This window comes from Lactiplantibacillus plantarum, assembly GCF_014131735.1.
Classification (GTDB): Bacteria; Bacillota; Bacilli; order Lactobacillales; family Lactobacillaceae; genus Lactiplantibacillus; species Lactiplantibacillus plantarum.
This window is the reverse complement of record NZ_CP039121.1, coordinates 2,825,900-2,883,570: the sequence shown is the minus strand read 5'-3', so window position 1 is coordinate 2,883,570 and position 57,671 is coordinate 2,825,900. Positions and strand designations below refer to the sequence as shown.

The 57,671-nt window shown below is 42.8% G+C and carries 56 protein-coding genes and 1 pseudogene (2 of these 57 running past the window's edge); 52 read left to right on the top strand and 5 right to left on the bottom strand.

Features of this window, described 5'->3' with window-relative positions:
• The 6 genes from E5260_RS13590 to E5260_RS13565 form a co-directional block, all read left to right on the top strand.
• A protein-coding gene (locus E5260_RS13590; RefSeq protein WP_003641976.1) for a glycosyltransferase family 2 protein crosses the window boundary here: on the top strand, positions 1–78 show its end. It extends 1,122 nt beyond the left edge of the window; 78 of the gene's 1,200 nt are visible here — the last part of the coding sequence; its start codon lies off the left edge, out of view; its stop codon occupies positions 76–78.
• A 30-nt stretch (positions 79–108) separates the two neighbouring features.
• Positions 109–855, top strand: coding sequence for a CPBP family intramembrane glutamic endopeptidase (locus tag E5260_RS13585; RefSeq protein WP_003641977.1), 747 nt, complete (start codon positions 109–111; stop codon positions 853–855).
• Positions 856–1,732: 877 nt separating this feature from the next.
• Positions 1,733–1,879: a bacteriocin gene (locus tag E5260_RS13580; RefSeq protein WP_003641979.1), complete on the top strand. Its 147-nt coding sequence runs from the start codon at positions 1,733–1,735 to the stop codon at positions 1,877–1,879.
• A gap of 346 nt (positions 1,880–2,225) precedes the next feature.
• Positions 2,226–3,398 (top strand): sensor histidine kinase, encoded by a 1,173-nt coding sequence (locus E5260_RS13575; protein ID WP_225867873.1) that lies wholly within the window; start codon positions 2,226–2,228, stop codon positions 3,396–3,398.
• Entirely contained in the window at positions 3,399–4,142 is a 744-nt protein-coding gene (locus tag E5260_RS13570; protein WP_003641981.1) for a LytTR family transcriptional regulator DNA-binding domain-containing protein, read from the top strand.
• 118 nt (positions 4,143–4,260) lie between these two features.
• On the top strand, positions 4,261–5,004 hold the full coding sequence (locus tag E5260_RS13565; RefSeq protein ID WP_003641982.1) for a response regulator transcription factor: 744 nt from the start codon (positions 4,261–4,263) through the stop codon (positions 5,002–5,004).
• A 304-nt stretch (positions 5,005–5,308) separates the two neighbouring features.
• On the opposite strand, the gene E5260_RS15555 is transcribed toward E5260_RS13565, so the two are convergent.
• The 3 genes from E5260_RS15555 to plnE all read right to left on the bottom strand — a co-directional run bounded on the left by E5260_RS15555 (position 5,309) and on the right by plnE (position 6,534).
• A complete protein-coding gene (locus E5260_RS15555; protein WP_225351141.1) occupies positions 5,309–5,809 on the bottom strand; it encodes a CPBP family intramembrane glutamic endopeptidase in 501 nt (166 codons plus the stop codon).
• A 371-nt stretch (positions 5,810–6,180) separates the two neighbouring features.
• A complete protein-coding gene (gene plnF, locus E5260_RS13555) occupies positions 6,181–6,339 on the bottom strand; it encodes a two-peptide bacteriocin plantaricin EF subunit PlnF (RefSeq protein ID WP_003643811.1) in 159 nt (52 codons plus the stop codon).
• Positions 6,340–6,363: 24 nt separating this feature from the next.
• Positions 6,364–6,534 carry a two-peptide bacteriocin plantaricin EF subunit PlnE gene (plnE, locus tag E5260_RS13550; protein WP_003641985.1) on the bottom strand — a complete coding sequence of 57 codons (171 nt, stop codon included), beginning with the start codon at positions 6,532–6,534 and terminating at the stop codon, positions 6,364–6,366.
• A 266-nt stretch (positions 6,535–6,800) separates the two neighbouring features.
• On the opposite strand from plnE, the gene E5260_RS13545 reads away from it, so the two are divergent.
• From E5260_RS13545 to E5260_RS13515, 7 genes are all read left to right on the top strand, one after another.
• Positions 6,801–8,951, top strand: a complete 2,151-nt coding sequence (locus tag E5260_RS13545) for a peptide cleavage/export ABC transporter (RefSeq protein ID WP_003641986.1) — start codon at positions 6,801–6,803, stop codon at positions 8,949–8,951.
• Between the two features lie 15 nt (positions 8,952–8,966).
• A complete protein-coding gene (locus E5260_RS13540) occupies positions 8,967–10,343 on the top strand; it encodes an HlyD family secretion protein (protein WP_003641987.1) in 1,377 nt (458 codons plus the stop codon).
• Positions 10,344–10,577: 234 nt separating this feature from the next.
• Positions 10,578–11,123 (top strand): CPBP family intramembrane glutamic endopeptidase, encoded by a 546-nt coding sequence (locus E5260_RS13535; RefSeq protein ID WP_003641989.1) that lies wholly within the window; start codon positions 10,578–10,580, stop codon positions 11,121–11,123.
• A gap of 66 nt (positions 11,124–11,189) precedes the next feature.
• Positions 11,190–11,858, top strand: a complete 669-nt coding sequence (locus tag E5260_RS13530; RefSeq protein WP_003641990.1) for a CPBP family intramembrane glutamic endopeptidase — start codon at positions 11,190–11,192, stop codon at positions 11,856–11,858.
• 86 nt (positions 11,859–11,944) lie between these two features.
• Entirely contained in the window at positions 11,945–12,625 is a 681-nt protein-coding gene (locus E5260_RS13525; protein ID WP_003641991.1) for a CPBP family intramembrane glutamic endopeptidase, read from the top strand.
• A gap of 93 nt (positions 12,626–12,718) precedes the next feature.
• Entirely contained in the window at positions 12,719–13,405 is a 687-nt protein-coding gene (locus E5260_RS13520; protein ID WP_003641992.1) for a CPBP family intramembrane glutamic endopeptidase, read from the top strand.
• Between the two features lie 137 nt (positions 13,406–13,542).
• A complete protein-coding gene (locus E5260_RS13515; RefSeq protein WP_003641993.1) occupies positions 13,543–13,746 on the top strand; it encodes a hypothetical protein in 204 nt (67 codons plus the stop codon).
• 94 nt (positions 13,747–13,840) lie between these two features.
• On the opposite strand, the gene helD is transcribed toward E5260_RS13515, so the two are convergent.
• Positions 13,841–16,150 carry an RNA polymerase recycling motor HelD gene (gene helD / locus E5260_RS13510; protein ID WP_003641994.1) on the bottom strand — a complete coding sequence of 770 codons (2,310 nt, stop codon included), beginning with the start codon at positions 16,148–16,150 and terminating at the stop codon, positions 13,841–13,843.
• 258 nt (positions 16,151–16,408) lie between these two features.
• Here helD and E5260_RS13505 point away from each other — a divergent pair, with 258 nt between their 5' ends.
• The 29 genes from E5260_RS13505 to E5260_RS13365 all read left to right on the top strand — a co-directional run bounded on the left by E5260_RS13505 (position 16,409) and on the right by E5260_RS13365 (position 46,660).
• Positions 16,409–17,185, top strand: a complete 777-nt coding sequence (locus E5260_RS13505; protein ID WP_003643814.1) for a carbon-nitrogen family hydrolase — start codon at positions 16,409–16,411, stop codon at positions 17,183–17,185.
• A gap of 438 nt (positions 17,186–17,623) precedes the next feature.
• Complete coding sequence (gene trpS, locus E5260_RS13500; protein WP_003643815.1) at positions 17,624–18,640, top strand: tryptophan--tRNA ligase; 1,017 nt, start codon at positions 17,624–17,626, stop codon at positions 18,638–18,640.
• A 407-nt stretch (positions 18,641–19,047) separates the two neighbouring features.
• Positions 19,048–19,758, top strand: a complete 711-nt coding sequence (locus E5260_RS13495) for a GntR family transcriptional regulator (protein ID WP_003641997.1) — start codon at positions 19,048–19,050, stop codon at positions 19,756–19,758.
• Positions 19,759–19,830: 72 nt separating this feature from the next.
• Entirely contained in the window at positions 19,831–21,192 is a 1,362-nt protein-coding gene (locus tag E5260_RS13490; protein ID WP_003641998.1) for a PTS sugar transporter subunit IIC, read from the top strand.
• Positions 21,193–21,198: 6 nt separating this feature from the next.
• On the top strand, positions 21,199–21,387 hold the full coding sequence (locus tag E5260_RS13485) for a hypothetical protein (protein ID WP_003641999.1): 189 nt from the start codon (positions 21,199–21,201) through the stop codon (positions 21,385–21,387).
• Positions 21,377–21,799: a DUF3284 domain-containing protein gene (locus tag E5260_RS13480; RefSeq protein ID WP_003642000.1), complete on the top strand. Its 423-nt coding sequence runs from the start codon at positions 21,377–21,379 to the stop codon at positions 21,797–21,799. The genes E5260_RS13485 and E5260_RS13480 overlap by 11 nt, the downstream gene beginning before the upstream one ends.
• 222 nt (positions 21,800–22,021) lie before the next feature.
• Positions 22,022–23,377 (top strand): PTS sugar transporter subunit IIC, encoded by a 1,356-nt coding sequence (locus E5260_RS13475; RefSeq protein WP_003643816.1) that lies wholly within the window; start codon positions 22,022–22,024, stop codon positions 23,375–23,377.
• 17 nt (positions 23,378–23,394) lie between these two features.
• Positions 23,395–24,831 carry a 6-phospho-beta-glucosidase gene (locus E5260_RS13470; RefSeq protein WP_003642002.1) on the top strand — a complete coding sequence of 479 codons (1,437 nt, stop codon included), beginning with the start codon at positions 23,395–23,397 and terminating at the stop codon, positions 24,829–24,831.
• Positions 24,832–24,951: 120 nt separating this feature from the next.
• Positions 24,952–25,848: an ROK family protein gene (locus tag E5260_RS13465; RefSeq protein ID WP_003642003.1), complete on the top strand. Its 897-nt coding sequence runs from the start codon at positions 24,952–24,954 to the stop codon at positions 25,846–25,848.
• A 149-nt stretch (positions 25,849–25,997) separates the two neighbouring features.
• Entirely contained in the window at positions 25,998–26,744 is a 747-nt protein-coding gene (locus E5260_RS13460) for a MurR/RpiR family transcriptional regulator (RefSeq protein ID WP_003642004.1), read from the top strand.
• A 112-nt stretch (positions 26,745–26,856) separates the two neighbouring features.
• Positions 26,857–27,870 (top strand): tRNA dihydrouridine synthase, encoded by a 1,014-nt coding sequence (locus E5260_RS13455; protein WP_003643818.1) that lies wholly within the window; start codon positions 26,857–26,859, stop codon positions 27,868–27,870.
• A gap of 471 nt (positions 27,871–28,341) precedes the next feature.
• The gene (locus E5260_RS13450; protein WP_003643819.1) at positions 28,342–29,457 is read left to right on the top strand and encodes a hypothetical protein; all 1,116 of its coding nucleotides are present in this window, start codon (positions 28,342–28,344) and stop codon (positions 29,455–29,457) included.
• A gap of 4 nt (positions 29,458–29,461) precedes the next feature.
• Positions 29,462–30,256: a hypothetical protein gene (locus tag E5260_RS13445; RefSeq protein WP_003643820.1), complete on the top strand. Its 795-nt coding sequence runs from the start codon at positions 29,462–29,464 to the stop codon at positions 30,254–30,256.
• A gap of 168 nt (positions 30,257–30,424) precedes the next feature.
• Positions 30,425–31,342: a Ppx/GppA family phosphatase gene (locus tag E5260_RS13440; protein ID WP_003642008.1), complete on the top strand. Its 918-nt coding sequence runs from the start codon at positions 30,425–30,427 to the stop codon at positions 31,340–31,342.
• A gap of 45 nt (positions 31,343–31,387) precedes the next feature.
• Positions 31,388–32,662 (top strand): hydroxymethylglutaryl-CoA reductase, degradative, encoded by a 1,275-nt coding sequence (locus tag E5260_RS13435; RefSeq protein WP_003642009.1) that lies wholly within the window; start codon positions 31,388–31,390, stop codon positions 32,660–32,662.
• Positions 32,655–33,614 (top strand): hypothetical protein, encoded by a 960-nt coding sequence (locus tag E5260_RS13430; RefSeq protein ID WP_003642010.1) that lies wholly within the window; start codon positions 32,655–32,657, stop codon positions 33,612–33,614. The genes E5260_RS13435 and E5260_RS13430 overlap by 8 nt, the downstream gene beginning before the upstream one ends.
• Positions 33,615–33,635: 21 nt before the next feature.
• Entirely contained in the window at positions 33,636–34,340 is a 705-nt protein-coding gene (locus tag E5260_RS13425; RefSeq protein WP_003642011.1) for an NAD-dependent protein deacylase, read from the top strand.
• On the top strand, positions 34,340–35,182 hold the full coding sequence (locus tag E5260_RS13420; protein ID WP_003642012.1) for a DUF72 domain-containing protein: 843 nt from the start codon (positions 34,340–34,342) through the stop codon (positions 35,180–35,182). The genes E5260_RS13425 and E5260_RS13420 overlap by 1 nt, the downstream gene beginning before the upstream one ends.
• A gap of 596 nt (positions 35,183–35,778) precedes the next feature.
• Positions 35,779–36,168, top strand: coding sequence for an NUDIX hydrolase (locus tag E5260_RS13415; RefSeq protein ID WP_024971611.1), 390 nt, complete (start codon positions 35,779–35,781; stop codon positions 36,166–36,168).
• 321 nt (positions 36,169–36,489) lie between these two features.
• Entirely contained in the window at positions 36,490–38,541 is a 2,052-nt protein-coding gene (metG, locus tag E5260_RS13410; RefSeq protein ID WP_003643823.1) for a methionine--tRNA ligase, read from the top strand.
• Between the two features lie 232 nt (positions 38,542–38,773).
• Entirely contained in the window at positions 38,774–39,958 is a 1,185-nt protein-coding gene (locus tag E5260_RS13405) for a multidrug effflux MFS transporter (RefSeq protein ID WP_003642016.1), read from the top strand.
• A 122-nt stretch (positions 39,959–40,080) separates the two neighbouring features.
• Positions 40,081–40,857 carry a TatD family hydrolase gene (locus E5260_RS13400; RefSeq protein WP_003642017.1) on the top strand — a complete coding sequence of 259 codons (777 nt, stop codon included), beginning with the start codon at positions 40,081–40,083 and terminating at the stop codon, positions 40,855–40,857.
• The gene (gene rnmV / locus E5260_RS13395) at positions 40,844–41,407 is read left to right on the top strand and encodes a ribonuclease M5 (RefSeq protein WP_011101014.1); all 564 of its coding nucleotides are present in this window, start codon (positions 40,844–40,846) and stop codon (positions 41,405–41,407) included. The genes E5260_RS13400 and rnmV overlap by 14 nt, the downstream gene beginning before the upstream one ends.
• Complete coding sequence (rsmA, locus tag E5260_RS13390) at positions 41,404–42,294, top strand: 16S rRNA (adenine(1518)-N(6)/adenine(1519)-N(6))-dimethyltransferase RsmA (protein WP_003642019.1); 891 nt, start codon at positions 41,404–41,406, stop codon at positions 42,292–42,294. Before rnmV ends, rsmA begins: the two co-directional genes overlap by 4 nt.
• A 104-nt stretch (positions 42,295–42,398) precedes the next feature.
• Positions 42,399–42,650 (top strand): Veg family protein, encoded by a 252-nt coding sequence (locus E5260_RS13385; RefSeq protein WP_003642020.1) that lies wholly within the window; start codon positions 42,399–42,401, stop codon positions 42,648–42,650.
• A gap of 132 nt (positions 42,651–42,782) precedes the next feature.
• Positions 42,783–43,649, top strand: coding sequence for a 4-(cytidine 5'-diphospho)-2-C-methyl-D-erythritol kinase (gene ispE / locus E5260_RS13380; protein WP_003642021.1), 867 nt, complete (start codon positions 42,783–42,785; stop codon positions 43,647–43,649).
• A gap of 309 nt (positions 43,650–43,958) precedes the next feature.
• Positions 43,959–44,903: an alpha/beta hydrolase gene (locus tag E5260_RS13375; protein ID WP_003642022.1), complete on the top strand. Its 945-nt coding sequence runs from the start codon at positions 43,959–43,961 to the stop codon at positions 44,901–44,903.
• A 268-nt stretch (positions 44,904–45,171) separates the two neighbouring features.
• A complete protein-coding gene (locus E5260_RS13370; RefSeq protein ID WP_003642023.1) occupies positions 45,172–45,870 on the top strand; it encodes a metal ABC transporter ATP-binding protein in 699 nt (232 codons plus the stop codon).
• Entirely contained in the window at positions 45,863–46,660 is a 798-nt protein-coding gene (locus E5260_RS13365; protein ID WP_003646500.1) for a metal ABC transporter permease, read from the top strand. The genes E5260_RS13370 and E5260_RS13365 overlap by 8 nt, the downstream gene beginning before the upstream one ends.
• A gap of 289 nt (positions 46,661–46,949) precedes the next feature.
• Here the strand turns inward: E5260_RS13365 and E5260_RS13360 are convergent.
• Positions 46,950–48,596, bottom strand: a pseudogene (locus tag E5260_RS13360) (IS1182 family transposase); the annotation flags it as partial.
• Positions 48,597–48,804: 208 nt separating this feature from the next.
• Here E5260_RS13360 and E5260_RS13355 point away from each other — a divergent pair.
• From E5260_RS13355 to E5260_RS13310, 10 genes are all read left to right on the top strand, one after another.
• Positions 48,805–48,966, top strand: a complete 162-nt coding sequence (locus tag E5260_RS13355; protein ID WP_003642026.1) for a hypothetical protein — start codon at positions 48,805–48,807, stop codon at positions 48,964–48,966.
• 426 nt (positions 48,967–49,392) lie between these two features.
• A complete protein-coding gene (locus E5260_RS15550; protein WP_225443011.1) occupies positions 49,393–49,509 on the top strand; it encodes a GH-E family nuclease in 117 nt (38 codons plus the stop codon).
• A 5-nt stretch (positions 49,510–49,514) separates the two neighbouring features.
• Entirely contained in the window at positions 49,515–50,057 is a 543-nt protein-coding gene (locus E5260_RS13345) for an ankyrin repeat domain-containing protein (protein ID WP_003642028.1), read from the top strand.
• A 14-nt stretch (positions 50,058–50,071) separates the two neighbouring features.
• Entirely contained in the window at positions 50,072–50,335 is a 264-nt protein-coding gene (locus tag E5260_RS13340) for a hypothetical protein (protein WP_003642029.1), read from the top strand.
• 492 nt (positions 50,336–50,827) lie between these two features.
• Positions 50,828–51,664, top strand: coding sequence for a pur operon repressor (gene purR, locus E5260_RS13335; RefSeq protein ID WP_003642030.1), 837 nt, complete (start codon positions 50,828–50,830; stop codon positions 51,662–51,664).
• Positions 51,665–51,732: 68 nt separating this feature from the next.
• Complete coding sequence (glmU, locus tag E5260_RS13330) at positions 51,733–53,115, top strand: bifunctional UDP-N-acetylglucosamine diphosphorylase/glucosamine-1-phosphate N-acetyltransferase GlmU (protein ID WP_003642031.1); 1,383 nt, start codon at positions 51,733–51,735, stop codon at positions 53,113–53,115.
• Between the two features lie 235 nt (positions 53,116–53,350).
• Positions 53,351–54,175 carry a serine hydrolase gene (locus E5260_RS13325; protein ID WP_003642032.1) on the top strand — a complete coding sequence of 275 codons (825 nt, stop codon included), beginning with the start codon at positions 53,351–53,353 and terminating at the stop codon, positions 54,173–54,175.
• A 365-nt stretch (positions 54,176–54,540) separates the two neighbouring features.
• Entirely contained in the window at positions 54,541–55,521 is a 981-nt protein-coding gene (locus E5260_RS13320; protein ID WP_003643830.1) for a ribose-phosphate diphosphokinase, read from the top strand.
• 288 nt (positions 55,522–55,809) lie between these two features.
• Entirely contained in the window at positions 55,810–56,832 is a 1,023-nt protein-coding gene (locus E5260_RS13315) for a YdcF family protein (RefSeq protein WP_003642034.1), read from the top strand.
• Positions 56,833–56,914: 82 nt separating this feature from the next.
• A protein-coding gene (locus tag E5260_RS13310) for a hypothetical protein (protein WP_024971609.1) crosses the window boundary here: on the top strand, positions 56,915–57,671 show its 5' portion. Its footprint extends 230 nt past the window's final position; 757 of the gene's 987 nt are visible here — the first part of the coding sequence; its start codon is at positions 56,915–56,917; the stop codon falls past the right edge of the window.

Sequence of the window (57,671 nt, the reverse complement as noted above, 5' to 3'; positions counted from 1 at the left end):
AAAGCAGTTTATAAAACTATCAGCGATCCAATTGCCAAGGAATTATTGAATGATGAAAAGAAAATTTTAGAATCCTAAGTAGGATGTTCTTAAAGTGGGGATTTTGTATTGAAAAATAACGATATAATAACTAAAATTGCGATTTGTTTTGTTCTTGTACCTATCGTGTTGATAGTTTTACCATATCTAATTAGTCCGATAATTTCCGAAAAGTATGGACAAATGACAGTGGATTTAATTATTTTTTTGGTTGCAATAGTTTTGAGTCAAAATATCTGGCATATAAAGATAAGCTTTTTAAGCTTAAAGAAGCCTTTGAGTCAATTATGCCAGTTAATACCGAGCATTTTATTTTTGTTATTTACTCGATTTAGCACACTTAGCTCAATGTCTTTTCGCTTGATAGATGCACGAATCATACTGACGGTACTATTTATTGCATTGGCAGAAGAAAGTGTGTACAGAGGCCTATTAATTCCGTTAAGCTTAGTTTTCACAAAAAACAAGCAATATACGGCCATTGTTATTAGCGGTGTAGGTTTTGCGTTGGCACACTTGGTCAATATCGTAAATAGTCCCTGGTCGATAGTTATGCTTCAAATGCTGATTGTTTTTGCAAGTGGTCTGCTTTGGGGAACTTTATATTTAAAAACTAACAATTTGTCGCTAACAATTATGTTACATTTCTTAGATGACTTACCGTTGTTCTTAATGAAAGAAACCTCTGAGCTTGTTACACCTACCCGCCCTCAATTAATTTCTGCAATAATGGCGTATCTAATAGTTGTGGGAATAATTGGAATAATAACATTTTTACAAGTTGAGGGATTACATTTATGGAAATTGAAAAAGTGATTTATGAAAGACTATAAATAGTATACAATTTTATTATTACTTAATTATGTGACGTGGTTATTTTTAATGATTTATAAATCTACTAGGGGGATGTGATTGAAAAATTGCATTTCCCTAATTTGATTTTTTAATGTGTTTTGTTAATTGATGCTTTGAAAATCAAAATTGTGCTAACCCTGTTCCTAGAGATAATAAATTTTTTCTGTCGGAATTTAATGTTTATTATAGGCACTCATAAATATAAATTGTTAAATTGGTTGTATTTTGATTTACAATCTCTAATCATTTTTCGTCTAAAACTAAGTTAATGATGAAATTGAGAATTTGTGCTGTTAAGAATGGAGTGAACTAAAATGAAATCCTACAATATGAAATTGAACCGCGATTTTTATAAAGCATATTCTTTTTGGCTAGGGGTGTTAGCTGTGATTGGTCTTGTAGGAGATGTTTTATTAAAGTACAATACCGCGGTTAGCCCGTGGATAATGATATTAATTGCAATCTATTTATTTTTGAGAGCCTTTACAAGTAAGAGAAAATAAATATTATTAACGGTATTTTTGGCATTATTTAAATTTACTTAGAGGAAATGATTTGAACTTGTTCACGAAAAATATATTAATCTAAGTACAGTACTAATGGGAGTTTATCTTGAATTCTTTAGCGCTACACTTAAGTTAATGTTATTTTATCCTCTAAGTATGTTCAAAGTAATCAAGATCTATTCAAAATAGTGACTTTGACATTCATCAAATATTGATTGATAGCATAGTTGGAATTTCATGGTGATTCACGTTTAAATTTAAAAAATGTACGTTAATAGAAATAATTCCTCCGTACTTCAAAAACACATTATCCTAAAAGCGAGGTGATTATTATGAAAATTCAAATTAAAGGTATGAAGCAACTTAGTAATAAGGAAATGCAAAAAATAGTAGGTGGAAAGAGTAGTGCGTATTCTTTGCAGATGGGGGCAACTGCAATTAAACAGGTAAAGAAACTGTTTAAAAAATGGGGATGGTAATTGATTTATTGAATAACTGTTTTTCAAGTTATATTTCGTATAGATGGCGTAAGGTGGGGCATTTTTAAAGAGTCACAACACTTGAAAAGAAGACTATAAAATGATAATTTTGCTGATAAAGTAAACTAATAATCATTATTTTAGAATAGTTAGATAATGATCGAATAAAAAATACTTTAGAGGTAGTAGCTTGGTTGAAATCAGTATCTTCGATAGCGTTATTCAATCGTTTTTCATTTATCTTGGCATTATCTTGGTATATAACTTCATCTTCAGTAATACGAACATTAAAAGAATCATTTATTCGTTGATTTTATTACTAGTGCTGTCCTTAGTAGGAGCTATCTTGGATGACACTACATCGCTAATTTTGGTTTTGGGGGCAATTATTAAGGAAAAGTGCCAACCAAAAATAAATTATTATCATCTAAATGTATTCTTAATGTTGATTTCTAGTCAGATAGTAATTTTAGCTTTGGCTTCTTATTTAAGTAGAGGATTTCTGTATATCTACTTAGATGCCGATAAAATTTCTGGCTTGTCGGAGTATGGTGATTTATTCATTGGTATTGAAATTATTGTGATGTATATTATCGGATTTTTGGTGTTCAATCTTGTGTACAAAATGGTGAGACGATACACAGGCTCGTTTGATATAAGTGATGACGAAAGAATAAATAGGCATCTATTCATTATATTGTTAGCTTTCTTTGGATCAATAGAAATGTTGTTATTTATTAGCAACTTTCAAGGTGTAACAGCTACAATTCAACTAACTTTACTGTTGACATTTGTTTTGATGCTTGGGCTTATTAGTTGGCAAACATTAGAAACGATTAGAGTATATGCTTGGCAAAAAAAGATAGCAGCTGAAAAATTGCAGAATAAGCAATTAAATGATTATCTTAAGAGTGTTGAGCATCAATATCTAGAATTAAGAAAATTTAAACATGATTATAAGAACCTAATTGCTAGTTTAAATACTCAAGATAATATAAGTGAAATTAAGGATTATTTGACCGACTATACCCAGAGCGGAGAATTCAGAGCAAGCCTAAATGACGGTAGCATTGCAAGTGTTCAGCATCTGAAGAATGAGATATTGCGCGGGTTAGTTGTACAGAAGTTTTTTTATGCGAAACAGTGCGGGGTTAAGTTGACGATTGAAATAGCTAACACTGACTTTATTCTCAGTCATGGTGTTACAGTGGCTGTACGTATTATTGGTAATTTATTGGATAATGCCATTGAGCAAGCCCAAAAAATGACTGATAAAATAGTGACAGTAGCTTTTAATGAAATTGATAACACCGCTGAAATTGCCATTAGTAATCCTATCGATTCAGATTTTAATCAGCATCAGATTTTTGAAACTGGTTATTCAACTAAGGGTAGTAATCGTGGCTTAGGTCTGACTAATGTGCGGGATCTTGTTGAACAGCAGAAGGGTTTCTATATGGATATTGAAACCAAGAAAAATTATGTCACAATGATGTTAATTGTTACGGAGGATAAATAAGTGTTTCCAATTTATTTATTAGAAGATAACGAGGCCCAAAGAGTAGAGTATATAAGTATTATAAAGAATATAATCATGATTAAAGAATATGATATGCAGTTGGTGGTGGCGACAGGAGATTTACAAGAGTTAATGAATAATGTTATGAATTCTAAAGAAGGGCTGTTTTTCTTGGATATGGAAATTGGGGAACAAACTCAGGCCGGGTTGAATTTAGCAGATGAAATTCGGCAGCAGTTACCTTGTGCACAAATTGTATTTATTACAACTCATGAAGAGTTATCTTTTTTGACACTGGAGCGGCGGATTGCACCGTTGGATTATATTTTGAAAGAACAAGGCCTTGATGATATTAAGCAAAAAATAGTTAAGGATATTGATGCAACTCAAACTATTCTCAAGACAGAAACTGTGCAGCATAAGGATATTTTAGGTTATAAAATCGGAACGCGTTTCTTTTCAGTTCCTATTAATGATGTTATTATGCTGAGCACTAATAAAGAACGACCGGGTAGTATTAGGCTGACTGCCAAAAATAAAGTGGCAGATTTTCCAGGTGATTTAAATAGTTTTGAAAATAAATACTCACAATTTTTTAGGTGTGATAAAAGTTCATTGGTAAATATAGATTATGTTGATAGTTATGATTATCAAAAAAAAGAGCTTACCATGATAGATAACATTAAGTGCAGTGTTTCGTATAGAAAGTCTCGGGAGCTTAACAAAATATTGAAAAAGAAATAGGAAACTTATCTTTTATAGCCAGGGCAATGAATCGTAGTATCTTGTTTTGAGATAGACTGCTTTTCATGGTAAGAGCAAGCAAACAATTATATTTTTGACAATTTTGGAGGAAGAATGATTGTTTCCAATTTATTTATACGAGGATAATGCTGAGCAAAGAGATAATTATTGTAAGACCGTCAATAATACAATTATGATTAATGAGTTTGCAATGGAGCTTAGGGTTGCAACGGATGATCAAAAAATAATTCTAGCAGATTTGAATCAACAACAAGATGGCCTTTTCTTTTTGGATATGGAAATTGGTGAGGACAAACAGACTGGACTTGAATTAGCCAGTCGAATTCGGGCAACGATACCATTGGCTAAAATAGTTTTCATTACAACACACGATGAGCTATCGTTTGTAACTCTGGAACGGCGGATTGCACCGTTGGATTATATTTTGAAAGACCAGTCTGCTGACCTAATTACGCAAAGGATTATTAAGGACATCAATGTAGTACAGAACGAATTAAAAAAGACTAATAGTCAGCGCAAAGATGTTTTTAACTATAAGTTAGGAACGCGATACTTTTCACTCGCATTAGATGATGTGATTTTGTTGAGTACATCTAAACTGCGTCCGGGCAGCGTACAACTCCATGCTATTAATAAGGTTGCTGAGTTCCCAGGAAATTTAAATGCGCTCGAAGAAAAGTATCCGCAATTTTTCCGATGCGATAAGAGCTCGCTGGTAAATTTAAATCATTTGCGAAGTTTTGACTATAAAGAAAAAGAGTTGTTGCTCGACGGTGAAATTAGGTGTAAGGCTTCGTTTAGAAAGTCGCGGGAATTGAATAAGTTGTTGAGAGACAACTAGTTTTTTAATATTATTTAGAGCTTCTGTCAGTGTTATTTGACAGGGCTCTTTTGTTATGAATATGAAATCTGATTATATAATATAGGCGCTGAAGATAGTTGGAGTAGGGCTCTAATTGTGATCTTATGAGTATTAAAATGACTAAAAAGTAAGCACAGTACTCGATCGTAAAGTATATTAGCATAGCGTTAAGACGTGAAATTTAGTTAGCGATATGACTAGCTCTTAGCGTAACCCAAAACTTCAGAGATAATTGAAATTGTAGTGCTGCAAACAATAATTTATAGGAATTCAGAATGGATGATTACTCGTCTATTTTATCTTCAATATTTAGGATACTCAATAACTTCCAATGCTTAGAGGATAGGATAAACGTAGCAATGCCAATGAATAAAATATTTAGAAAGAGCCCCTTTAGAAGAGCTTCCATTGGCCCGTTAATGGGTGATTGAGTTGGGTCAATACCTTGAGAATAGAAACTAGAAAAATCTATCAACCAATGGACACTAATGGCAGCCAGTAAGCTTCCGGTTTTTAAATAGATTGCTGCAAGTAAAATACCTAACCCAATAACATAGAGAACCTGACACAATACTGACCATACGGGCTGTGATAAAAGGTTGACCAAATGCATAGCCGCAAAAATAAGCGAAGCAGTCATCATCGAAGCGATGGTGGCCTGCAATGTGGCAAATTTTTTAAGGTTTAGTGCTAAAAGCGTTCTGAATATCATGCCACGAAAAGCGTATTCTTCAGTTATCGCTACAATCAACGAAAGTAATAATGAGATTAAAAATTGATACATGTGGTTTCGAAAGAAAATAAGTAGAAATATTATTGCTAGGCTCAAAGGCAGACTATTCTTCTTTAATATTGACATGATATTAACGGGTAGCCAGTGGATAGGTTGCTTAACATATCGCCTATTCAGAATGATTATCGCGATTAATATAATAGATTCAGTTAATATGAATTGAAAGGGTCCGTCTTTTATTCCCATAATATCAGTCAAAGGATTCATTAAAAAGAGCACTATTAGGTAGTAAATAGCTGTGATTATTACTTTTATTAATGGCATAGTTAAAATTCCCCCCATATAAACTAAAAAGGCTGAGCACTGCAGGCCCAGTCATAAATCGAGTGCTTTCTTATAGTGCTTAAACTTGATGGCTTGAACTATCCGTGGATGAATCCTCGGACAGCGCTAATGACCCAATCGGCAGGCCCAACAGCACTTTTATAATTATTCCGAACGCCACGCGCGCTATAGGCATGGAAAACGCCACCTGAAATAGCATTTAATTCACGGTCACGCAAAACTAGAAATTTTTTCATAATTGTTGATCTCCCCCAAGAAAATTAACGAATACTTTTCAAAATACCACGAATGCCTGCAACTGAACCAATTGCATCAACAACATGTCGAACACTTTTACCAAAGTTATAACCGCCCCGATTAAAACCACCAGATATTTTGGCAAGCTTTTTTTGCGGCAACCTGGAATATTGTAACTTCTCAAACTGTAGCATAAATAATCCCCCTTGTATGATGTTATTTGGAACAAATTTAGTTTAATTTATTTTTTTACCAGATTGTTGAAAAAATTATAAAAGTAAAAAAACGTTCTCTTAACGTCAAATACCAATGTTAGCTAGTTGATGTTTAACCGTTAAGCCTGATGAGGACATTTATCATAAAATTATGTACGTTAATAGATAGTTGGCATACGATAACATTTGTTAGCCCATAATTAAATAGATACCGATACTTAATAATTGGTGAGGGGAGTACAAGTATGCATTGGAGAAACTATGTTGCGCAAGTTGACGAGATGGACTGTGGGGTCGCAGCTTTAGCAATGATTTTGAAAAATTATGGTTCGACAACATCATTGGCCTATCTAAGAAATATTGCTAAAACGAGTTTAGAAGGGACTACGGCATTAGGATTAGTAAAAACGGCCGAAAAGTTAGGTTTTGAAACCAAAGCAATTCAAGCAGATATGAGTCTTTTCGAGGTACAAGATTTACCATTGCCATTCATTGTGCATGTTACCAAAAATGGGGATCTACAGCATTTTTATGTCGTTGTAAAAACCTCGAAAACGCATGTCGTGATTGCTGATCCGGACCCAACAGTTGCGGTTATCAGTATGTCAAAGGAACGGTTTGAAAGCGAATGGTCCGGAGTTGCCCTTTTCTTTGCACCGAAGTCGGAATATAAGCCAGTTAAGCAAGATAAGGGCTCACTATGGGGATTTATTCCAAGCTTATTAAAGCAGCGCCGACTGGTTATTAATATTGTGCTTGCTGCAGTTTTAATCACGATTATTAGTATCTGTGGGTCTTATTTCTTACAAGCGGTGATTGATACTTATATTCCCAATAATATGCACAGTACATTGGCAGTGGTGGCCATTGGTCTAATCGTTTTTTATACCTTTCAGGCTATCTTTACTTATGCCCAGAATTTTTTATTGGCGGTTTTAGGTCAACGACTTTCGATTGAAATTATTTTAGGCTATATTCGGCACGTCTTTGAATTGCCAATGAGTTTTTTTGCCACTCGGCGGACGGGGGAAATTGTTTCGAGGTTTACGGATGCCAGTAAGATTATTGATGCGTTAGCTAGCACAATTGTTTCGCTGTTTTTAGATGTCAGCATCGTTATTATTATGGGGGCAATCTTGGTAATCCAGAATATGACACTTTTTTGGATTACGTTACTCTCGTTGCCAATCTACGCGGTTGTCATCTTAGCCTTTAATAAATCCTTTGAACGATTGAATCAAAAGGAAATGGAGAGCAATGCTATTTTGAGTTCAGCCATTATTGAGGATCTTCATGGGATTGAAACTGTTAAGGCGCTGAATGGTGAGACGGAACGTTATCAGAAAATTGATTCAGAATTTGTTGATTATCTACGTAAGAGTTTAGCCTATCTTAAAGCGGATACTTTGCAACAGGCATTAAAACTGTTTATACAGTTAGTCTTAGAAGTTGTTGTTCTATGGGTGGGCGCCAATCTCGTCATTCATAATCAGTTATCAGTTGGGGAGCTCATGACATATAATGCTTTATTAGCCTATTTTGTTAATCCACTACAGAATATTATTAATTTGCAGACTAAGCTTCAAAGCGCTAAGGTCGCTAACAACCGGTTAAATGAAGTGTATTTGGTCGCTAGTGAATTTGAGGCGTCACGGCCAATTCATAATGAAAGTCAATTAAATGGTGATATTAAGTTACAAGGGGTCAGCTATCGTTATGGTTACGGTGAAAATGTCTTAGATGATGTTAATTTGACGATTCGACAACATGATAAGGTTGCAATTGTGGGGATGAGTGGCTCTGGCAAGTCCACGTTAGTTAAATTGCTTATTGATTTTTATCAACCAAATAGTGGTGATGTCATATTGAATGGCTTCAACGTTAAGAACATCGATAAGCATACATTGCGGACCCATATTAACTACATCCCGCAGGAACCATACATCTTTTCAGCGACCATTGAAGAAAATTTAAGATTAGGTAATCGCAGCGGTATTACTGAGAAAGATATTGCGAAGGCTTGCCAATTGGCGTTAATTGATACGGATATTAATAAAATGGCCATGCAATACCAAACTAAGCTAGATGAGAATGGTAATACACTATCAGGTGGTCAGCGACAACGATTAACGATTGCGAGAGCGTTATTATCACCCGCTCAAGTCTTGATATTTGATGAGTCGACGAGTGGACTGGATGCAATTACTGAAAAACAATTAATTGATAATTTAGTGGCAATGACTGACAAGACGATTATTTTTATTGCCCACCGGTTGTCGATTGCAAAGCGGACGAATCATATCATCGTTCTGCATGATGGTCGGGTCGCTGAAGAGGGGACCCATGCGGCATTGTTGAATGAACATGGTTACTATTACGACTTGATCAATAGCTGAGGGGGGAACTGAATAATGAGAAAAGACCTGCTCGAAAGTGGCGAGTTTTACGGGATTCGGTTTCAAAATTTTTCAACATTACTAATTATTCCAGTGACGCTATTGTTAATTGGTACGATTCTGTTTTCACTCGTAGCGAAGCGCGAGATTGTTATTAATGGTACCGGAACTGTTCAACCGACCGGAACGGTTCCGGTGATTCAAGCGACTGTCAATAGTGCCATCAAAAAGAATTATTTAGTTGAAGGTGCGCGAGTGAAGAAGGGTCAAAAGCTATTAGTTTATACTAACGTTTTTAATCGCAATAAATTACGCGAAGATAATGTCAGCAAACGGCAATTGCAACGCCAAGTAACAGCCTTGGATCATTTTAAAGATGGCATCAATACTGACAGTGATGTTTTTCCAACGACCGATGAATTTGGGTACCGAGAACTATTGCAAAGTTATTTAAAACAGCGTCAAATCTATTTAACAGAGAATCAAATGTTGGCAGCGAAATCGAGCGCTGCTAGTACTAAGAAAGCCACGCTAACGAAGACCGCGCAACAAGTGGTATCAAATACTAAGACCAATCTGGATGCTTATCAAGCCTTATACAATGCGGTGGCTAATGGTAGCAAGTATGCCAATAGTGCCAAGTATGGGTCTGTTTTTAATGAGTATGTCGCTAAGTCAAAGGAGGCCAACAACGCAAACGATAAAAAAGAAGTTAAATCTGCAACGTTAGCAGACATTCAACAGCAGATAGATACGCTTCAGGATTCGTTGTCCTCAGCTAAAGTGCAGTTAGAAGAATTACAAGACTTTGATGATACGAAGTACAGTGTTGAGACTAACAATACCAAATTAGCCATGTTAAAGAACGATCAGTTAAGCGAAGTCGCTGAGAAACGAATGAAAGCCGAGCAAGATTTACGGACCGTGAAAGCAGATATTGATAGCTTAACGACACAATCAAAATCTTACACGATCAAGGCAACCAAAGCCGGCGTCCTACACGTTGCAGACAATTACCGTGGTGCAAAGTACGTTAGTTCAGGAGCTGAAATCGCTAAAATTTTACCGATAATCAAGCAACAACGGCGAGTGAACGTTAAGCTATATATTTCGACGGCAGATATTTCTTCCGTTAAAGTCAAACAAGCCATTAGATTCAAAGTCACGCGGAACGTACCGAAGCCAATTATTTTGGACGGTGTGGTCACAAAGATTGGGGTCTCACCAGTCGAGGAGAGTAAAGCGACTTTTTATGAAGTGACAGCGGCCGTTCCGATTACAGCCGATCAGGCACAGTTACTACGCTACGGGATGATTGGGCAAACGGCGATTATTACGGGCAAGGTGACTTGGTTTGATTATTATAAAGATAAGGTGCTGGATAATAATTGATGATTGACCATCAGTACTAACTGACTAAATATCACTGTGGTAAAGTAAAGTTATCTAGAAGCACATATATCATACGAAAGAGGTAAGTAATGGCACACTCAAATAAACAATTCATCATTAACCTAGTCATTGCCAGTCTAATCAGCTTAGCATTGGTGAGTTTTAGTATGGCACCGGCGTATCTTTTCCTAATTAAGAATAATTGGCTCATGATCACGATTGGTTTTGTAATCTATGCCTTGGAAGCTTGGGGGCTATATTGGCTTTATCGGCATACAGCACGAGTTAGGCAATTACCAAGTCGCGACGTTGAAGTCCCGGGTGAACATTGCACAATTAGGGACTGTGATTATTGCGATGCTGACAATGGTCGTGCTCATTATTGTTGATCTTAAATTGGGCGCGATGCTAAATATTCCCGAGACCAGCAATTCCAGGTCGTTGGCATGGATGCTCGGTGAAGCACCGCTTCCCATGATTGTTTCGGTCGTGATATTTTCCCCCATCTGTGAGGAATTGATTTTTCGCGGTATCTTTTTCAGCTACGCGTTAACGAATCAGTATAATCACCGTAATTATCAGATGATTGCGGTTGTTATTAATAGCTTAATATTTGCAAGTGTCCATGTTGATGCAAATTGGGAGCCGTGGATTTATTATACGTTAATGGGGAGCATCTTGGGGACAACTTATTTGTTGGCTAAGCGCGATATTAGAATGAATATTCTGGTGCACATGGGGACTAATTTGGCAGTTTTCGCGTTGGCGGCTATGAGTTAACGTTGTGGATAAAAATTAAAACATAAGAATTAGTTTATCCACAGGGGATAACTTGGGAGGCTTGGTATGGTTGCTCGATTGATCAGGGTATTTGGTTATGTGTTAGCGGGTTTAGGGCTATTTATATTCATTCAATTACCGGTGTTAGCGGATGGCTATTGGAATTGGTGGGGTGAACGCCCGCAACAAATCAACATCGGTTATCATTGGGTAGCATTAGTCGTTTTAACCGTTGGTGTTGCGGTCGTACTAGTACGTTGCTATCACCATTATTTTGAGATGCCAGTCCTGTTAGGGCCTTTTTCTTGGTCAATGATGGGGCTGACTGCTTTAGTGGCAGTGGTGGTCGTGGTGATTCAAATGGGGATAAGTGGTCTGCTAGTCAGTCCAACTGAAACACAAAATGATGAAATCATGGCACTGATCCACAGTCCATTGGGGTTATTAACATTAGTGTGCACAAACATCGTTAGCCCCGTACTCGAAGAATTACTTTTCCGTGGAATTGTTCAAAATACGCTGCGACGATACTTGCCAGTATTGGGCGCGATTATACTGACAAACGCAGTATTCGCACTCGGCCATGGTTATCAGTTAGCCAGTACGGTGGGCATCTTCATTACAGGGTGCGGTTTTTCATGGTTAGTACTCAAAACAAAACAACTGAGTACCGCAATGGGATGTCATATACTGGTGAACTGGCTGGTCACACTTATTAACATGATGTGGGGATAAGTTTCAGTTAGTGATATCCGGTCAAACCGCAAGTTGTGGATTAGGTACCATTGGGGATAATTATCAAGAAATGAATGTGAAGGAGCATGGTACATCAAAACGTCAAATTTATTAGTAGATTACTACTTGCCAGTTTATTGGCAGCAATCGTGATGGGTCTTAGTACGGCGCCCATCGATATTTTAACACTCAAGTATAACTGGATAACGGTGGCGATCTTCTTGGTCGTCTACCTGTTTGCAATTTATTTATTCTATCGAATTTATCTGGAATCAGTTACTAATAATCATTTTAAGATTACGAAAATAGCTGCTAAGCCGAGCGCGCGTCAATTAGTGATTACGGTACTGGCAATGGTGGTCATGCTGATTTTGGCAGCGGTGCAAGTTAAATTTGTTAGTGATGCTGTCTATTCAATCGCGGAGAATGTTGCTGACTTGCAAGCATTGTCTCAGCGCTCACCGATATTGATGGCGTTGGCCCTGGGTGTTTTTGCACCGATTTGTGAGGAATTAATTATTCGCGGCAATTTCTTCAGTTATGCGCTGGCGGAACGTTTTGATCAGCCACGATACCAACTAGTTACCGTTATTGTTAACGGCGTGTTGTTTGGTCTACTGCGTGGCGGTTTTAGTTGGGTGCAGTTGTCATACTATACGGTTATGGGTCTCGTACTCGCGGCAACCTACATATTATCTGGCCGGGATATTCGAGTCAACAGTGTCGTGCACGTCACAGCTAATCTGGGCCTCATGCTAATGGCATGAGGCCAGATGGACTTGGCAAGTAACTTGAGTGGGTTGATTTAAAAGCCCGTTAGTGAACATTCTAGTTACGATTGTTTGGATGGAGTGGATGAAATGTTACAGAAGAATTTACGGTTTATTGGTAATTTACTAATTGTGAGTGTGTTGAGTGTCATTATTGTCAATATCAGTTCCTTACCCGTGTATATTTACTTGATTACGGCCAATTGGTTTACACTGTTAGTTAGCTTCAGTTTATATGCCGTGATTATCGTTTTCTTGTACAACATCTATAAGACGACCGCGGAATTGCGGCAATTTGATTTTCGACCGTGGCGAACGCGGCTAAATAAACGGGCCTTGCTACTCATGGTGATCGGCGCAGTCATTATCGTGGCGCTTGCTTTTGGCTATGCTAAGCTGACGGCGGTATGGCACATCACTGAATCGGGTAATGAACGTGCATTAGATTTACTGTTGCGGAAAAATCCGGTAGCGATGACACTCGATGCCGTCATTTTTGGACCAATCGCTGAGGAGCTGAGTTTCAGGGGCTTTTTCTTTAGTTACGTCTTGTCAGACCAATATCTTGACCGGGAGTACCAAGCGGCTACCATTGTTATCAATGGGCTTCTTTTCGGTTATCTGCATAGCGGAAATAGCTTGGTGCCATTAGCATATTACACGCTATTCGGCATGGTGCTGGGGACCATCTACCTATTATCTAAGCATGATATTCGTGTGAATAGCGTGACACATATGTTAGCAAATCTGGGGATACTCTGGTTGGTTCCTAGCTAAAATAGTTACTTTGGATTATGCTAAAGTGAACAAGGTAACAGGTAGTAAGAATATTGTGAATACGGTGATAAAAATACAAAGTTGGTTCTGAAAACTGTAATTGATGGATATGTGATATCAGAAGGAGTTTGGTAAGTATGGATGAAATTATATCGTTTGAATTCTCTAATGGTTCGAAAATTTTAGATAGTAATATCTATGAATATAAAGTAGGTAAAGAAAGCGTTACTAAAATAGACTTGCCGGATAGCAATGGATTTGTGGCTGTTCATAAAGATAATAATAAAACAGAGTATATTAAGGCTCTATATATGAAATTTTGCACAGATAGCCATGTTTAAAAATGGTCAAGCATTAGTTTCGTGATAACGAAAAACGACTGGAAGTAGCTAGCGTAATACCGCTGGGCTACTTCCAGTCGTTTTTTAATTCCAGTTATACTCGTACCTGATGTTCAATCGTAAATAATGTCGGGTCCAACTGGGCAATTAGTGGGGAGACATCACCGATGCTGAGCAATGTCAAGTGGTGCATCGCTCGTGACGCAATCGTATATAAGATGCCAACTGAATCCGCATCGGGATAATTGGTAGCGGAGACATCGTATGCGACCACCGCGTCAAATTCTAACCCCTTTGCAAGGTAGATTGGCATAACAATCACGCCTTGTGGCATGGTACGGTCGCTATCGGCCATCAACGTTGTTACTGTATAGCGCTTCAGGTATTGGTAGACCTGCTTGCTTTCTGCTAAATCTTTAGTTAGTACGGCAACGGTGTTAGTTGCCTTGAGCTGATGTTCAACTTCGCTACGCAGACTGCTGAGAGCGGCGTCTTCGCCATAGCGAATCATGACCTTAGGTAAATCGCCTTTACGTGTGAACGCTTGAATCTGGTCGCCGTCGGGTAATAGCGCTTTAGCAAAGTTCGTAATCTGTTCGGTTGAACGGTAGCTCTTATTCAACGTAATCAAGTTCGCCCGTCGGACATTGAAAGCATCCTTGAGGCGTTCCAGTAATTGCTGTGGTAACTCAATCCCCTTGAATAATGCTTGTTCACTGTCACCTAACAGTGTGAACTTAGCTAGTGGGAACGCGTGCTTGATATATAACAGTTGTGCTAGCGAATAGTCTTGCATCTCATCGACAAAGATATATTGCATCCGCCGGTTCTGACCACTGCCAGTTAGGACATCGCGTAATAACAATAGTGGCGCGCAGTCAACCAGAGCAATCCGATGGTACTCAACGGCGGCCTGGTAAGCGGCAATTCGTTGTTGCCATTGGTCAGACGTCACGGTAGTGGGCCAATCAACTTGCGCTAAGAAATCGTTATATTGTTCATAGGTGTCTAAGAAGTAACCATTATAGATCGCATCGTAGACTTGCCGCAGTCGTTTGGTCACGATTTGCTTACCAATATAGAAGACTTCATCGTCGAGTGATTGAAAATCACCGCGGCGCTTGGAACCTAATAAGTCGTGGTAAGCTTCGTCGCTCAATTGGTCAATGATATCATTGACCCAGTCAGCTTGGGCTTCATCGTCAATGCGATGCTTTAAGCGTTTAATCAAAGTGTTCTTGATTGCTAGGAAACGGTCAGCTGGTTGCATCGCTGCTGGTAAGGCCGTCGCAATCTTTGTAATGACCTCTTTAGCGAAGAAGATTTCGCCATTAAAGACGATGTTGGTGAAGCGTAATTGGTCGGCTGGTAGCTGATGGCAATATTGATCGACTTGGCGCATAAAGTCGGCGCTTTCTTGAAAATCGCGAATTGCCGGTGTCAGTTGTTCACGCTGGCGGTCACTTTCGTAGCGCTCAAAGAGGCTTTCAACGGTTAGGCCTTGAAAACGTGCACTGAGAAATTCGGCAAGCGTGACTTGACGCATATTGCGCTCCCCTAAACTAGGTAAGACTTCGGAGATGTAGTGACTGAATAAGCGGTTGGGCGAGAATAATACCATTTGGTCCGCTTCTAGGGAAGCCCGTGAGTGGTAGAGCAGAAAAGCGATCCGTTGTAAAATGGCGGACGTCTTTCCAGAGCCGGCAACCCCTTGGACAACTAGTAAGTCACTAGTGGTGTCACGAATAATATCGTTCTGTTCTTTTTGAATGGTTGCTACAATATTTTGCATGTAGGCATCATTTTGTTCTCCAAGGACGGCCTGCAAGATTTCGTCACCGACCGTTTCATTCGTGTCGAACATATTCTTGATCTGACCATGATTAATCTGGAATTGGCGTTTCTTGATCAGCTCGGTCGTCTGTTGCCCGGCCGGCGTTTGGTACTGGACCTGGCCCAGAGTACCATTGTAGTAGACTGAGGAAATCGGGGCGCGCCAGTCGTAAACTAAGAAATTCTGTTCAGCGTCGACAAATGAGGCGGTGCCAATGTATAAACGTTCGGCTTCCTCGTCGGGACTATCTTGAATATCAATGCGCCCAAAATAGGGTGAGTTACTAAGATCTTTCAAGACACCGACTTGCCGTTTCAAGATGGCTTCGGATTCCACGGCGCGTTCAACCATTTGCTTTTGTTGTTGCAGTTCCGCGTTCGTTTCAATCCGGTCATCGACTTCAAACGTGTTGACGGAATTATTATCACCATAGTTTTTCTGAATGACATCGGTTTCGTGATGAGCCTTTGCCAGCAAGTCGTCGGTCTGTTGTGCCCGTTCTTTAACTTGCTCGATGACTCGATCAACCCGTTGTTGTTCGCGTTGTTGCTCTTGATCTGATGTTGCCACGTAGAGGGCCTCCCGTCTGATAATCGTCTAAATCGCTTGAACAATTTTAGGCGGGTTTAGGGATGATGTCAATCAAAGCGCCTGCAAATTCACTGATTTATCAGTAATTGTTGTGAAATGTGATTATGAGTGGCACTAAGGCGTGCTAGCCAACGGTGGGCAAGTTCGGCAGCCTTACGATGGCAAGGCTGAAACTTGCAACCTCTGACTATTTATTCTAATATGATTTTAATCATTCTAATAAAGTGGGTGGAACGAATGCGTGTCGCACTAGCACAACTTAATATTCAGTTTGGAGATCCGGATGCCAACTACGAGCAGATTGAAGTGGCCATTCAACGGGCAGCTGAACAAACTGTTGACGTGATCGTCTTACCGGAGATGTGGAATACCGGTTATGCGTTAACTCGCCTGAATGTCTTGGCGGATGATGATGGGCAGCGAACGTTACAATTACTCAGCAAGTTAGCTCGGCAGTGTCGCGTCAACATTGTCGGTGGCTCAGTCGCGGTCGCTCGCGATGGGCATTACTATAATGAGATGTTAGTCGTCGATCGTCAGGGACAGTTACTGAGTCGTTACGATAAAGTCCACCGGTTTGGGTTAATGGCGGAAGATCGTTATATTACCGCTGGTGAGACCGAGAATGTTTTTGAACTCGACGGAACTGTTGCGATGGGGGCAGTTTGTTATGACATTCGTTTCCCAGAATGGCTTCGTAAACAAGCAGCTCGTGGCCCCCAAGTGATTTTTGTCAGTGCTGAGTGGCCGACAGTGCGGCAGATGCAATGGCGGCTATTACTGCAAGCACGTGCGATTGAAAATCAAGCATTCGTGGTTGCGGTTAACCGCGTTGGCAGTGATCCTGATAATCAATTTGGTGGTCAGTCACTAGTTATTGATCCGCTCGGCCAAATTGTGGCTATCGGTGGTGCCCATGCCCAGTTGATTACGGCCGAGCTTGATTTAACACAAGTTGACCAGGTTCGTGGTCAGATTCCAGTGTTTGAAGACCGGCGCCCGGAATTATACTGAAGCGTAAATGGGGACTGGGGCTGGGAGCACTTAACTGAATTTTAATGGTGTTGAAGGAACGCCCGCTTGAATTTCGATGGGCTTAAACGTGGAAATGACGGTCGGTATGATGAAATGGTAGCGGCTAGTTAGCGCGAATGATGCCCAGAATTTATTTTGACACGGTCAGGTATAACCAGTACACTAGAACTAATTAATCGTTGAAGAAAAGAACAGTAAGGCGTCCAATAACAGAGACCTAGCGCGTGCTGAAAGCTGGGGCGGACTAATGAATTGGCTTTTTGGAGATTCGGTGAACACCGGGGACCCACCCTTATCGGTCAATGAGTGGCAGAGACAAGCTTTCTGCAATTTAGGTGGTACCACGGTGATGCGTCCTAATTAACTAGTATTAGTTGATCAGGCGCTTTTTTAGTGCCAATAGAAAGGATGAATACAATGACAAAAAAAGTGATTTTAACGGGTGATCGCCCCACTGGTAAGCTGCATATCGGGCACTATGTCGGTTCATTACGTAACCGGGTCGCATTACAAGATTCTGGGGACTATGACTCATATATTATGATTGCGGATAACCAGGCGTTGACGGATAATGCGCATGATCCCGAAAAAATTCGTAAAAGTTTATTACAAGTTGCGATGGACTACTTGGCAGTGGGAATCGATCCCCAAAAGTCAACGATCTTAGTCCAGTCTCAAATTCCAGCATTAACTGACATGATGAATCAATACTTGAACTTAGTGACGGTAGCGCGCTTGAATCGTAACCCAACTGTGAAGACGGAAATCAAGCAAAAAGCTTTTGGTGAAAGTGTTCCTGCCGGTTTCTTTGTTTATCCAGTCAGTCAGGCCGCTGATATTACGGCTTTCAAGGCGACGACCGTTCCCGTTGGTGACGATCAAGAACCAATGCTCGAACAGACCCGTGAAATCGTACGGAGCTTCAATAAGACTTACCAAACTGACACGTTGGTCGAACCTGAAGGCTACTTCCCACCAAAGGGCTTGGGCCGAATCCCTGGACTTGACGGCAATGCCAAAATGAGTAAATCACTAGGAAATGCGATTTACCTTTCTGACGATGCCGATACTTTGAAGAAGAAAGTCATGTCCATGTATACCGATCCTGATCATATTCATATTGAAGATCCGGGTAAGGTCGAAGGTAACGTGGTCTTCACGTATCTTGATATTTTCGATGAAGACAAGGCCAAGGTCGCAGACTTGAAGGCCGCCTACCAACATGGTGGCTTGGGTGACGTTAAGATTAAACGCTACTTGATGGACGTGTTGGACGGTGTATTGCGGCCAATCCGCGAACGGCGTGCAATTTACGAAGCTGATCCAGCTCAAGTCTTACAAATTTTGAAGGATGGTACAGCGAAAGCGAACGTGGTCGCTGACCAAACGTGGCGTGAGATGCAAGACGCCATTGGAATTAATTATTTTAAATAAATCATGGTAGAAAAAAGTGCAACTGACCGTCGGATGTGTGAAGACGGTGAGTTGCACTTTTTTGTAGACCCTTAATATATGGGGCTTTCCGGTAAATTAATAACGATGGCCCAACGCATCACGGTTGCGAATTAAAAAGAAAAGGCAGACTAAATTGAAAATTAGGCTGATTTCGTTTGCTTTCTTACATGAATGATTGTAAAAAAGTGCTTGTTAAAATAAGTTTTTGGCAAGAAAAGGGGTGGTAAGGAATTCGAAAGCGCTTGCTGTGGCTGCCTTTAGTCATAATATAAATTCATTGGTATAAAATTACGAAAAATAAAGCGTTTTCATATATTCTGTGATAATATAATTTGTGGGCACAAGTTTTACAAGCACCTACTAATTTATCGAAAGGAGGTTTAGTCATGTATCAGGCAATTGCGCAGGCAATCATTAAATCGATAATGGCGGATGAATATCCGACTAAGTTACCAACCGAAAAAGTGTTAATGGCGCAGTACAACGCCAGTCGCAATACGATTCGTAAAGCGATTGATGTGGTCTTCCGGCATGGGTTGTTGCGTCGTGTGCAGGGGAGCGGCAATTTTATTATCAAACAACCGCAGAACACGAAGAAAGTGCTCAACTTATCGATTGGATTTGACCAGTCCGCCATGGTTGAGGGTGGACCATTAGTATCAAAAGTTGTCACGTTTGATAAAGTGACAGCGGATGAAACTTTAGCACAACAAGGGAACATTGCGCTTGGCGACGAGGTTTATCGGGTGGTGCGATTACGTTATTTGAATGACATCTTGTATGACCTGGAAGAGTCTTATTTTCCGCGAACGGTCGTCCCGTTCTTATCGAGTGAGAGCGTGCAGCATTCAATCTTCGCCTTCTTGCGAGAGGCATATGGTATTACGGGGAGCACCACGGAAAACTACGTCCATCAAGTGCGGGTGGACGCGCAACGGGCGGAGTTGATCGGTTGCCCAGATGGTGACAAAACGTTGTGCTTGGAAGCAATCAATTACTTGGCTAATGGGACGGTCTTTAACTTCTCCAGGACGTTCTTCGTCTATCCAGATTTAGAACTCTACTACCATACCGAAAATATTGATTTACAAAACTAGTACGGGGGTGACGCAACAGTTGTGTTGGGTCACTAACTAGCGAAAACCTACATTAGGAGTGAGGGGTATATTATGAATTCATTTATCGAATGGCTTAACAAACACTTAGTGCCAGTTGCGGCCAAGATTGGTGCAGTTCGGTGGTTGATCGCATTACGTGACGCGTTTATAGCAATTATGCCGGCAATGATGGCCGGGTCGATCGCCACGGTTCTGAACGCTTTAGTTCGAGATATTCCAACGAAGTTCGGTTGGATGGGCATTGTTAATTCGATGCAGTGGTTGATTGGAATTAATGCGATGGTTTGGACGGGGACGTTAGCCATCTTAGGTCTGATTTTCTCATTTACATTCGGGTATCAATTGGCAATCCAGTACAAAGTTGAACCAGTTACTGGTGGGATCGTGACACTTGGAACTTTCATCATGAGTTTGCCACAAAACTTTACCGGCACGTTGACGAGTACGTTGAGCAAGGGCGCTACTAAGATTTTGACGGACTCTGGCATGGCGGTTGCTGGCAAAAAGGTGACGGCTTGGGGTTACTTCAACTTCAACACGTACTTTGGTTCGTATGGTTTCTTTACGGTCATGATTTTAGGGGCCATTGCGAGTGCCGTTTACATTGCTTTGATGAAGAAACACATTACAATCAAGATGCCAGATTCTGTGCCACCGGCAGTTGCAAACGCCTTCACTGGGGTTATCCCAGCCGCCGCTGCATTTTATGTCGTTGGGATTATTAACTGGATCTTCAGTAAATTCAACACCACGGTGATTGAATGGATCGCGAAGATTATTCAAGAACCACTATTGAATATGAGTCAAGGGTACGGCGCCGTCCTCTTAATGACGCTGTTAGTTCAAGTTTTCTGGTTCTTCGGGATTCATGGTTCCAATGTCCTGGCACCAATCTTGGACGGAATCTGGTTGACGGCTCAGCTTGCTAATGTTAACGCTTACCAAGCTGGCAAAGCCTTGCCATACGTTTGGACGCGGAACTGTTTTGACTTATATGCATGGATTGGTGGGGCCGGCTCGACCTTACTATTATTAGTAGCGATTTTAGTATTTAGTAAACGAGACGACCAACGTTCAGTGGCTAAGTTGGCGATTGGCCCCGGATTCTTTAATATTAACGAACCCGTGATGTTCGGGATGCCAATTGTACTTGACCCAATCTACTTTATTCCGTTCGTTTTAGCACCAGTTGTGACTGTTTCGATCGCCTACGCTGCTTTATCAGCTGGGTGGGTCGCACCGATTACGAACAATATCGTTTGGTCAATGCCACCGATTATGAACGCCTTAGTTGCCACAATGGACTGGCGGTCAGTGGTCTTACAATTATTTAATGCCGCCGTTGCCTTTGCGATTTACGTGCCATTCGTTAAGGCTGCCAACAAGATTAAACCAGCAGCGATTGGAGAATAGATTGTCATGAAAAGCTTAAAGCAGTGTTTACTCATCGGGATGAACCTTGGATTATTAGCCGTTATCTTAAGTCCCCTGGCCGGAACGACCGGTCAATGGGTGACGCTCGGATTAGGTTTAGCGGTCAGCGCAGCACTTTTCGTCGTTTATCGGCGAGTGGGTCAGATAGAAAGGAGCCACCAGAATGCAGATTAAATTAACTTTGAACGCCCCTGTGGATTATTTATACCAACAGTTGATCGATTCCGCGCGGGCTGATATTCAGCAGCAAACGGGTCGGCCGGCGCCACGGCAGAGCTTACAAGGCTATGAGTATGCCAAACAGTGGTCCAACGGTCTGACCGGTAATTTGAAGATTACCCACGCGCAACCCGGTGTTCGATATGCGTATGAATTAGAAACGCCCCGCGATCATTACGGCGTCGATTATCAATTCGCACCGGACACTGATGGTCACCAAACTGTCTTAGAATATGCCGAAACCTTTTTAGGCAAGGATAAGAAGACGAATGCCAATAATAAGCTTGGCGTGCTATTCTTAGGATGGTTCCGTAAACGCCGCTTTAAGAAGATGATGAATCAGATGGCTGCTAGTTATAATCAATAAGCAGGCTGGATTCAAAAATTGATTTCGTTAGAAGAGTGCTGTAAATCCGTAAGTGGATTTACAGTACTTTTTTGAACAGATATGGTACACAGCGTTTCAGATGTGGTCGTGATACCATCACGATGGAACAAGTGAGCAACTGCATTGTAAGCGCTTTTAAAACGCATGTAGTTCACTTATACTAGCTTTTGTAAGTTAAATCAAAGGGAGGAACAACTTATGATGAACGGTTTTAACGTGTTTATGGAAAAACACATTGTACCATTTGCAGTCAAGTTGAATGAACAGCGACATGTCGCGGCAATCCGTGATGCTTTTATGTACACATTCCCAATTACAATGGCTGCATCGTTAGTTATTTTAATTAATAACTTAGTTTTTTCAAAAACGGGGTTTATTGCACAAATCTTATTTTTACCCAAATTTTTTCCACACTTGGAAAATGCCCAAAAGTTATTAACCTCAGTAACTAACGGAACGATGAATATTTTATCGATTTTTATTGCGTATCTGGTGGCACGGAATTTGGCCAAATATTTTAAAGCTGATGACATGTTAGTAGGGATGACGGGGATTGCCTGCTTCATGATTTTATACTCACCATCAATTATCAAAGACGGTGTAACCTATTTGCCAACGACTTATTTAGGTGCACAAGGGCTGTTTGTTGCAATGATAGTAGGTGGCTTAGTTGGAGAATTTTTACCACGGCTAACGCGCATTAAGAAAATGCAAATCAAAATGCCTGAGATGGTTCCGCCGGCAGTTGCACGGTCTTTCAATGGCTTAATTCCTATCGTTATTATGATTATGCTGTTTTCTATGTTGAACTATGGGTTATCACTAATTTCACCACAAGGAATCAATGATATTATTTATAAATCAATTCAAACACCATTAACCCACATTGGGGTCAACTTATTTGGCGTTATCATTATTGCTATTGTTCAAAATCTTTTGTGGCTTGTCGGTATCCATGGTCCAAACACGTTGAACGCGTTACGATCAATTATTTTTACTGAAGCTGATTTGAAAAACCAAACGTTTATTAACGCTCATGGTACAGCTTGGGGTGTGCCCAACCGTGCAACCTGGAGTGTGTTGAATGATGTCTTCGCCAATATGGGTGGTAGTGGGATGACACTTGGCTTGATTATTGCTATCTTCCTCGTCTCAAGGCGTAAAGATTATCGTGAGATTGCTAAATTGGCATTAGTGCCCGGCCTCTTCAATATTAACGAACCGCTAATGTTCGGTTTACCAATTGTTTTGAATCCAATTATGGCGATTCCATTCGTTCTAACACCAGTGATCAATATCTTGGTTGGCTATACAGTGACAGTTATTTTTAACTGGATACCGACGCCGGCTTTTGGATTGACATGGACAACACCGGGACCACTGATGCCGTTCTTGGGGACTGGTGGCAATTGGCTTGGCCTGATTATTGGATTTGTTTGTTTGGGAATTTCCGTGTTGACGTACATGCCATTTGTACTCGCTGCCAATAAGATGATGGCTGCAGATAGTCAATCTAAACAAGATACGGATACGACGACAGAAACGGTTAAAGCATAGTTTAAAAGGAGTTTAACATGACGATTAAAGGACGAGCGTTTCCAGAAGGGTTCTTATGGGGTGGCGCAGTGGCTGCACATCAACTCGAAGGTGGTTATAAAGAGGGCGGCAAGGGTCTCAGTACGGCAGATATTATGACATTAGGGACGAATGAGCGCCCTCGTGAAATTACGGACGGAGTAGTGGCTGGCAAGTATTATCCTAATCATCAGGCAATTGATTTTTATCATCGTTATCCCGAAGATATTGAATTGTTTGCTGAAATGGGGTTTAAGTGTTTTCGAACATCGATTGCCTGGACGCGGATCTTCCCCAATGGTGATGAAAGCGAACCGAATGAAGCTGGATTACAATTTTATGATGATTTATTTGATGAATGCCTTAAAAATGGGATTCAACCAGTAGTGACACTAGCACACTTTGAAATGCCATATCACTTAGTTAAGCAATACGGTGGGTGGCGTAATCGTAAGCTTATTCAATTCTATTTAAACTTTGCAAAAGTATGTTTTGAACGTTATCGAGATAAAGTAACGTACTGGATGACTTTTAATGAAATCAACAATCAAACTAATTTTGAATCAGACGGTGCCATGTTAACAGATTCTGGAATCATTCATCAACCAGGAGAAAACCGTGAACGCTGGATGTATCAGGCGGCTCACTATGAACTGGTGGCGAGTGCCGCGGCGGTACAGTTAGGCCATCAGATTAATCCAGATTTTCAAATCGGTTGTATGATTGCGATGTGTCCGATCTATCCGCTTACAGCAGCACCAGCAGACGTCTTATTTGCGCAACGAGCGATGCAAACCCGATTTTATTTTGCCGATGTTCATTGCAATGGCACTTACCCACAATGGTTGCGTAATCGTTTTGAGTCGGAGCATTTTAACTTGGACATTACGGCAGAAGATTTGAAAATCTTGCAAGCTGGAACGGTAGATTATATTGGATTTAGCTATTACATGTCGTTTACTGTGAAGGACACAGGAAAGCTAGCTTATAATGAAGAACATGATTTAGTTAAAAATCCATATGTTAAGGCTAGTGATTGGGGCTGGCAAGTTGATCCCGTTGGGTTACGCTATGCTATGAATTGGTTCACGGATCGTTACCATTTGCCACTGTTTATCGTGGAAAACGGTTTAGGCGCAATTGATAAGAAGACGGCAGATAACCAGATACATGACGATTATCGGATTGACTATTTAACGGATCATTTACGACAAATTAAGCTGGCAGTTCTGGAAGATGGGGTTGATTTAATTGGGTATACGCCATGGGGGTGCATTGATTTAGTTGCGGCTAGTACTGGTCAAATGTCCAAACGCTATGGGTTTATCTATGTTGATGAGAACGATGATGGTTCAGGTAGTCTAAAACGTTATAAAAAGGATTCATTTACTTGGTTTCAACATGTGATTGCGACAAATGGTGCCGAAATTGAGTAGTGCGATTTGGGTATGACGATGGTCATTAATTATTGACTAGTGCTTAATTAATGATGTTTGAAATAGTTGTCAATGGCCAGCTTTGATAGCTGGCCATTGGGCGTTTAGGAGGACTGTTAAATGACAATGTATATTGGAATTGATATTGGTGGTACTTCAATCAAGTGCGGCCTAGTTGATGCTCATGGACATATTAGTCGTAAAGTAACACGACCGACTGCCACAGCAAAGGTAGACATTATGGCCGATTTAGTTGCGATGATTCAAGGACTACAAGCAGATGGACAAGTTGCTGGTATTGGAGTTAGCATGCCGGGAGTTGTTCAAAGTGACGGCTTCTTGACGACGGCAGGTGCGGTCACGGCGTTTGAAAAAATTAACTTGCAAGCTGAGTTACATGCACAGACGCAGTTACCGGTCATTATTGAAAATGATGCCAACGCAGCGGCTATTGCTGAGCAATGGCTGGGAGTAGCTCAGAATGTGCCTAATTATTTAAGCTTGGTTCTTGGAACCGGGGTCGGTGGGGCACTGGTTATCAATAATCAGATTTATCGGGGTGCACACGCGCGTTCAGGCGAATTTGGTTGGATGGTTGTTGACGATGATGAGATTGATACTGAAATGGGAACCCTTAATTTCCGGGGTGCAACAGTTATCGGTCTCATACGACGTTATAATCAGTTTAGTGCGATGCCGGTTACTGACGCGCGCGAGATTTTTGACCGAGCAGATGCGGGAGAAGTGCTGGCACAACATGTCTTTCATAGCTACTATTACAGTTTGGCTAAAGGAATCATTAATTTAATGGTTGCTTTTGATCCCGAATTAGTCGTAATTGGTGGTGGCATTAGTGCGAACACGACCTTTATGACTGATTTGAATGCAACGATTGCAGACTTACAGGCTAATCATAATAGTATTAATCATTTGACTTTGGCATCAGTAGTACCAGCTAAATTGCGGAATGATGCTGGGATGATTGGGGCAGTGTATCAGTTGATTAAGCGTGGTTAAAAAGGCGGATCAAACTGGTTTATTAAAATAGGGTGACACGTATTTTAATTTAAAAAATGAAAAAGCTTGAATGCTAGATGTTTTTTAGAAGCGGTTACGCATTTATGGTAATCTAGTGAATAGATTATTAGATAGGGTGGTGGCTAACCGTGGCATTCTTTGGCTATAAGGATATCGATAAGTTATCTGGAGTAGATTTAGCAATTTATCGATTTATTGTGGAGCATGATGAGCAAATCCCGTATATGCGAGTCCGTGAGTTAGCGCGGGGTGCGCACGTTTCTAATTCGTCAGTCATGCGCTTTATTCGTAAAATTGGGTATGATAGTTTTCCAGAATTTAAAGTATCGCTACGCAGTGAAACGCCCATTCAAAAGCCGGATGCTCCAGGTATTCAGTTTGTTCAACCGAGTGCCTTTCCTGCAGATATTACTAAGATTATTCGACTGGCAGCTCAGTTGATGGTCAATGCGGATAATATCGTGTTTGTTGGTATCGGAGCATCAGCGGCGTTGGGCGAGTATGCTTCACGTCAAACGTCATCATTAGGATTTAATAGTTATGTCGTCAAGGATCCTTTCTATCCACTATTACCACAATTACGTAATACTAGTAATAACGTTTTGGTGGCAGTGTCAGTCTCCGGTCAGACGTCTGAGTTGGTTGAAATGCTTAATGACTTTGTGAATAATCCTGAAGTCAATATTATTAGTATTACGAGTAATCTTGAGAGTACGATTGCTCGAATGAGTCGATATGCGTTAACGTATCGGGCGACTGAGGAGCGTATTCATCAATATTATGACTTAACTAGTCAAGTGCCATGCCTTTACATTATTGAGGCACTGTTACGGGAACTTCGTCATCAAGAAGTCGTCCAACACCGGTTTGAGTAAACTTTTAATTTATTTAGCCAGCAAACGTCATTCCTGCAAAGCAGGCATATCAATGCTAAAATTAAAAGCATTCAATCCAAAAGTTAAACTAGTGATAAGGGAGTATGAGAACGTGACAGCAACACCATTCTGGTCGCAAATTGCGGCCCAAGCCAAGGCAGACGGGCGACCATTTTTTACGATGGCCCCGATGGAAGCCGTTAGTAATACTGTTTTTCGGCAAGTCATTAGCCATGCCGCTGCTCCAGATACGTTTTTTAGTGAATTCGTCTATGCTAAGAGTATTACGAACCCGAATACGAAGTTTCCGGTGCATGGTCGTTTGTACGTGGCGGCAGCTGAGTCGCAAAAACCGGTCGTTCAACTGTGGGGTAACGAAGCGGCTGACTTTGCTTCGGCTACAGCTGAACTTCGTGACCGGGGCTTTAAAGCAGTTGATATCAATATGGGCTGCCCGGATGGGACGGTCATCAAAAATCATGGTGGCAGCGATTTGATTCGCAATCCGCAGTGGGCTGAAGACGTGATTGCGGCTGCAAAGACGTCGGGACTGGCCGTTAGTGCGAAGACGCGCTTAGGTTACAGTAAAGTTGCTGAATATCATGACTGGATTGCAACGTTGTTATCGCAACATGTGGCAGTCTTGACCGTTCACTTGCGGACCAAACAGGAAATGAGTAAGGTACCCGCACACTTTGAAGTTATCGATGACTTGATTAAAATGCGTGATGCGATCGCCCCGGAAACGTTACTCCAGATTAATGGTGACGTGGCTGATTATCAGGCCGGGGTGGCGTTAGCCAAAGCACATCCTGGATTAGATGGTATCATGATTGGTCGGGGAGTGTTCGCGAATCCGTTTGCGTTTGAGTCCCAGCCCCAATCGCATGATTTGCATGAACTATTGGGTTTACTGAACATGCAGCTCGACTTGTTCGATGACTTTGCCACCCGTTATGACGTGCCACGTTTTCCGTCCTTAAAACGGTTCTTTAAAATCTATGCGCGCCCAGAACTAGGCGCTACTGACCTGCGTAACACGATGATGGATGCCAAGTCAACGGATGATGTACGCAAAATTTTAGCGGCTTATCAAGCCAAAATGCGGGTGACCAATCACAGTTAGTGTCAGCAGCAGACAGGTTGATTAAGGCAGTAATACGTTAATAAACTTCAATCTTATTATATAGAAACATCTCGATATCGGCAGTGAGTGCTAATGTTGGGATGTTTTTGTATCTAAAGGGGTATGACAATTGTATTCAAATTTAGGCCCTTGTTAGGAGTTGGTCCAACAGCTGTTCAATTCGACGTTTTTTTAGAAAAAAACTTAGTCACTTTTAAGTGGAACAGGCGTCAATTGACGTAAATAATGACTGATGGCAATGACTAGCGGAGTAATTACGGACGATTGCCGTGTCTATCTGATTAATGAGGAGGTGCTCAATAACAAGTTTCGGTCACGTGATAGTGTTAATTTTTGCTTGTAGCTCAGCTAATTAGGATGATTGTAACATCATTTAAAACGATTGTAACATTACTGCGTTACAATCGAAGAAAACATGTTACAATCATTTGAATGGAGGGGGCGAAGAATGTGATAAAGCTTGTTAACCAACTAGAACATATTAGTCAAAGTACGGGTATCCCGGTAACTATTGGCGAATCGGTTTCAACGTCGACATTGTCGTTGAGTCGTTCGGATCAAAATAATACGGTGGTTGTGCAGGGGACAATCCTTGATAAGCCGGTCCTTTTTATGTCTTATGGTGGTCAGCGCGATTTGCGGCCACTAGGGCTCTATGCACGAGTTAGTCAGGTAAATCGAGACCCATTGGTGTTTATTTTTCCTCAGCTTTCCGCCAATGAGCGTCACGAATATTTGAAAAACAGAATGCCATTTATGACATCAGATGGTGAAATGTTTTTGCCGTTTATGGGGACACGGTTATTACCTGAAGCCGTGAATGACTCACCTGGAATAGCGGGCAATCCTTTAGCCTCCGCGGCACAACGACTAGCATTAACCATCGTATTAGCACAGTTGATTTTTGAACGTCATCCAGAGAAGGCCAAAGTATGTCCCGAGTTAGCAGCCTTCAGAACGACTGATGACCGTTTCTTGATCAAAAGCGGACAATGCTTTGCATCAACGATTGGCAAGCAAGTTAGCATCAATAATCGAGTTACCTTTAGTCGAGCGGTTAAACCGTTAGTTGCACATGGTTGGCTGAAGTCAATCGGCGAGACTAAGGAGCGCGTCTATACTTGCGAGTTAGATAGCCGCCGTTTTTTTGATCAGATAGCGCCATTCTTAGTGTCGCCAGTTCAATCTGTTGACTTGGTGCAGTTGGCGAAAGCATCAGTTGAATCAGCTAGTAAGAATTTTCTTTATTCCGGCCTTACTGGTTTATCTAAAGTGACGATGATCAGTGATAATCGGAAGCAACAGACAGTTATTATGGACCGTTCTCGACGGCAAACCTTGAGGACAACGGTTGACGCAGATACCGATGAGCGGAAAGTCGCTTGTGAGGTGCAAGTTTCAAAGTATCAGCTCAGCGGTTTTAACACATTGTTTAGACTAATTGCCAATTATCCTAAGAATGTGTTGGATCCCTTTCATTTATACGTACTATTTAGAAATGATATGGACGAGCGGACTCAAGGCGAAGCCGAAGAATTGGTTGATCAAATTTGGAACGGAGCATAAGGTGATGCTATTTCACAAGTTCTTTGACTTTTTCGAAGGCTATGAAGATTGTTACGTTATTATTGGTGGCAATGCTGCCGCAATTTGGTTAGCGCAAGATCATCAGGATTTTAGAGCGACCCAGGATTACGATATGGTCGTCATATTTGAAAATAGTCAACTGGGCTTTTCACAAAAGTTTGATGACTTTATCGAGAAATATGGCTACTTGTGTGCTGAGATAGGGGGTGATGTGAATAAGAAGAAAGTGTATTACCGGTTTGCGTTAGATCCTGCACTTGCGGTCACGGGCGTCCCCCAACAGATTGAATTGTTTTCAAAGATACCATTGCGCTATGAACTTAGATTACCGACAGAGACAATGCCGTTACATTTTGCAACGGGCCCTAGTTTGTCGGCGATTGTATTAAATGATGATTACTATAGCTTGTTGAAGCAATGCCAGCAAAAGATTGGCCATGTTTCTATCTTAAGCGTACCCGGATTGATCTACTTTAAAGCCAAAGCTCATCTTGATATTCGGCAACGGTTAGCAAATGGTGATAAATTACGTCATCGTGCTAATAAGAACAAACATTATAAGGATGTCTGCCGGTTGTGTGATTTGATTATTGAGAATCAAACGTTCGACTCAAAGGTCGTACCAAGGACTTGTCAGAATGATTTAAAAAGTTTTATTCAGCTGGTTGAAGCAGAGCCCGAGCAAATATTCAAAAAACGATTTAAATCAGATCCCGATTTTGACTTAAACCGGGACGAAGTTGTTCGAGTTCTCCGATCGTTACTGCCAACTAGCTAGTCTAATGAACCCAAAATGAACGGCCCTAGTCAAAACACTAGCGTCGTTCATTTTGGGCTTTTTGATATTTTTTGGTGTGCAATCCGGCCCTAGAAGTCACAGTGTTACATCATAAATGTTAGAATAAACCTAACTAATATTTTATAAACGAAAAGTGAGCGTGGTGTTATGAGAAACTTAGCGATTGTGGATTTAGGGTCCAATTCGGCGCGGATGGCGGTCAGTCGGTTGCATGCTAACGGCACTGCTCAAGAAATCAAGCGTGTTAAGGAAGATACGCGTTTGTCGGAAGGAATGGGAACGGCACACGTACTCCAGCCCGCCGCAATTGAGCGAACAATCAAGGCGTTACTCAATTTTCGCCGACTTTATGAAAAAATGCCCAATACGGATGTTATTGGCATCACCACAGCTGCAGTTCGGATGGCACAAAATCAGGCTGAATTTCTCAATCAAGTCAAGCAAGAAGTGGGGCTCGATTTACGAGTCTTATCTGGTGACGATGAGGCCTATTACGATTATCTTGGGGTTGCCAATTCATTGGTCATCCATGATTGCCTAATCTTAGACACGGGTGGCGCAAGTTGTGAACTGATCTTGGTCAAAAATGGCCGCAAACAGCAACTGATCAGCATTCCATTTGGCGCGGTGACATTATCGGAACAATTCGGTCTCGACGACTTAGTGCCGTCTGCGAGTCTATTTCGGGCGCAGATGTTCCTACGTAACCGACTGGCAGATATTTGGTGGTTATCAGAAGCAGTGCACTTCCCAATCATTCTATTGGGTGGTGCCAACCGAACCTTAGCCCGCATTAATCGGCGCCGGCAACAAAAGTTAAAAGTTGAAGATATTCACGGGTATCGTCTGAAGACAGAGACGGTGTTCCACACGTTTTTGGACTTACTGTCACGGTCGAAAAAAGGTCGCCAGGAAATTTCAGGAATGGAATATGATCGTGCGGACATTATTGTTGGTGGAATGTTACCGCTAGTGACGTTATTACAGATGTTGGATAGTGATCGGGTGATCTTTTCTGAAAGTGGTGTTCGTGAGGGAATTATTTCAGAACACCTCAATCAATAGGTCGGTTCGGTAGATGAGTCGAATGGAGAGAATAGGAATGAGAATATGACAGCTGATTTTCGGCACTTTTATCAAAAAAATTGGGCGGAACGCACTGCCATCGTGGCGCAACAGGCTCATTTAACGCCAGCTGAACAGGCGTTATTTAAACAATATTATTTACCACAACATCATGAAATTATTGAGAATTATTTGACGGATTACCCATTACCGATGGGGTTGGCTGTCAACTTAGTCGTCGATGGCGTGGATCACATTGTTCCAATGGTTACTGAGGAACCTTCTGTTATTGCGGCAGCAAGTAATGGCGCTAAAATTGTCAAGCGTGCAGGGGGCTTCACGACCGTCCTTAATCAACGTGAAATGATTGGTCAAATCGTTCTGGAGCAGTTGTCTGATCCGGCTGCAACCGCTGCCGTGATTGAAGCCCACGCTGCAGCATTATTAAAAGTAGCTGATGCGGCCCATCCCAGTTTAAAAAAACGAGGTGGTGGCGCTCGGCGCCTACGTACGCGTGTTCTCGGACAAGGCTATTTATCAATTGACCTATTCGTTGATGTGCAGGCTGCTATGGGGGCCAATATGCTCAATAGTATGTTGGAAGCCGTGGCAAAGTCCATCGGTGTGATGACGAAGCAGGACGCTTTAATGAGTATTCTATCGAATTATGCAACGGCGAGCTTAGTCAAGGCCATTTGTGACATTCCGGTCGGATTATTACAGGCTGGGCGGTATGCCGGCAAACTAGTTGCCCAGAAGATTGCGTCGGCCAGTACGGTCGCTCAGCTTGATCCGTACCGGGCCACGACTCATAATAAAGGTATCATGAACGGTATTGATGCTGTCGCTATTGCTAGTGGCAACGACTGGCGCGCTTTGGAGAGTGGGGCACACGCCTATGCTGTTAAGGACGGTCAATATCGTGGCATGAGTACCTGGACCAGTGATGGTCGGATGCTGCATGGTGAACTGGAATTGCCACTACCGGTTGGCATTGTGGGCGGTTCAATCAAAATTAACGAGTTAGCCCAGTTGAATCAACGAATATTAGGTATTCAAACAGCGGGTGATTTGGAAAGAATTATGGTTGCCATCGGGTTAGCCCAAAATCTAGCCGCTTTACGCGCCTTGGTCACGACTGGTATCCAGCAGGGCCATATGCACCTACAGTTGAAATCGCTCGCGATGGCAGCGGGAGCGACTCCTGAGGAACTCCCCGTTATCTTACAACGACTTGAATTAGCATCTCAACAAGACCTCGCAACCACGCAACAACTCATTGCGGAATTGCGGCAAACAAAGGAAGAGACTGATGACTGAAATTAAATTGAACCAAACTGTTACAGATTTATTAAGTACCGCCAATTCGTTATATCCGGGCAATATTAGTGTTCGTTTTGGTGACACAAAAGCGGGTTACGTCCGCCATGATCAAGCACAACAAGTGTTAGATGATGGTGACCTGACCGTTCGGGTTAGCGATATTACGGCTCCTAATTACACAGCGTCACATGAATTATTACATCTATTATTGTTATTACAAGGCTTTCCACAGATTACCTTTAATTTAACCACGCGTGATCAACAACTGGACGAACAATTGATGGCAATCGCTATGGAACTTTATGACATGGTGAGCCACGTCTTGGTCGTACGCAAACAACGGGAACATAACTTAATCGATGAGCAAATTGAAACGCTATACATGCAAGGTGTGGCGGCCACAATCGAACCGGAACCTGCGGGCAAGGCGGATGCGATGATGACGTTACGGTTATTAACATTGACTGACCTACTCGTTTTCTTTAATGGTGAATTACCAGCTGATGATTTGCAAAAGGTGACAACGGCCTATCCACAAGCTTGGCCGGCTGCACAGAAGCTATACGCCGTAATCAGTCAGAAGCCAGTTGACACCCCGTTCGCGATGCGGCGTGCCGTAGTAAAGCTGTTCAAGGCTTTTGATGATCAGATGACGGCTTGGCATTTACCAGTCCTACACGGAACGGAATTTGTGACCGTTCAGAGTGTGCTCAGTGAACGGCAAGAGCGGCTGGAAGTCCGGCAGTTATTTGACGTTTACCATTCAGATCTATTAGATAAAAATAAACATACCCGAGCGTACATTGGGTTATATAAGAGTGACCGTCAGAATGCGTTTGTCCTACCAGCACCGGCGCAAAAGAAGAGCGATGCCTTTTTCAAAGAGGTGTACGATAAGACGGTCAAAGAATTATTCCAAGAAATGAATCTACCCTATACGTTACGGTAAGCTAAGCAGGGAGATGTCAGAATGAGTGACATTACAGCAGCACAAACAACTTTACAACAAGCTCAGCATATCGTTTTTATGACGGGGGCCGGCGTTTCGACGCCCTCGGGAATTCCTGATTACCGGTCTAAAAATGGACTGTATACCGAACACCATAACGCGGAGTATTATTTAAGCCACGCGTTTTTGGCGGAGCATCCGCTGGAATTTTATCAATATTTACAATCAAATTTATATTATCCAGACGCCCAACCGAATGTGATTCATCAAAAGATGGCGGCACTGACTCGGCAAGGGCGGGCCAGTGTGATTACACAAAATATTGATAATTTATATGGGGTGGCTAAAACGGCTCAGCTCGTTGAATTTCACGGTAATCTCTATCAGGTCTACTGCACCAAGTGTGGTCAGCATGTCGATTGGCATGAGTATTTGAAGTCTCCTTACCATCAGACAGACCATGGCTACTTACGGCCTAACGTGGTGTTGTACGACGAGGGGATTGCGAGTGCCAATATCGAACGGGCAGTTCAATATTTACAGCAGGCTGACCTAGTCGTTATTTGTGGGACCTCGTTTCGGGTGTACCCGTTCGCCGGCCTAATTGACTATCGTAATCCGAAGGCTCAAGTGCTTGCAATCAATGCGGAACCGCTCCAGTTGCCATTTGCATTTACGATGGTGCAACAAGATGCGGTCGACTTCTTCGAGGGGGTGCAGGTCTGATGATAACAATTGGCTTAACAACTTGGACGGAACACCCTAGTTTACTGGGTGGTACTGAAAAGCTGACCTTAACTGAATATTCGGGAGTCCTACCAGTCGTCGAAGTGGACACGCCATTCTATGGTATTCCGAAAGTGACGACGGTCGCGAAGTGGCAAAAGGCCGTCCCTGATAAGTTTCAGTTTATTTTGAAAGCAAATCAGGTGATGACGCTGCATGATACTTATGACGAAGGGGTCTCGATGGATGCGCTAAAGACAGCTTATCGGGAATACCGTGCGATGCTCAAACCGTTAACGCAGCACCAGCAATTAAAAGCGGTGCTCTTCCAATTTCCGCCGTTTTTTGAACGGTCGAACCGCAACTTCCATTACCTACAACGGATGGTCGAGTGGTTACCCGGTGTTCCAATCGCAGTCGAATTTCGTAACCAGAGTTGGTACGAGGAGAGTGTCAAAGATGCGGTCTTTAGTTTTCTGAAGGATCTGGGGATTACCCATGTGATTGTCGATGAGCCGCACGCTTTAAATGATGGCGTTAGTTTCGAGCCGGTCGTAACGAATTCGAAATTGGCACTCTTACGCTTACATGGTCGTAACCAGCAGGGCTGGTCAGCCAAGGGCGCTAACTGGCGTAGCCAACGGACTTTATATCGGTATAGTGATCAAGAACTAGCTGAATTCAAGCAAACGGTGGAACAGTTACAACAGCAGGCGGACGAGGTTTGCGTCATCTTTAATAATAATTCTGGTGGTGACGCGGCCGATAACGCGATGGCACTCAAAGAGTTGCTAGGCGTTTCGTTTGGTGATTTAGGACCGCATCAACTGGACTTGTTTTAAAATGATTTATGAGTGATTGATGTGATACTTTGCTTAATTGAACGAGTTATCAGTTGAATTACTATGTTGGCTCAATACAGTCACTATGACCGTGAACCGTTGAAATTTGGTCGTACGGTTGAATATTCTTTAATTGATGAATCATGACAACTAAAAATGTAGCGGTAGTTCGGACATTCAATAATGTGAGCTGCCGCTACATTTTTTTGCACTTACACCTTAGTTAATCAATATGGCCTTAGCCATCTGATTTGAAAGCGAACGGTTGGGATACATCATTTGGAAGTAAAGTTAGTGTAAAGTCAAGAAGTAGTTTATGTAAATTCCTGTTTAGTTTTGGTAATAATTATCTCGTTGGTCGTGGATACGATGGCTTGGGACTGCCTTAAAACTAGGCAGTTATAAGTACCTTAATTCATGATTCTTAGGTGAATTAGGGTGATTGAGAAAAGTGCGTGATTAAGATACACTGACTTCAGTTCAAGCAACTAAGTAGTTGCCTGCCACTATGTGAGTTGCAGATAGTTATGGCAGGTTGAAGTGTTGTTGAGAATCGAATGTTAGGTCATAACAATATAGATTGGGGCGGATTGGGTATGCAACCGGATATTATTTGCGCAAATGGGGTTTTCTGCGCTGATGGAAAAGTCTTATTAACACGGGAATCAAAAAACACAGCCTATTATTTTCCTGGTGGCAAGGTTGGTGTGGGAGAGACGCTAACACAGACTCTGCAGCGAGAATTAAAAGAAGAGTTGTCATTAGTTGTGTCGCCAGATCGGTTTAAGTGGGCCTTCACCCACCGTGGTGTGGCCTATAATCAACCGGGAAAAATAGTCGAGTTAAATTGTTTTTTAGTTGCGGGGAGTGGCGCGCTCAAAGTCGACTCGGAAGTTTATGATTATAAGTGGTGTCGGCCGGACGATAGCCGGATCGCGGAAGTCGTTCGTGAAGCGCTGGCCCGATATTCGTGGGTTGTTGAATAATAATAGATTACCAATAAATGACCGGTTAAAATCAACTCGTGATTTTAATCGGTTATTTTGTGGTGGTTGGTTGGGCCATTTGAAGCATGGTGCACAGTTGACTAGTCTGCCACGATCTTTGCGTGTGGAGAACTCTTTTGTTAGTGTTTCTTAATAAACACAGGAAATATGATACAATATAAGAGATTCTACACATTGGCCCAGCAACATGTTATTTTAGACCAAGACGTGTTGTTTGGACGCGTGTGATTTGTTCATGGATTTTAATCAAAGACATGCTTAACGAGTTAATCATAAACCAGTTTGAAGGGAATTTACGTCATGGCAGAAACAAAACCAACTTATTATATTACGACGCCGATCTACTATCCTTCGGGGAAGTTGCACATCGGTAATTCATACACGACAATTGCGTGCGATACTTTAGCACGTTACAAACGTGCGATGGGTTACGATGTTTACTTCTTAACCGGGACGGATGAACACGGCCTCAAAATTGAAGAAAAAGCAGAAAAATTGAACACTGATCCGAAGTCATACGTTGATGGGATGGCAAAACAAATCAAGGATTTATGGCAATTGCTAGAAATCTCTAATGACAAGTTTATTCGGACCACCGATGATTATCATGAACGCGCAGTCCAAGAAATTTTCGATCGGTTACTTAAAAATGGTGACATCTACTTAGGTGAGTACGAAGGCTGGTACTCCGTTGATGACGAAGAATACTTCACTGAAACGCAGCTGGCTGAAGTTTTCCGTGATGATAACGGCAAGGTTATTGGTGGTAAGGCGCCCAGTGGTCATGAAGTCGAACTTGTTAAAGAACAGTCCTACTTCTTTAAGATGAGTAAGTACGCAGATTGGTTGTTAGATTATTATCAAAGTCATCCTGACTTTATTGAACCAGCTAATCGGATGACCGAAATGATCAATAATTTTATTAAACCAGGTCTGGAAGACTTGGCCGTTTCTCGGACGAGCTTTACTTGGGGTGTCCCTGTCAAGAGTGATCCTAAGCACGTCGTTTACGTGTGGATTGATGCCCTGACAAACTATATTACGGCACTGGGTTACGCAACCGGCGACTCCGAAGACTTGTTTAACAAGTTCTGGCCTGCCGATGTTCAAATGGTTGGTAAAGAAATCGTGCGCTTCCATACGATTTACTGGCCAATTATTTTGCATGCACTCGGGTTACCATTACCTAAGAAGGTCTTTGGTCATGGTTGGTTATTGATGAAGGACGGCAAAATGTCCAAGTCTAAGGGTAACGTGATTTATCCTGAAACATTGGTTGAACGTTACGGCTTGGATGCGCTTCGTTATTATTTAGTTAAAGCCATGCCTTATGGTAACGATGGTTTATTCACACCAGAGGACTTTGTGGCGCGGGTTAACTATGACTTGGCTAATGACTTGGGAAACTTGCTGAACCGGACCATTGCGATGATCAATAAATATGAAGATGGTCAATTACCAGCATTCAAAGCCGGTGTGACTGAATTTGACGCTGACTTAGAAGCCACAGCTGCCACGACTATTAAGAACTTCAACGCTTGCATGGACAGCCTGCATTTATCGGATGCGCTGGCTGAAGTGTGGAAGTTGGTCAGTCGGACGAACAAGTATATTGATGAAACGGCACCTTGGCAATTAGCTAAGAGTGACGATGCGAATGATGCTGATAAGTTAGCCAGTGTGATGGCCCATTTAGCAGCTAGTTTGCGGGTGATTGCTAGTTTGATCAGTCCGGTCATGACGCATGCACCTAAGGAAATCTTTACCCAATTAGGGTTGGACCCAGCAACTTTAGCAATTGCCGACTTACAACTGGCTGATTTGCCGGCTGGCGCACAAGTCGTTGCTAAGGGAACCCCAATCTTCCCACGGGTCGATATGGATGCCGAAGTTGAATTCTTGAAGGGTAAGATGACGAAATCCGACAAACAGAAGGGGCGTAAAGCCATGGAAAACGCGAAACATGAAGCTGAAGTCGAACAAGGCTGGAACCCAGCTGAGACTAATTTGAACCTCACTAAACCAGCAATTACCATTGATGATTTTGACAAGGTCGAATTGAAAGTTGCTGAAGTCATTACGGTGCAGAAATTGAAAGGGGCTGACAAACTCCTACAATTCCGTTTAGATGCAGGAGATGCTGATCATCGCCAAATCCTTTCAGGTATTGCTAAGTGGTATCCAGAACCGGAAGAACTGATTGGCAAGAAGGTTATCATCGTTGGTAACTTAAAGCCACGGAAGCTTCGTGGTGAAATGAGCCAAGGCATGTTACTGTCAGCAGAACACGACGGTCAGGTGCAATTAATTACGGTACCAGATAATATGGTAAACGGATCATTGATTTCGTAAAAACTAAATGTTGAATAAAAAATCGGGCGCACTGACTAGTGAGCTCGATTTTTGATTTGTAATTCAATTGTTATTTTAGTTGTTTTTGACAAATGGGTTAATCTCCCGTACAGTAGTACGAACAAGAAATGAGGTGAGAACATATGAAATATGAACAGATTCTCGTATGCGTCTCCGTAGATGGAAAAGGACGTTTTTCCGAAAATTAATTAAATTTAGGAGACTTAATTAAATGAAAAACGTCCAAAAACAAGTGCCATCATTATTACTGTTAATCACATTAGTGGGTTTTCCACAAATCAGTGAATCAATTTTTACGCCGATCTTGCCAGCGCTCAGTCAGGCAATGCACGTTAGCGCCAGCCACAGCCAGCTAACCATGAGCAGTTATTTTGTGGCTTTTGCAGTTGGGGTGCTCTTCTGGGGGCAATATGCTGACTATCGCGGGCGCCGTGATGCCATGTTAGGTGGATTAGCCTTTTATTTGATTGGTAACTTAGGGTTATATCTGAGCCCGGGCTTTACTTGGTTATTGGTTTGCCGCTTGATCCAAGCTTTCGGTGCTAGTGCTGGTTCGGTTGTGACACAGACTATCATGCGTGAGAGCTTTACGGGTGTTACTGGTGCAAAAATCTTTGCGAAGGTGAGTGCGGCCATGGCACTATCACCCGCTCTCGGGCCACTCATCGGAGGTGGCGTCCAGACTGTGTTCGGCTATCAGCATGTCTTCTCGGTCTTGATCATGATAGCAGTCGTAATACTGTTGTACGCGGGGTGTTGCTTGCCAGAGACTCGACCAGAAACGGTCAAAGTGGCCTCTTGGCGGCAACAAAGCGTTGTCGTTTCACGGTTATTGCACGATCCCGTGGTCTGGTGTTACGGCCTATTGATTAGTGGTATTAATGGTATTTTGTTTAGTTATTACGCTGAAGCGCCGTTTATTTTTGAAACGCACTTCGGCTTTAGTGCTGTGCAATACGGTAGTCTCGGTTTAGTCTTAGCCGCGGCCAGTCTGCTGGGCGCGTTGCTAGTGAATTGGCTTGTCAACTATTGGTCACCAATGCAGGTCGCTTTAAGTGGCTTAGGATTGAGTTTGGTAGCGGCAGTTGGCTTGGTGATGACCGCTGTTGGCAATCACGTCATTGGGATGCTGATTGGGATTTTTCTAGCCTTCTTAGGTCTGAACATCACCCTACCAAACGCGTTGAATCGTGCTTTGATTGGCTATGAAACGGTGATGGGGAGTGCTAGTGGCTGGTTTAGCCTGGGTTATTATCTGCTAGTGAGTGTGCTAACTTACTTAATGAGTTTGCTCCACCACGGCAGTGTCGTGACATTGCCCGTATACATGTTAGGCGTAGTCACGGTGATGACGGTGGTGTACGCGGGGCTGTATTGGCAGCGTGTACGTCATTGATTTTGCTTGAAAGCCTGGGGGAACCCGGGCTTTTTATTTTAGAATTACCGTCTTCTTTTCCGAAAACTTGCGTCCCATGGTAAAATCAACTAAGATAACAAAAGTCGAAAAGGGGTTATTACATGCGGATTTTTGATTCTCATACCCATTTAAATAGTGAAGAATTCATCCAGGAAGTGCCACGTTACTTACAACAAGCGGCTGACCTTGATGTTACGCGGATGGCAATCGTTGGTTCGAATACACAACTGAACGCCGATGCGATTAAACTGGCGGAAACGTATCCTCAGTTGGTCGCGATTGTTGGTTGGCACCCGGAAGATGCCAAAAACTATGATCAGGCGGCTGAAAAGTTGTTGATTGAACAAGTCCAACATCCGAAAGTCGTCGCGTTAGGTGAGATTGGACTGGACTACCATTGGGATACGTCGCCACAAGACGTTCAGCGGCAAGTCTTTGCCCGCCAAGTCGCCATTGCTAAAGAGATGCAATTGCCAATTTCCGTGCACAATCGTGATGCTTTCGAAGATACCTATAAGATCTTGAAAGCAGCTGATATTCGTGACACGGGTGGCGTCATGCATAGCTTTAATGGTGACCCTGAGTGGCTCAAACGGTTCTTGGACTTAGGCATGCATATTTCCTATAGTGGTGTCGCATCATTTAAGAATGCGCGTGAAGTCCATGAATCCGTCAAGCAAACGCCACTAACGCAAATGCTGGTTGAAACGGATGCCCCTTATCTAACGCCGGAACCATACCGGGGAAAGCAGAACGAACCCGGTTACACGCGGTACGTTGTTGAAGCAATTGCCCAGTTACGTGAAACGACGCCGGAAATTATAGCGGCCCAAACTTATCAAAATGCAGAGGAATTTTTTAAGATTGAAAAAGATTAAAGAAGTAATTGTGGTTGAAGGGAAAGATGACACGAAGCGTCTCGCCCTAGCTGTCGATGCAGATACACTTGAAACGAATGGCTCGGCGATTTCCGAAGCCACCTTAGCCCAGATCAAAACGTTGCAGGCCAGTCGCGGCGTGATCGTGTTCACCGACCCAGACTTTTCTGGTGAACGTATTCGGAAGACGATTTCGGCGGCTGTTCCGGGTGTCAAGCACGCCTTTTTGCCCCGCAAAGCTGGTGTACCAACTAAGGCTGGGGGGAGCCTGGGCGTTGAACACGCGAGCCCAGCGGCGATCCAAACTGCACTCGCCCATCTATATACGGAGCAAATCGACGAGCCCCAACAGTTGATCAGTCACCATGATTTGATTGCGGCGGGCTTACTAGCTGGTCCCACGGCGCGTCAACGACGCGAACAGTTGGGTGAACGTTTAGGTATCGGATACGTCAACGGTAAACAGCTGCCCAAACGGTTACAACTATTTCAAATTCAGCCAGCTGATTTTTGGGCGGCTGTTGACCAACTAACCACAGAGGAGAAATGATGAGTAGAGATTTAGATATTGCGAATCCCGCCCGCACACGGGCAATTATGCATACGTACGGGTTACAAGTTAAGAAGAGTTTAGGACAGAATTTTTTAACTGATCAGAACGTGTTACACAACATTGTTGCCACTGCTGACATTGGAACCAATGATAACGTGATTGAAATTGGCCCTGGGATCGGGGCACTGACTGAGTATTTGGCACGGGCTGCGCACCACGTCCTGGCCTTTGAAATCGATGATCGGTTACTGCCAATTTTGGATGAGACACTAGCTGATTATGACAATGTAACGGTCGTTAACCAAGATATTTTGAAGGCCGACTTAGCCGCGATGATCAGTGAACATTTAGATAACGAGCGGCCGTTGAAGCTCGTCGCCAATTTACCGTATTATATTACAACGCCTATTCTGATGAACATTTTGGCGGGGGACGTTGCTTTTGAAAATATTGTTGTGATGATGCAAAAGGAAGTTGCCGACCGTTTGGCAGCTGAACCGGGTACGAAGGCGTACGGTGCGTTAACGATTGCTGTGCAGTACCGGATGGCTGCTGAGATGGCGATGGTCGTTCCCCGGACGGTTTTCGTGCCGTCACCGAATGTCGATTCTGCAATCGTGAAATTGACGGCATTGCCACCGCGGACACACGTGCCATTTGACGAAGCAGCTTTTTTCAAGGTCGTTAAAGCGGGCTTTGCGCACCGCCGGAAAAATCTGTGGAATAATTTGCAAAGCCTATTTGGTAAACAACCTGAGACGAAGACGGCCATTCAACAGGCTCTTGATATCGCGACGATTGATCCCAAGATTCGTGCCGAACGGTTGACGGTCGATGAATTTATTACATTGACGGATGCGTTACATCAGGCTGACTTACTTTAAGTTATCTATGCTTATAAAATGGTTGCACATTAGAAAACCTTGTGATATAATATTGACTTTTTTGTGAAAAGCTAGTATAGTGTCTTTCATGAGGAGGATTCTCAATGCCAATTTCACTAGCTGCAATTAAAGATAAACTTGACTCACGGATCGGCCAACGCATGAAGGTCGTTGCCCAGGCTGGCCGTAAGAAAACAACTGAACGCCACGGTATCTTGAAAGAAACTTATCGTTCGGTGTTCGTTGTGGATTTAGATCAACAAGAAAACGCATTTGAACGGGTCTCCTACAGTTATACTGATGTTCTGACAAAGAACGTTCAAATCGCTTTTGATGATGAAACAACTGAAGCTTAATTCGCGTCTCGTGAATTCTCAATATTAAGACCCCCAAGCAAGGTCTTTTTATTTTGCCTTGATATTAGTATAATTGTATCAAAGTAAGTCAGCGACCCCGGGTAATCGCGGTCATGGAAGAGGGTGAGACGCGTGCAGATCGTTGAAAAAGCACCGGCCAAAATCAATTTAGGACTGGATACCTTATTTGAACATCCAAGTGGGGATAAAGAGTGGGACATGGTGATGACGTCGGTCGATCTGGCCGACTATGTCATGTTAGAATCATTGCATACGAACCGAATCGAAGTGGTCACCGATAGTGGCTTTTTGCCGAATGATCGCCGTAACTTAGCTTTTCAAGCGGTGAGCGTTTTAAAACGGTATTGTCATGTTGATCGGGGTGTCCGTATCAAAATAAGAAAGGCCATTCCGGTAGCGGCTGGTCTAGGAGGCGGCTCATCTGATGCCGCCGCTGTTTTACGGGGCTTGAACCGGATGTGGAATCTCCACTTGGACTTAGCCACGTTAGCACGTTTGGGATTGCAAGTAGATTCAGATGTGCCATACTGTGTCTACAGTCAGACGGCCCACGTGACGGGAAAAGGCGATGTAGTCACCCCGCTACCTAAGTTGCCGCCGATGTGGATTATTCTAGCGAAGCCGAAAGTCAGTGTGTCAACGCCAAATATTTTGCGGCAGGTCAATTACGAGCGCATCGACCAGCATCCCAATATTGAGGCCTTGTTGGCTGGTATTCAACAGCAGGATTTCGCGGAGATTTTTGCGAATATGGGCAACGTTTTAGAGCCAATCACGGCAAAACGCTACCCCGAGATTTTACAGATCAAGCGGCAATTGTTAACGTTTGGGGCGGATGCGGCCCAGATGAGCGGCACCGGACCAACTGTGTTCGGTGTGTGTCGCAAACAATCGCGGGCGCAACGCGTGTATAATTCCTTGAAGGGTTTTTGTCGGGAAGTATACCTTGTGCGGCCGGTTAATTTAAATGAACATTAGACCGCAGTAGTCCGCCGTGATGGTGGGCTTTTTTTATTGGTACGGGCTTAGGTGAGCCGAGTCTCTAATTTACTGCTACGCTTAAACGGTAGCGCTGAGCCATTTGTCATCACGACCTGTGTCCAGCCAGAGATGGTGTAGCAGTGCAATTGGCACCGGAATGCGAGTAGCCGCGGCTTTGCTTGCAGGTTGACACCCGAAGATGGTCGTTGCCTTCAACGCATCATAGGTTATTCGGACAACGCAATCTCTTTTTGTAAGCAATTTATGCGCGTTTATGATTAAATAAGGAGTAACGGAGGTGTTCGGATGAAGCAGTCGACAAAATTTGGATTGAAATTGGCGGGCGTCATTGGTGCTGCAACTTATGCGGGAACGTTACTTGGTGGCTTAGCGGCGTATCAAGTCGCGATGCACGTGAGTGACGCACAGAAGCAGCAGGGCCGCGAACGTTCGCGGGCAGAAAACACTGAAATTGAGAATTTTTGGTATTTCAAGCAGCCTAAACAGCAGTGGATGATCCAGTCCTTTGATGGGCTGAACTTAGTGGCAACATATATCCCTAATCCGAAAACAATTGGCCGCTTGGCGATTTTGGCGCATGGTCTAGGACATTCGCGCGAACAAATGATTCCGTATGCGCGCATCTTTATGAGCTTGGGGTATGACGTTTTAATGCCTGATGCCCGGTCATTTGGTGATAGTCAAGGCCATACGATTGGTTATGGTTGGCTAGACCGACTAGATTATGAACGTTGGATTACGATGGCGCTTAGTCAATTAGGTCTGGATATTGACATCGTATTGATGGGAATTTCGATGGGGGCCGCCACGGTCATGGCGACTAGTGGTGAGCCGTTACCGGAGAATGTTAAAGCTATTGTGGAGGATAGCGGTTATGCGGATCTTTATGATGAAGCGAAGTTCAGACTGACTCATAAGTTCCACTTGCCAGCCTATCCGATTATGCCGGTGGCGAATCGCTTAGCACACGTTCGCGCGGGCTATGGGTTTAAGGATGGCCGGATTCTGCAACGGGTGATTGATGGCGGGTTACCGATCTTGATGATTCATGGTTCCAAGGATCAGACGGTGCCTGTTCGCAATGCACATACCTTGTACGACCAGTTGCCACAACAAAAGGGCCTGTATATCGACCCCGATGCTGGTCACGTTGAAGCCATCCGAACGCACCCGGATCGCTATCAAGAAGTGTTGGATGAATTCTTACATGAGCAGGCGGGGTTGGCTTAAGCCCCCTTAAATTAAAGTAATGATAAACATGAATTGACCGTGTTTTACCGGCTTAACGGTAAAAACGGTCTTTTTTTTGCAATCTCGTCTTAGTGACAAGCGCATTCAACTAGTGGTCAAGGTGTTATTTGATTAGGCCCCCGATGATTGCCATGGCTGGTAATGATTGCGGCATTTTGAGCTCAGGTATTGACAAATCACCGCATTCAGGTAAACTAAAATAGTAATCATTACGATTTACTTTAATTTAGAAAGTTGGGGTAGTGTTATGACGGAACCGTTAATTGCCGTCCAACACCTTGGAATTGGCTTTCCAAACAACCAGGTGTTTAAAGATTTGAATTTTAACATTGAACAAGGTGACTTTTTGACCGTGATTGGTGAAAATGGGGTGGGGAAGACCACTTTAATTCGCGCCTTGCTTGGCATGCTGAAGCCAACAGCCGGTCAAATTAAGTATTATCCGAATAAAAAAGCCATTAAAATTGGCTATGTGCCCCAATTTCGCAACTTAGACCAGGAGTATCCGTTAACGATTGAGGACTTTGTCGGGCTGAACCTAAAAGGGTGGCAGCCGTGGCTGTCTCGAGCTGAACATCGTCAGGTAGCGACAGCATTAGCCGTGACCAATTTGAAGAAACTCCGTCAGCGACCGCTTGGGATGGCTTCTGGTGGTGAAAAGCAGCGGGCTTACTTAGCACAAGCAATTGTGCAACAACCGCAGCTATTAATTTTAGACGAATCGACGGCTAGTCTAGACAATGAAATGAAGTATGAATTGTTGGACCTCGTTCAGAACTTAAACCAAACTAGCAACATTACCGTCTTCTTTGTGACGCACGACTTGCCATTAGCGAAGCAATACGCCAAACATTATCTGGCCTTAAAGCCCGGCCACCAGCAATTTGGCAATATCGCTGATATGTCGGTAGAGCAATTAAAGGAGGCCACTAATGTCAATGTTTAGCTTAGTATTTATGCGAAACGCCTACTTAGCAGGAACCTTTATTGCAATTATTTGTGGGACGATTGGCGTTTTCGTGATTGCCCGGAACCTCTCATTTCTGACACACACACTGTCTGAAATTGGGTTTGCCGGTGCAGCCTTCGGGATTTTTATGGGCTGGACCGCGTTGAGTGGGATGCTGATTTTTACCGTGATTAGTTCGGTCATCGTGGGGCAGATGAGTGTGAAACAATCACGACGCGAAGCCTCGATTTCTGCAATTTCCGCTCTGTTTATCGGCTTAGGAATTCTATTCCTGTCGTTATCTAATCAAACTTCGAGTTATGCGACGAGCATCCTGTTTGGGAGTGTGATTGGGATTGCCAGTGCGGATGTCATCCGGGTCGCAATCTTATCGGCCATCGTCCTACTCGTGATGTTGGGCTTGTACCGGCCACTCAAATTTGATTCCTTCGATGCGATTGGCGCCCGGGTGAGCGGCTTATGGACGACCGGCATCTCAGTGGTCTTCTTGGTACTCGTTGCGATGAGCGTCAGCGTGGCTGCCCAAATTGTGGGGTCATTACTGATTTTTATCTTACTCACGTTACCAGCAGCGGCAGCGCGATACTTTGTCCATACGGTTAGCAAGATGATTTTTCTAGCGATTGGTTTCGCGTTGATTGGGGTTTGGCTGGGGCTGTACTTGAGTTACGTCACGAATTTACCAGTCAGTTTCTTCATCGCTGCAATCGAGTGTATCTTCTACTTTGCCGCGCTGGGTTATCAGCGACTTCGGGTCGGAAGCTAGTGGAGCTATTCTTGTTCAGCTGTATCACGTTAAAAGTAGGTAGTTTACAGAATTAAGTGGTTCGTTGTGACACGCTAAAATGTTACTAGTCGTTTCTGGAATTCATTGGGAATTCTAGAGCGGCTAGTTTTTTGTTCGTGTTGGGGTTGCAACTTTTCGTTTGCGTGGGGGGCAAGTCACACAAGAAGTCTTCTAAAAGCATAAGTCCAAGGGTAGCGCTGTAATTGCCACACTTAGTCGTAGGACGGGAATCAGTAAAGGTATCATTTCGTTTTTGACGGATATGATTGGAGGCTGTGACATAACTAGCCTCTGTATAAGCAAATGGGACGAGAAACCGAATTTTGGTTTCTCGTCCCATTTGCTTACGCCTTTGATTTTTAAAGTTGGTCCCTACCGTGACCAGTTTCATAATGTTTAACGCCAGTATTACGATTCCGGCTTCCTTGGTGACCTTGTCGAAACCTCGCACCGAGAATCGATTGAAATGTAAAGAAGCCTTCATCTTGCCAAAAACTGGCTCAACATCGATCTTACGTTGAGCGTAAATCTGACCAGTTTCTGGAGCTGAAAGTAATTCTCGTTGTTTCGATTTGAAATATTCCCAATTTTCGTTCACGGAAATCCTTTTAAGATATCCTTTTGGTGTTAGTGCCGCGGCAATTAGTTGATGATTTTCATCATACTTTTCGGCAATGTATTCTTTAAAGTCACGGGTAAAACCATACTTATCAGTCCGTCGACGATAAGCATTAAAATTAAACCGGACGTTTTGCGGATTGATAAAATAATCATCTTTTTCATGATAGTCCCAGTTCATAACCTTACGGTCATCACTTTGCCATTTTCGACTATTCTCTTTAAGCATTGTGCCGTAGGGAATCAAAACGGTATGCTGACCGAATTCATCTTCCAAGTACCGATAATTACTTTCGGAACCGTATCCGGCATCGGTAACGATGGTGTGACCTAACACATTGTTGGCCTTTAAATGTTCAATAAACGGTTGTAAGGTTCGTGTGTCGGTTGGATTTTGGAAAAGCCGATATCCCGTAATGAACTGATTACTCGTGGCGATTTGAACGTTGTAGGCAGGTTTTAATTGACCGTTTTGCATCGGATCTTCCTTGACCCGCATAAAGGTGGCATCGTGATCCGTCTTAGAGTAGCTGTTACGCTGACCATAGATTGCTTGCTGTGCTTGGTGTTCACGCATTTTATCACGTCGTTTATCCAACTTACGTTTTTGTGATTTAACAGTCCGGCGTTGCTGTTTGGCTGGGTTCGGGGAAACCTGCTTAGTTGCTTCCACGGTTTCATTAAGGACCACTAAGTGATCCTCAACCTTGCTAATCATGATATCCAATAGTTCGGGAGTCAGCTCTGATCCTGCCGGAATTTCACCGACAATTTTAGCTTCATGAAGCTCGCCTAACAGGTCAACGAGTTTTTCGCGATCCATCTTGTCAAATCGTATCGTATTCTTCTTCCAAACAAAGCTATACTTGTTGGCGTCGGCTAGGATCTTAGTTCCATCAATAAATGAAACATCATCAATCATGCCATTTTGACGAAGATATTGGGTTAGCTGTGATAAGCTATCGGTTGTCAAAGTGGCCAGTTCATCAGAAATTCTAAAGCGACAAATCGTCCGGTAGGACGGAATTTGGTCGGCAATTAACCACCCAGCTGGCTTGTTTTCACGGGCAAACCGTTCAATTTTACGACTGCTGAAAATGCCATAGCTGTACGCTAAAAGGACCAGTTTTAACATGGCACCGAGGTTATATTCCCGCGGACGGCCAAACTGGTAATCATATTTTAGTTTTAAACTCTCAACAAGCTGGTTGATGTAACGAGCAGAATGATGATCTTCTGGTTGGTAATCCAAGGCAATACTCAAAGTGGTTTGATTCATGTTATAATAATCTTGCATATTAGGAATGTCCTTTCGAGGATAATTTCGTAGAGTATCGGGTGCGACCGATGCTCTTTTTTTATTTTCTATTATATCAAAAGCAGGTCTGGAAAAATCCGAAGATTTTTCCAGACCTGCTTTGTTTCTAGAGACTTATGTCACAGCCTCATTATTACGGGGAAAGATGCGCTACTGGTAAGAAGCGTTCTCGTTTGAAGGGTGCGTTTTGGACAGCCTTGAACTTTGTGCCGGTCGGGCAACTAAGCAGGCAATGAAGCGTGCGGCTGAGGAATTGGCCAAACGTAAGCCGGCTAGGAAGACGACCAAGAAAGCAGCCACGAAGTCTCACAAAACTACAAAGACCAAGCATGGGACATCAAAAGTCTAAGCCCAAAAAGACTTCTCATGCGACAAAACACAAGACCAAGAAGCACAACAGAAGCGCTACAATAAGAAAAAAGCTGCGGGCAAGGCAAGAAAAGCTTCTCAGAGAAAACAATCCTCGCAGAATAAAGATAGTCATGGGAAAAAGGAGAAATCTAGCAAGGAGAAATCTTCAAAAGATGGGAAAGATAAAAAGACAAATAATGTCCCATTGGAAAATGGCTCTTATATTAGGAACGGAAAACCTTATGGACGACCAACATTAACCGGGAAGAAAAAACTCGAATTCGAGCGGGAAGTATATAATAGGCAAGCTAAAGATGGAGTGCTTATTGATCGAAATACGAAACAAGTGATACATTGGAAGCCGGGTTAACCCCGAAAAGGAAAGGTCGATTTCGGACATCTACCGGGTAAGTCTTATAAGGAAATGTTCAATCTATATAAAAATAGGAAGATGACATTGAAGGATTTTCAATTTAATCCCAAAAACTCTAGATTAGAAACTCCGTCTGCTAATCGGAGTCATAAATATGAAACGAGGTAAAAAGTGTGCTAGTTTACAATGCTTTTAGTGCGGTAAGAGATGGAACATTTGATCAGTTTAAAAATTATTATTCTGGCAATGTGGATGAGACTGATAAGTTTGAAGGACTTAATTTATTATGCATGGCAATGACAAACGATGACAATCCTGAGGAAAAGTTAAAGATTGTTCATTTTTTGTTACAAGCAGGTATTGATGTTAACTTTGTCACCAAGAGTGAACATCGAAACGCATTACATTATTTTTACAATTGTGTATGGCGTCCAAATCCTAAGTTTGCTATGGAAATTACGAAACTATTAGTCGAGAACGGCATCGATGTAAATAGCGTTGATAAGTATGGACATGTACCACTGTTTTATGCGGTTTTTGATAATGATTTGGATACTAAGGAAAATGAAGAGTTATATTTTTATCTATTAAAGGCGGGCTCAGATTATCGTTTGCGTGATCCATTTGGGAAATCCATTATAGATTATGCACGAGAAACCAACGAGAGGACTGGTTTTTTAGATATTGTAAAAGAGTATGAAAACGGCAAAAAATGATTGCAGGTTGAAAAATGGCAACGATTATAATTATTGGAGTAGTAATTATAGGAATTACGCTGGGATTAGGATACTGGAGTTATTTACTGGGAAAAAGGAATCAATCTAATTTTGTTGGCCCTATTATTCCAGTAGCTTACTTTGCTGTTCGAGCAATCTTAGCTGTGATGACACAAACTACGACACATGGGCTAGTATCGTCATTACTCGGTAGCTTGTTATTCAGTTTGATTTACTATGGCTTATTTGTTGGGGGTAAGCACCGGGCCAATAAGTAACATGAATTAGTCAGATTAAGATAACCGATATTCGACAAGGACTAATTGCCGAGTATCGGTTATTTTATAGAAAAGTTTAGTCGGTAATTTGGTAATTACTGTTGTCTATATCCTATTGTTTGGGGACGACAACGATTCAATAAGCAGAAGCCAATAAAATAAATTGCTTGAAAGCTCAGAACGATTCCAAAATTACTCGTTCTGGGCTTTTTAGGTGTAAGTAGCGACCAATCAATCGAACTTTCTGGACGCTACGTCGTGTGAACGATGGATTCCCCTGGCACATTCCGTATCTACTCCGTTATAAGTTGCCTAAGTTTATTGTTCTCGAATTCGCCAAATATGAGCTGTACAGACAAGATAATTGGCAAACATATTAAGAAATTCCGATGGTTTAGTAAAAAAACGTGAAAAAATTAGCTTATTTCCGAACGTTTGTGTTATCATTTTGCATAGACTTTAAAAATGATGATTTAGGTTGAGGTGGAAGTTATGAAAGTACGTAGAAGCGAACGTTTAATAGATATGACGCGCTATTTGTTGGAACGTCCCCATACATTAGTTTCATTGACATACTTCGCGGAACGGTACGCATCCGCAAAGTCGTCAATCAGTGAAGATTTAACGATTTTGAAGAAAGTGTTTCAGGCCCGGGGAACAGGAATCTTGGAAACCATTCCCGGTGCTGCTGGTGGTGCACGGTTTATTCCTTATATTTTAAAGGAAGAGGCCCAAGAATTTATTGACGAGATGACCACTAAGGTTGCCGACAAGAGTCGGGTGTTACCGGGTGGCTATGTTTATTTATCTGATATTTTAGGCCAACCAGATATTTTGCGCCAAGTGGGTCGGGTGATTGCGACTCAGTACTTGAATCAAAAAATCGACGCTGTTATGACCGTTGCAACTAAAGGAATTCCGATTGCCCAAAGTGTTGCGACTTATTTAAATGTGCCGTTTGTGATTGTCCGCAATGATTCTAAAATTACGGAAGGCTCGACCGTTAGTGTGAACTATGTCTCGGGTTCTTCAGAACGGATCAAGAAGATGGAACTTTCTAAGCGAAGCCTAACGGAAGGCGCCAACGTGCTCATCGTGGATGATTTCATGAAGGGCGGCGGCACAATCAACGGGATGAAGACCTTGATTGAAGAATTTGATGCTAATTTAATTGGCATCACCGTTTTTGCCGAAGCCAGTTTTGTTGGCAATCGTTTAATCGATGACTACACGTCGTTATTACGGGTAACCAACGTAAGTGATAGTGACAAGGCGATTAAAGTCGTTGCTGGTAACTATTTGGAGAAGGTTTTCGGTGCGGAAGTCTAGCCTGGTGTGTTATCCAGACCAGTTTTTTGATATGATGGACTTATCTGAGGACTAAGGAGTAATTTGTAATGACAACCAAAAATGCAATCATCATGGCCGCTGGTAAAGGGACCCGGATGAAATCCAAGCTAGTCAAAGTATTACATCAGGTCTGTGGCAAATCGATGGTCGACCACGTCTTGACCCAAGTTGAAGCCACCCACATGGCAAATATCGTGACCATTGTAGGCCACGGTGCCAAAGATGTGGAAGCAGCATTAGGCGACCGAACTGAGTACGCGGTTCAAACGGAACAATTAGGAACCGGTCACGCAGTATTACAAGCCGAATCGCTCTTAAAAGATGCGGATGGGATGACGCTGATCGTCAGTGGCGACACACCCTTATTTAAAGCTGAAACTTTTGAAGAATTATTTGAATATCATCAAGCTAAGGGTGCCGCTGGCACGATTTTAACGTCCAAGGCACCTAATCCTCAAGGCTACGGCCGGGTTGTTCGCAATCGGTTAGGCATCGTTGAAAAGATTGTAGAACAAAAGGATGCGACTAAGGAAGAACAAGAAATTCATGAAATTAACACGGGAGTCTACTGCTTCGATAATCAGAAGTTGTTTGCCGCCTTACATGAAGTGACCAACGATAATGCACAGGGCGAATATTATTTGACTGACGTGATTCAGATCATGAAGAATCAGGGTGATGTGGTCGCCGCCTATCAAATGGATGATTTTGATGAATCAATGGGGGTAAATACCCGTGCAGCTCTAGCCCAAGCAACCAAAGTGATGCAACAACGGATCAACGCGCAGCATATGGAAAATGGGGTTTCAATTATCAACCCTGACGATACCTATATTGATGCGGGCGTTAAGATTGGTGCTGATACGATTATTGAACCAGGCGTCTTGATCAAGGGCCATACGACAATTGGTGAAGATTGCTTCATCGGCGCGCACTCCGAGATCCATGACATGGTGATTGAAGATCGTGTTCGGGTGACGGCTTCCTTCTTGGAAGATTCCATCATGCACGCTGACAGCAATATTGGCCCGTATAGCCATTTGCGGCCGCAAGCTGAGATTGGTGAACACGTCCATCTTGGTAACTTTGTCGAAGTCAAGAAGGCTAAGATCGGTAATCGGACCAAGGTCGGCCATTTGACTTATGTTGGTGACGCAACGTTAGGTCAAGATATTAACGTTGGTTGTGGTGTGGTCTTCGTTAACTATGACGGAGTCAACAAGCACCACACGAATGTCGGCGATTCCGCCTTTATTGGTAGTAACTCGAACATCATTGCGCCAGTTGAAGTGGCTGACCACTCGTTTATCGCGGCTGGTTCGACCATTACTGATGATGTTAACTTCCATGATATGGCAATTGCCCGGGCACGTCAGACGAACAAGCCTGACTTCTGGGGCCGCTTACCACATGAACCAGAAAACATGTAATTATTATCATTGATAATTGAATTCAGAGACCATCCAAGTGCGTTGTTGCTGGGATGGTCTCTTTTTGTTAGCTCATCGGCGTGACTTGTGGTGTAATAAGGGCTATTTAGCTGCTAAATAGGACAAAGTTGATTTGACTGTGTCAGTTCAGGGCAACTGAGTGATTTTAATTAAGTCACGAAATTGGTATAATTGGCGAGGAGTTTACGGGACGGGGAAGTTTGGAGGCATTTAGATGCAGACGAAGAAGTGGATTCGCGGCCTTGTTTGTGGTCTGGCATTGCTTGGCGGTTGGAGCTGGGCATTACCAGTACACGCAACTAGCGTTAAAAGTGAGCAAACAGCCGTTAAAAAAATCGCGCAACGTGATTTGAAATCACTAGGTGGGCGCTGGTCGGTCAAGGTGACCCGATTAGGTCGACGAAAACTAACCGTGCAAACGGGAAATCAGCGCATGACTCGTCAACGTTCTGCTAGTACGATCAAAGTTTATGTTATGCTGACGATTTATCGACGGGTCCAACAACGAAAGTTACGGCTAACACAGCAAGATCAAAATGATTTAAAATTAATGATTCATAATTCCGATAATAACGCGGCTAACCGGTTGATCAAACGTGCGGGGGGCTTCAGGGGCGTTAATGCGGCCATTAAGCATTATCGATTCAAGCAGACGGTTTTACAACGGTATATGCTTGATACGAACGCGCTACGCTGGGGACGCGATAATTACACGTCGGTGGCTGATCTAACTCGTTTTTTAACGCTGACATATCAACATAAGTTATTAGGTAAGACGTATGATAAGAAGATGTTGACCTTACTTAAGGGCTGTCGCAACCACAGCAAGCTACCATACTTAGTTAAACACGCCACGGTCTATAATAAAACTGGCGAATATCCCGATAAGGGTGTCCAAAACGACGCGGCCATTTTTAAGACCAAACAAGGCACTTATAGCATTGTCGTCATGGCCCAGAATGGCAAGCAGTACCAACAATATCAAGGGATGAATCGTTTGGGGCGCGATGTCGTGACTTATTTAAATCAGCACCACTGAGTGTGTTTAGATAACTGAACAGTTTAGTAGATCCCTGTTCGTCAGCCGGTGTGCGCTCTATTCCGACTTCTAGGACTGGTTACTTTTGAACGCGAGAAACGGCAGCGGTCAAGTACCAACTAAGGCAATAACTGGTACAATGCGTGTGTCAGTACCAATTACAACTGATAGCGGTCTCATTAACTAAGATTGTTCGGTAATCGGGGCTCACGAAACTTTAATCTTTAATCACGAAGGGGCTTAGATTGCCGAAAGTCGTGCTTCCAGCCCAGTCTCACGCAATTTTGCCTTGTTGTTGGGACTTGATTTTCACTAGCAAAATGCCTATTATTTAGTAAGTAATAAATTTTCGAATGGAGGAAATTATGTCAGAACAGTATTTTGATCCAAAGTTAAAAATCTTTGCTTTGAATTCAAATAAACCATTGGCAGAAAAAATCGCGGACGCCGTTGGGGTTAAGTTGGGTAAGACTTCGGTCGATCGCTTTAGTGATGGCGAAATTCGCATTAACATTGAGGAAAGTATTCGTGGTGACCAAGTTTATATCATTCAATCAACTTCCGCTCCCGTTAATGACAATTTGATGGAACTATTGATCATGATTGACGCCCTACGTCGCGCGAGTGCTAAGACCATTAACGTGGTTATTCCTTATTACGGATATGCGCGTCAAGATCGGAAAGCACGTTCTCGCGAACCAATTACCGCTAAGTTAGTTGCAAATATGCTGGAAACAGCCGGTGCAACACGGATTTTGGCACTCGATCTTCATGCTGCCCAAATTCAAGGCTTCTTCGATATTCCGTTGGATCACTTGATGGGTGCGCCGCTGTTAGCTGACTACTTCCTGAACCACCACTTGGATGAAAATGCTGTGGTTGTTTCACCTGACCATGGTGGTGTGACTCGGGCACGTAAATTAGCTGAATTCTTGAAGGCACCAATCGCGATTATTGATAAGCGTCGACCACGGGCCAACGTTGCCGAAGTTATGAATATTATCGGTGATGTCAAGGGTAAGCGGGCCATCATGATCGATGATATGATCGATACGGCTGGGACGATTACTTTAGGTGCACAGGCACTGGTTGATGCGGGCGCAACTGAAGTTTACGCCAGTTGTACGCATCCAGTTCTGTCTGGTCCTGCCATCGAACGGATTGAAAAGTCACCAATTAAGAAATTAGTTGTGACGGATTCAATTGAATTACCAGCTGCTAAGCGAATCGATAAGATCGAACAAGTTTCAGTTGGTCAATTAATGGGTCAAGCAATCAAGTTTATCCATGAAAATAAACCAGTTAGTCCATTATTTAAGAATCGTTTCCATAACGAAGAAAATTAATTGACGAAGCGTCAAATTGGCAATTGCTGATTTGACGCTTTTTAAGTTGCAGTAATTTCTAAAAGTGATAGAGTAAAGGTGTTGTTTGGTGGGCATTGTGACCTAGTCAAAGTTGGACTGGACGCTGTATATCAACGAATCTTTCGTTTTGGCGTGCTTCAACATTAATTAGGTGATGGCGCGGAACGGATAACGGACCAACGTCGGGCTACCGGCGTCCTTTTTTTATCCATAAACACTAGCACGAATCCTTAAAATGATTACAATATAAGTTAAGGGGGTGTTGCGATGACACCGTTTTATTGGGGTAGTTTGGCCCTTGCTAGTGCGTTGACCTTGCAATTGACGGACCGGCGGCATTGGTTAACGGGACATCTTTTTTTGATTGCAGTCATTGGCATTTTGTTAAGCGCTTACCATCGATTCAGTGCGCAGGCAAGTCCTACTTGGCAATTCATGTTGGTCGGTGCAAAAATCTTGGCTTATACGTTGTTGCCAATTGTAATTTTGATTGTGGGCATTAGTTTTGTCAGGTATAGTTACCGATTGATTCGCAAGGAGGGCTGGGCGTTTCATTACAGCTTGCTAGCAATCGTCGGTGGTGTATTAGTCATAATGCTGGTCTTATCAGTAATCAACTTAGGAGTTTGGCATTCGCGACGCTTGTGGCAGTTATTAGGCCTAGCGTTATTATTGACGGCGTATTTTGCGTTCAGCTTTATCGCGTATCTATTAGCTTGCGTCATGACCCGACTAGGACGTCATCGACAGATCGATTATATGATCGTCTTAGGAGCAGGGTTGATGCCAAATGGGCAGCCAACGCGAACACTGGCATATCGGCTTCAGACGGCAGCGAAGTACTACCGGGTGCAACGGGCGCGTTATCATCAACCAATCACGATCGTTGTTTCTGGTGGTCAGGGGCCGGATGAGGTTATGGCGGAGAGTACCGCAATGCGGCAGTACTTAGTGGATCAAGGGGTCCCCCGTGATGCCATTCAAGAAGAAAATCGGTCAACGTCGACAATTGAAAATCTAAAATTTTCGCACGCATTAATTGTGCGGCAACAACCGTTTTATCGCGCCGTGATTGTCACGAGTGGCTATCACGTTTTACGGGCTAATATTTTTGCTCGGCAACTGCACCTGAACCTAACGGGAATCGGGGCGCATACGCCACTGTATTATTTACCGTTTGCTATGTTTCGGGAATACTTGGCCTTAATTGTGATGTATCGCTGGGCCAACTTAGTGGTGGTACTTGGTTTAGCGGCTTATTATGTCGCAGCGTTAGTTAGGTTAATTTAACAAAGCCGCTACTCAGAGCTTTGAAAAAAATGACATTGCGATTAATGGTATAATGGAGAATGATAAAAAGGAGGGGTTTGCCGTGGATCATGCCTATCGATCATCTTGGCCACTGTTTGTAATCGTCCTGATTGGATTGATTACACTTTCAGGCTGTGCCAAAAATACCGGAGGCGTAACCGCAAGTTCGGCAACGACCGCAACTGGTAACAGTACAACGGCCGTTTTAACCAAAGCTGATCAGCAAATTTCGCAACAAAAAATTGCCGCTGCCCAGAAGACTTTAGCGGGTGCTTCTGAATCAACTCCAGCGATCAAAAAGTTAGCCCTTGGGTTAAAGTATTATCAGGAAGCTGAAGAAGCACTTGATAATAATCAGCTCAGTCTAGCAAAGGGTTATTTTGACACGTTAAGTAGTTATGATGGCACGACTGACGCCAGTTTTATTGCTGCTCGGCAAAAGCTCGTCAAGCAGTACCAGGCGGTCAAGCTAGCCAATGGTTACTATAACGCTGCCCGTGATGAATTAAGTATTCATGATTTGGCCACTGCGAAGGCCAATATTGATAAGTTGGACGATGTGCAAGCCACACATCCGGTTATCAAAAAATTACAGAAAAAAGCTTTGGCAATGAAACAAGCCATTATGAATTATGAGGCGTCGCAATCAACTAGTTCTGGTAGTGATAGCTCAACGGTTGTCAGTTCGAGTTCTGCGGCTAGTGCGAGTGATAGTAGGACGTCTTCAAGCAGTACGAGTAGTACTAGTGCCGATAGTTCAACGATGACAAGTTCGTCGAATAGCAGCACGTCTGCCAGCAGTAGTTCTTCAGAGCTGA

Excerpts from the sequence above, each read along its gene's own strand:
- E5260_RS13505 (WP_003643814.1), top strand. The coding sequence starts at position 16,409 with ATGCGTGTCGCACTAGCACAACTTAATATTCAGTTTGGAGATCCGGAT.
- E5260_RS15555 (WP_225351141.1), bottom strand. The coding sequence starts at position 5,809 with ATGTATCAATTTTTAATCTCATTATTACTTTCGTTGATTGTAGCGATA.
- rsmA (WP_003642019.1), top strand. The coding sequence starts at position 41,404 with ATGATGAGTAGAGATTTAGATATTGCGAATCCCGCCCGCACACGGGCA.
- purR (WP_003642030.1), top strand. The coding sequence starts at position 50,828 with ATGAAAGTACGTAGAAGCGAACGTTTAATAGATATGACGCGCTATTTG.
- E5260_RS13525 (WP_003641991.1), top strand. The coding sequence starts at position 11,945 with ATGGTACATCAAAACGTCAAATTTATTAGTAGATTACTACTTGCCAGT.
- E5260_RS13485 (WP_003641999.1), top strand. The coding sequence starts at position 21,199 with ATGAAAAGCTTAAAGCAGTGTTTACTCATCGGGATGAACCTTGGATTA.
- E5260_RS13315 (WP_003642034.1), top strand. The coding sequence starts at position 55,810 with ATGACACCGTTTTATTGGGGTAGTTTGGCCCTTGCTAGTGCGTTGACC.
- E5260_RS15550 (WP_225443011.1), top strand. The coding sequence starts at position 49,393 with ATGTTCAATCTATATAAAAATAGGAAGATGACATTGAAGGATTTTCAA.
- E5260_RS13445 (WP_003643820.1), top strand. The coding sequence starts at position 29,462 with ATGCTATTTCACAAGTTCTTTGACTTTTTCGAAGGCTATGAAGATTGT.
- E5260_RS13375 (WP_003642022.1), top strand. The coding sequence starts at position 43,959 with ATGAAGCAGTCGACAAAATTTGGATTGAAATTGGCGGGCGTCATTGGT.
- E5260_RS13495 (WP_003641997.1), top strand. The coding sequence starts at position 19,048 with ATGTATCAGGCAATTGCGCAGGCAATCATTAAATCGATAATGGCGGAT.
- E5260_RS13430 (WP_003642010.1), top strand. The coding sequence starts at position 32,655 with ATGACTGAAATTAAATTGAACCAAACTGTTACAGATTTATTAAGTACC.
- E5260_RS13470 (WP_003642002.1), top strand. The coding sequence starts at position 23,395 with ATGACGATTAAAGGACGAGCGTTTCCAGAAGGGTTCTTATGGGGTGGC.
- E5260_RS13480 (WP_003642000.1), top strand. The coding sequence starts at position 21,377 with ATGCAGATTAAATTAACTTTGAACGCCCCTGTGGATTATTTATACCAA.
- plnE (WP_003641985.1), bottom strand. The coding sequence starts at position 6,534 with ATGCTACAGTTTGAGAAGTTACAATATTCCAGGTTGCCGCAAAAAAAG.
- E5260_RS13580 (WP_003641979.1), top strand. The coding sequence starts at position 1,733 with ATGAAAATTCAAATTAAAGGTATGAAGCAACTTAGTAATAAGGAAATG.
- E5260_RS13325 (WP_003642032.1), top strand. The coding sequence starts at position 53,351 with ATGCAGACGAAGAAGTGGATTCGCGGCCTTGTTTGTGGTCTGGCATTG.
- E5260_RS13365 (WP_003646500.1), top strand. The coding sequence starts at position 45,863 with ATGTTTAGCTTAGTATTTATGCGAAACGCCTACTTAGCAGGAACCTTT.
- E5260_RS13520 (WP_003641992.1), top strand. The coding sequence starts at position 12,719 with ATGTTACAGAAGAATTTACGGTTTATTGGTAATTTACTAATTGTGAGT.
- E5260_RS13425 (WP_003642011.1), top strand. The coding sequence starts at position 33,636 with ATGAGTGACATTACAGCAGCACAAACAACTTTACAACAAGCTCAGCAT.
- metG (WP_003643823.1), top strand. The coding sequence starts at position 36,490 with ATGGCAGAAACAAAACCAACTTATTATATTACGACGCCGATCTACTAT.
- E5260_RS13440 (WP_003642008.1), top strand. The coding sequence starts at position 30,425 with ATGAGAAACTTAGCGATTGTGGATTTAGGGTCCAATTCGGCGCGGATG.
- E5260_RS13545 (WP_003641986.1), top strand. The coding sequence starts at position 6,801 with ATGCATTGGAGAAACTATGTTGCGCAAGTTGACGAGATGGACTGTGGG.
- E5260_RS13405 (WP_003642016.1), top strand. The coding sequence starts at position 38,774 with ATGAAAAACGTCCAAAAACAAGTGCCATCATTATTACTGTTAATCACA.
- E5260_RS13535 (WP_003641989.1), top strand. The coding sequence starts at position 10,578 with ATGCCTTGGAAGCTTGGGGGCTATATTGGCTTTATCGGCATACAGCAC.
- E5260_RS13435 (WP_003642009.1), top strand. The coding sequence starts at position 31,388 with ATGACAGCTGATTTTCGGCACTTTTATCAAAAAAATTGGGCGGAACGC.
- E5260_RS13320 (WP_003643830.1), top strand. The coding sequence starts at position 54,541 with ATGTCAGAACAGTATTTTGATCCAAAGTTAAAAATCTTTGCTTTGAAT.
- E5260_RS13515 (WP_003641993.1), top strand. The coding sequence starts at position 13,543 with ATGGATGAAATTATATCGTTTGAATTCTCTAATGGTTCGAAAATTTTA.
- plnF (WP_003643811.1), bottom strand. The coding sequence starts at position 6,339 with ATGAAAAAATTTCTAGTTTTGCGTGACCGTGAATTAAATGCTATTTCA.
- E5260_RS13475 (WP_003643816.1), top strand. The coding sequence starts at position 22,022 with ATGAACGGTTTTAACGTGTTTATGGAAAAACACATTGTACCATTTGCA.
- E5260_RS13385 (WP_003642020.1), top strand. The coding sequence starts at position 42,399 with ATGCCAATTTCACTAGCTGCAATTAAAGATAAACTTGACTCACGGATC.
- trpS (WP_003643815.1), top strand. The coding sequence starts at position 17,624 with ATGACAAAAAAAGTGATTTTAACGGGTGATCGCCCCACTGGTAAGCTG.
- E5260_RS13420 (WP_003642012.1), top strand. The coding sequence starts at position 34,340 with ATGATAACAATTGGCTTAACAACTTGGACGGAACACCCTAGTTTACTG.
- E5260_RS13340 (WP_003642029.1), top strand. The coding sequence starts at position 50,072 with ATGGCAACGATTATAATTATTGGAGTAGTAATTATAGGAATTACGCTG.
- E5260_RS13490 (WP_003641998.1), top strand. The coding sequence starts at position 19,831 with ATGAATTCATTTATCGAATGGCTTAACAAACACTTAGTGCCAGTTGCG.
- E5260_RS13540 (WP_003641987.1), top strand. The coding sequence starts at position 8,967 with ATGAGAAAAGACCTGCTCGAAAGTGGCGAGTTTTACGGGATTCGGTTT.
- E5260_RS13415 (WP_024971611.1), top strand. The coding sequence starts at position 35,779 with ATGCAACCGGATATTATTTGCGCAAATGGGGTTTTCTGCGCTGATGGA.
- E5260_RS13530 (WP_003641990.1), top strand. The coding sequence starts at position 11,190 with ATGGTTGCTCGATTGATCAGGGTATTTGGTTATGTGTTAGCGGGTTTA.
- E5260_RS13370 (WP_003642023.1), top strand. The coding sequence starts at position 45,172 with ATGACGGAACCGTTAATTGCCGTCCAACACCTTGGAATTGGCTTTCCA.
- E5260_RS13400 (WP_003642017.1), top strand. The coding sequence starts at position 40,081 with ATGCGGATTTTTGATTCTCATACCCATTTAAATAGTGAAGAATTCATC.
- E5260_RS13465 (WP_003642003.1), top strand. The coding sequence starts at position 24,952 with ATGACAATGTATATTGGAATTGATATTGGTGGTACTTCAATCAAGTGC.
- glmU (WP_003642031.1), top strand. The coding sequence starts at position 51,733 with ATGACAACCAAAAATGCAATCATCATGGCCGCTGGTAAAGGGACCCGG.